This window comes from Enhygromyxa salina, assembly GCF_002994615.1.
GTDB lineage: Bacteria > Myxococcota_A > Polyangia > Nannocystales > Nannocystaceae > Plesiocystis > Plesiocystis salina_A.
This window is the reverse complement of sequence record NZ_PVNK01000221.1, coordinates 1-57519: the sequence shown is the minus strand read 5'-3', so window position 1 is coordinate 57519 and position 57519 is coordinate 1. Positions and strand designations below refer to the sequence as shown.

The window sequence follows — 57519 nt, the reverse complement described above, 5'->3', positions numbered from 1 at the left end:
AGGCCGCCCTGCTCCAGACCTGGATCGAGGCCGGCCACGGGCTGATCACCATGGCCGGCTTCGCCAACGACCAGACCGACATCAACCAGCAGAACTCCCTGGCCACGGCCAGCGGTCTCAGCTACGCGATGCCGATCTACATCGATCCAACCGAGGTCTGGCAGGACCACCCGATCGCCGAGGGCGCCGAAGCCGTCCAAGTCTACGGCGGCTGGCAAGTCCAGGGGCCCGGCATGGTGTTCGTGCGCCCGCAGGGCGAGCCCAACACCTCACTCGGGACCGCGGTCGAGGTCGAGCAGGGCGCGGCGATCGTGTTCTCCGACGAGTGGATCAGCTTCGACTCGGAGTGGGAGATGATCCCGCAGGTCGAGGACTTCTGGGCCAACATGATCGAGTGGGTCGGCCCCAAGTCCTTCTGCGCGAACCCCCAGTAGGGTTTTTTTTGACCCCCCCAGGCGTCCTGCACTCTGCCACGCACTGCCGCAAGCGGCAGGTCGCTCGGTCGCTGCGCTCCCTCCCTCGGTGGGCTCTCATGAGCTTCGCACCGGTTTGCGTGGCCCCCTAGGAGGGGGCTTGGTTTCCTTTTGACCCCCGCAGGCGTCCTGCACTCTGCCACGCACTGCCGCTCCGCGGCAGGTCGGTCGGTCGCTGCGCTCCCTCCCTCGGTGGGCTCTCATGAGCTTCGCACCGGTTTGCGTGGCCCCCTAGGAGGGGGCTTGGTTTCTTTTGACCCCCGCAGGCGTCCTGCACGCTGGGCGGGGGGCTTGGAGACGCTTCAGAGGTTGCGGCGGTTGGCGGCGCGCCAGGCCACGCCGAGCTCGCGGAGGCCGATGAGCTCGGACTCGGGCTCGGGCCGCGCGAGGAGTCGCTCGCGGCGCATGCGGTGATCCTCGACGGGCTGGCCGAGCAGCAGGGCCGCGAGCTCGCGCGGGCGGGCGTTGGCGCCCTCGATGTCGGTTCGGAGGCGGAAGCGCAGCAGGCCCCGCTCGGAGTCGACGGCGGCCGAGAGCAGGCGCTGATCGAGATCGATCGTCACGGTCTTGGTCCCAACCTCGCGCCGCCGGCCGCGACGCTTCTTCTTGATTCGCTGCTCGCGCGTGACCTGGAGATCGCCGGCCGCGAGCAGGCCGCTCACGCGCTCGCCGAGCCCGGGCAGCTGCTCGGGCGCGAGCTCGACGGCGAAGTCGGCCCCGGCGACGAGCTCGCCGAGCTTCTTCTCGCCCGGCGCGACGATCCGCGCGGCCAGCAGCTCCATGCCGGGCGGCGCGGCCTCGCGCAGGCGCTCGAGCAGCTCGTCGGCGATCGTCTGGCGCGCAGCGGCGTCGAGCAGCCCAGCCATGTCCTCGGCCGAGCGCTCGAGCAACAGATCACAGTCGAGGACCTCCTCGTCGGCGCCCATGCCGAGCGCGAGCGCGGGCCCGAAGCTCATGCGCGGCTGGGGCGAGAACCCGCGCGAGAAGCCCATCTCGACCCCCGCGCGCCGGAACATGCGCGGGATGATGCGGACGAGGTCGAGCTGGCTGAGGAAGCGGATGGTCCCGCGCTTGGCGAAGAACAGCCGGACCTTGCTGAACGGGGCCTCGGCGTTGTGCTTGAACGCGCTGTCGTCGGCGAGGTTGCTCGTCGCCATCCGTCCACGCAGACGCGCGAGCGGGACCAAGCTGGGGTCGGCGGGGTCGACCGTCGCGGCCTGCTCGGCCCGGGCCTCCTCGTCGAGGATCTCGGCCTCGCGCGTGGCCGCCATGCGCGAGAGCCCGCGCAGCGCGACGATCCGCTCCTCTCGCATGTCGCCGAGATCGCAGGCCACGCCGCAGTCGTAGCAGACCAGGCGCTTGCGCTCGGCCTCGGCCGCGTCGATCGTGGTGTGGTGGACCTTGGCCCCGGCCGGCTTGCCGCACGGCGGCGAGACCCGGCTGGCGAGGGCCTTGCGGTACTCGCCCTCCAAAAAGCCCGGCTCGAGCTGCATGTCGAGATGCGACCACGGCAGCGGGACGCCGACGGGCAGCGTGGAGGTGTAGTGCTCGGGCTGGATCCCGTGGGCCTCGAGCGCGTCGAGCCAGATCTCGAACGAGAAGCACTCCTTCCAGCCGTCGAAGCGCGCGCCCGCGTGGTAGGCGGCCTCGAGCACGTCGCCGAGGCGCCGATCGCCGCGGGCGAACAGGCACTCGAGCCAGCTCTCGCGCACGTTGTGGGTCTTGATCCCGAGCTTGGCCCGCTTGGCCATGTCGCGCAGCAGCCGGACCTTGGTCTCGAGGTCCTCCATGCTGTCCATCGCGGCCCACTGAAAGGGCGTGTGGGGCTTGGGCACGTGCTGCGAGACGCTGACCGTGACCTGGGGGATGCGCTCGAGCTCGAGCTCGCGGGCGACCTCGCGGACCTTGCGACCGGTCTCGATGATGCCGACGACGTCCTCGTCGGTCTCGGTCGGCAAGCCCATGATGAAGTACATCTTCATCCGCTCGTAGCCGCGCTCGAAGATCCGCCGGGCCGAGGCGAGGATGTCCTCGTCGCTGACGTTCTTGTTGATCACGTCGCGCATCCGCTGGGTCCCGGCCTCGGGCGCGAAGGTCAGGCCGTCGATCCCGACCTTCTTGATCTCGTCGAGCATGCTCTCGTTGAGGCCGTAGGCCCGGAGCGAGGCGATGCCGAGGGACACGCGGCGCTTGGCGAGCTCGGGGACCAGGGCCTTGATCAGCGGGTCGATGCACGAGACGTCGGCGGTGCTCAGCGCGGTCAGGCTGGCCTCGTTGAAGCCGGCGAGGTCGGTGCCCTCGAGCACGGCCTCGACGATGTCCTCGGGCTTTCGCTCGCGGACCGGGCGGTAGATCATCCCGGCCTGGCAAAAGCGGCAGCCCTCGGTGCAGCCCCGGGTGATCTCGACGCTCGCGCGATCGAAGATCGCCTCGGCGTAGGGGATCGGGAAGCGCGTGGGGAACTTGAACTCGTCGAGATCGCGGACAAACACGCGCTCGACGCTCGCGGGCGCGCCCGCGGCCCGGCCGGCCTCCGACAGCCCAACGACAACCTGCAGCTGCGTCCGCGGCTCGACGGCGACCTCGTAGAAGCAGGGCACGTAGATCCCCGGCAGCTGCGCGGCCGCGGCCAGGATCTCGCGCCGAGGCCGGCCCTCGCCGCGCATCCGCCCGATCAGGCGCAGCAGCTCGGGCAGCAGCTCCTCGGCCTCGCCGACCAAGAACAGATCGATGAAGTCCGCGAGCGGCTCGGGGTGCGTGGCCGTCGGCCCGCCCGCGATGACGATCGGATCGGCGTCGCTGCGCGCGCTCGAGCGCAGCGGGATCTGGCCGAGCTCGAGGTTGAGCAGCACGTTGGAGTAGCTCAGCTCGTATTGGAGCGAGACCCCGACGACGTCGAACTGCGCCAGCGGGGTGTAGGTCTCGAGCGAGACCAGCGGCAGCTCGCGCTCGCGCAGCTCGGCCTCCATGTCGCGCCACGGCGAGAACGCCCGCTCGCAGCACAGATCCTCGGCGCGGTTGACGAGGTCGTAGATGATGCGGGTGCCCAGGTGGCTCATGCCGATCTCGTAGAGATCGGGGAACGCGAGCACGAAGCGACAGCGAAGCTTCGGGTCGTCGGCCGACTTCACGATCGCCTGCTCTTCGCCGCCGAGGTAGCGACCCGGCTTTTGCATGCGCGCGAGGAAAGCGGCGTAAGGGTGCGCCTCAAGCGCGTCCGCGCTCTGCGGATCGGTCGTGACAAAGGAGGCCATCGCCGCGCTTGTTAGCACGCGGATCCACAAAACTCACCCGAGCCTCGACCTGCGGGTTCGGCGGCCAGGGGTTGCGCCTCGACGTCCGGCCCTTATGCTCGCGGACGGCTGAGCTTACGAATGAAGGACCTCTACCAATCGCTGGGCGTCGAGCGGTCAGCCTCGCAAGACGAGATCAAGAAGGCCTACCGGGCCCTGACGCGCAAGCATCACCCTGACAAGAACCCCGGCGACAAGGCCTCCGAAGAGCGCTTCAAGGAGGTCTCGCAGGCCTACGAGGTCCTCGGAGATCAGGACAAGCGCCAGCTCTACGACGAGTTTGGCGAGATGTCGCTGACCCAGGGCTTCGATCCGGACCGGGCCCGCGCCTACCAGCGGGCCCGCGCGGGCGGCTTCGGAGGGGCCCCGGGCGGGGCCGGAGGCTGGCCCGGCGCCCGCGGCGGCGGCCACCAGAGCTACTCCTTCTCGGACTTCGGTGACGCCCGCGAGACCTCGTTTGACGACCTGCTCTCACGCCTCTTCGGCGGCGGGCGCATCGACGGCGACGTGTTCGGGCGCGGCGCAAGGCCCCAACATCGCCGCGGCGAGGACATCCACGGCAAGATCCAGGTCACGCTCATGGACTCGCTGCTCGGCGTGGTCGTGCCTTTGCGGGTCGAGGATCGCAGCGGAACCCCACGGACCCTCGACGTCCGCGTGCCCGAGGGCATCAGCGACGGGGCCAAGCTGCGCCTGCGCGAGCAGGGCGGCCCGGGCACCCCACCCGGCGACATCATCTTGACCGTGGGGGTCCTGCCCGGGCGCAACCTCGAGCGTGACGGCACCAACTTGCGCCTGAAGGTGCCGGTGACCGCGCTCGAGGCCTACCGCGGCGGACCGATCGACATCCCGACCCCGTGGGGGCCCGTGACCATGAAGCTCCCGGCCGGCACCCAAAACGGTCAGACCCTGCGCCTGCGCGAGAAGGGCGTGCGGATCCGCGGCGAGGCCCGCGGCGACCTGCTCGTGACGATCGACGTGCGCATGCCCGAGGCCGGCGACGAGGAGCTGCTCGCGGCGCTCGAGCGCCTCCAGGGCGAGACCACCTTGCGCCGCGAAGAGGCCCTCGCGTGAGCGGAATTCAGGCGGGCCGTGATAAGTAGCGCTCATGGCCACGCACCTGCCGATCGTCCCTAGCGCACCCGAGGCCGAGGCAGCCCCAGCCCCGAAGCGCCGTCGGCACCCCGCGTGGCTCAAGGTCCCGATGCCCGCGGGCGAGGCCTACGCGAGCCTGCATCGGCGGGTGCGCGAGCTCGAATTGCACACCGTCTGCCAGAGCGCGGGCTGCCCCAACATCGGCGAGTGCTGGAACAACCGGGCGCTGACGATCATGATCCTCGGCGACATCTGCACCCGCTCGTGTCGCTTCTGCGACGTCGCGACCGGGCGCCCGCTGCCCGTCGACGAGGGCGAGCCCGAGCGGGTCGCGACGATCCTCGCCGAGCTCGACCTCAACCACACCGTGATCACCTCGGTCGACCGCGACGATCTCGCCGACGGCGGCGCCAGCATCTGGGCCGCGACCCTCGCCGCCTGCCACCGCCTCGCCCCGACCATGACGATCGAGGTCCTGGTCCCAGACTTCAAGGGCGCGCTCGCCGACGTCGACACCGTCCTCGACGCCCGGCCCGACGTGTTCGCCCACAACCTCGAGACCGTGCCTCGCCTCAGCCGCGAGGTCCGGGTTCAGGCCCGCTACGATCGCAGCTACGCCGTGCTCCGCCACGCCCGCGAACGCCGGGCGCTGACCAAGACCGGGCTGATGCTCGGGCTCGGCGAGACCCTCGACGAGGTCCGCGAGGTCATCGTCGAGCTCGGCGCCCTCGGGCTGACGATCCTGACCCTCGGCCAGTACCTGCAGCCGAGCAAGAAGCACCTGCCGATCAGCCGCTACGTCCACCCCGACGAGTTCGCCGAGCTGGCCGACTTCGCCCGCGCCCAGGGCATCGCCCACGTCGAGTCGGGCCCCCTCGTGCGCAGCTCCTACCACGCCGAGGGCCAGGCCGAGCTGATCCGACGCATGCAGGGGCTCGCCGCCTACGGCCAGATCGGCTTCGCCAGCGTGAAAGGCCTCCGCTAGGAGCCCGTGGTGCAACCCATCGTGTCGTCTCGCGCCGGAATTTTCGTCGAGGGCGCGAAGCCAAAACGCCGCTGTGGTGGGCCCACTGCAAGTAATTCCGGCGGGCCGACGACAACCCCAACGATGTCGCGGACTCGGCACCTAACCCGCTGATCTCACACAGTTTTTGGGATCCTGTTTCGTCCTGTCTCTCCCACCCGGTTCCCGGGTCTCTCAGCAGAGCAGGAGCACATCCGCAGCACACGGATCTCAACCACGAAGAAGCCGGCCCCGCAGATCCACGGGGCCGGCTTCTTGCAGTCCAGTCGAGGATCGCGCCCTAGCCGTCGTGGATCCAGGCGATGATCGCGTCGCGACGAAAGCGCAGGACGCGTCCGATCCTGACGACGCCGGGGATCTCGTCGCGCTGGACCGCTTCGTACACGGTGTTGCGGTTCACCCGTAGCAAGGCCGCGACCTCGGTGGCCTCGAGGAACTCGGGCAGCTCGGAGAACTCGGCTTTGGACTCGAACATGGCAAGATCTCCTGGCCCGGTGTCTGCGCGATCGCCCCGGAGCGGCTCGAGCTCATGGCGCGAGGTGAAACTCCCAGCGCCCCACGAACACCAGGCCATGCTCGGGATCGCTATCGAGCGCGCGAACCGTGATCGGGCCGCGCATGCTGTCCTCGCTGAACATGATCTGCTCGTAGTTCCCCTTGGATCCGATCCGGCGCATCTTCACGCTGGGCCGATCGACGACCCATTCAATGTCTGGCGTCCGGTAGGGCAAGACCAGATCGTAGGGGGTCCCTGGCCGCACCGTGTAGGTCTGCTTGGTCTCGTGGCTCGAGTCGAAGATCGCAGCCGCCTCGCCCTCCGAGTTGAAGCCCTCCCGCTTGGGCGCGGTGCTCCGCGCCGCGACCAGGACGCTGGTTCGTGGGATCTCGATCAGATCGCCCTCGCGGAACCCATGCCCAGCATGAGAGCCGAGGTGCTCGGCGTACTCGACGGGGCCAACGATGCGGGCGCGGACCATCGTCTTGTGCACGCTGCGGACCTTGGCGGTGAGCAGCTCGGAGCGCGAGCGCTCGAACCCGGGCACGGACTCGCTCTCGACCCCCGACGATGACCAGATCCTCGGTCGTGAGGTTGTCGATCGTCTCGTCGTCCGGGGGCCAGGCGTCACCGAACTGCTGCTCGAAGGCGGCCGCGAGCGCCGGCGGGAGCTTGCCGACCTGAAACAGGTGCCCCTTGGCGCGGGTGTCGACCTCGGTCTCGGTCTCGCCCTCCTCCTCATCGTCGACGATCCGCGGTGGCCGGCTCGGCTTGATCGTCGGCGCTCCTCGCCTACGGCGTAGGTACCACATGATGCCCCCGCCCACGGCTGTGGCGAGGGCCACACCCAAGGTGGCTTGCAGCAAGAAACAGATCCGCTTTATCATCAATGACCCCGCCGGCGGGCGAACGTTTCAATACGAGGCTCATGATGAGCGAGAGCTCAACCCTGATGGGATGGACCCTACCGATCCGATCAAGACTGAAAAGAAGACCAAGAAATTAGGTATGGAGCGAGAGCGTCAAGGCCTCAACCTCATCATTGAACGACGCAAACTCCTCTCGCTGCGGGAGTTCTACGTGTACGAGCCAAAGAACAAGGCTGGGGATTCGGCTTGGGATCCCAACCGTCACGCGCGCTACCTGTTTTTTCAAGGCCGCCTGGAAAACGATGTGGACTGACCGAACGGGGGTCTTCTCGCTCGTTCTCACGGTCGGTGTCATCGGCTGTGAGAGCGCCCGAGTACTCACCGTTGACCCCAGCAAGACGAACACATCGCGCGAGCCCATACCCCAGTGTAGCCAGGCGCCAGTCGTGGACGCGGCGTTCGACCAACTCGGACGGCTCGTGACCGGGCCTGGCCTGTGCCAGATCACCAGCCAGTTCGCCGGTGAAACGGTGGAGCTAGACCTGAGCTACGATGCCAACGGCCGACCTATCGCAGCACAGACCAGCTTCGACAGGCCCTGCGAGCTCGAGGCGTTCGAGGCCGAAGAACCCCGGATGTGTGAGCGAGTCGAATACCAGACTCAGCGCTGGGCTTGGGATGAAAGGGGTCGACTGACGCGTCTGGATCGGATCCTCAATCTAAACTTCCCAGACGGTGGCTCGATGGTCGATGCGGACTTTGGGTGCGCCATGGACACACCGCTCACGCTGGAGCACGCCACCTGGACCTACGATGAACAAGGCAGGGTGACCTCTTGGAGCTGGACTGACAAGACGTGCCAGACTACGGACAGCGGAGAGGAGCATCTGACCTATCTCGAGGGCACCGTGGAGGCCGTCGAGCGCTGGGACGTGGACTCGCAGCCATCCCAAAGCTCCACTCGGTTCGACGTGGGTGCCTGCGATCGAGTCCAGAGCGCACAGAGCACCGATGGCTCTGACTCGGTGACGCGGTACGCCTACGATGAACAGGGGCGCTTGATCGAGGACAGCGACGGGGGTGAGCGAGTGCGCCGGTGGACCTATCCGACCGGCGTTGCCGCAGACAGCAAGACGACGCAGTGGGCCCTCGAGCGGGACGCTGGGCAGCGGCTGATGCGTCTTTCACCCGCGGGCAGGGGTTACGAAGAGGTCGTCATTCGCTTCGACGAACGATCGCGAGTCATCGCCCTCGAGTCAGAATACCAGTCATGGCGCCTGAGCTATGACTCGTGCCCCAACGCCGGGCTGGCAACCACACGCTGGCGAGTGGGAGATCTCTTCTTGAGCTGGCCCTTCCCAACTCCTCCTTCGGCCGGAGCCGGGCCCGCCAGCCTCGACCACTGGCTGCATGCGCAGCTGCCGCTGATGTCTGAGGTCTTGTTGTAGGGCGAACACCTTGGCTCGATCAGTGATCGGACTGCGAGGCCGTGGTGCTGTCATGGTGCTGTGACTCTGCGGAATGAGGCGGGACGAGAGCGGATAAGACAAACGATGGCGCATTTTGGACCGCCGAGATCACGCCCAGCGGTCTCGGCGATCTCGACGCCGAACCCGCCCCGTTCACGAGGGCGACGCTCCCAACTCGGCGACGTTCGGCGCCGTCTCGTGTCCGTGCAGGGCTCGGCTCGGCGCGGTCACGCCCCAAGCCCGGCTGCGGACCTCGGCTCGAGGCACGTCGAAGTCAGCGCGCCCGCTGGCGGGCGCGTCGTTCAGGCAGCGAAATCGAGTTCGAGTTGGCCCAGCAGGGCGGGCCTCGGCCGCGGCGGAGGTCCGCGGGCAGCACGTGTCGATCGCTCGCTACTACCCCGAAGGCACGATCATCTCCTCCGGCTTGAGCAAGTGGTGTGGCGCCGGCGGCTGGCGGCTCGGAACCTTCCTGTTCCCGCCGCGCTGTGCCGCGCGCTGCTCGACGACACCGGCGTGGCGATCTTGCCTGGCGCCGAATTTGGCCGGCCTCGAGATGAGCTCACGGCTCGTCTCGCCTACGTCAACTTCGACGGTCAGCGCTGCCTCGACGCCCTCGCCGACAACGACGACGAGGTCGACGACACGTTCTTGACCACGCACTGCGCCGAGACCGTCGAGGCCATCGAGCGCCTGTGCAAGTGGCTCTGTCCATGACCCCGCGGCCGATTTGGCCGCTCCGCCACGCTCTCTTCGCTGCGCTCCGTTCGCTCTGGGCCTTTGCCTCCTCGGTCGCACGTGGTGTGCGCCGGAACTGGGAGTTAAGTCCTCGGGATCACTCGGGTTTGATCACGCCGGTTTGGGCGTCTCCACGATGCCTCCACGCTCGTGCGTGGCGACCGTATTGGCGGCGTAGGCCGGCGTGGGCTCGTCGAGCAGCCGGATGGCCCCCTCCAACGCCGTCGGCGTCAGATGCATGTAGCGCTGGGTGCGTGGCAAAGCGCAGGGCGGCCGCGGGGGTCATTACTTCTCGGGGACTTCGACGAAGATGTCCCACTTGCCCGAGATCGTGTCTTCTTTGACCTCGATGCGGGGGTCCTCGGAGAACACGAACAGCTTGTCGCCATAGTCGTCTTCTTCCTTGGGCTCACCCCACTTCTTCTTCAGCAGCGCGAAGATCTCGTCCTTGGCCGGCGGGTGGGGCTCGAACTCGATGCCGAACCAGAAGCGCTCGATCTTGCCCTCGTCGGACCAGCTCAGGTGGACCGGGGTCCAGTACTTGGCCCACTCGGTCGGCGGGTACTCGAGGTCGATGCTGGCCGACGGCTTGCCGAGCACGGCCTTGGCCTCGGGGGCGAGCTTGGCGATGTCCTCCTGGCTCTTCTTGGCCTCCTCCTCGGACTCCTTCTTGACGAACCCGGCGTACTTGGCGTCGAGGTCGGCCGGGGTCAGGCCGAGCAGCGGCGCGTCCTTCTCGAACGCGATCTCCTTGCCCTCACCGAGCAGCTGGACCATGGGCTCGTAGCTGGTGAACTCGACGTGGGCCTCGCCCTCGGTGAACGAGTCGGCGATCGACACGCGGAGCTTGTCGTCGGGGTTGAACCACCACTGGACCTTCTTGTCGAGGTCGGTGCCCTCCTTGGGCGCGCCCCACTTCTCGGTTGCGAACTTGATCGCGTCGGCCTTGGGCAGGCTGAAGTACACCCGCGAGAGCTTCTTGGTCTCGTCGTCGAAGTCGGTGTTGAACCAGATCTCGGGGTAGGCCTCGGACTTGATCGTGCCGTCCTCGGGCAGCTCCGGCATCGCGGCCTTGGCCTCTTCTTGGGTCATGCCCAGCTTGATGGCCCCGTAGACCGGCGCCATCGTGACCTTGTCGCCGGTGAACAGCGTCGCGGGATCTTTTTTCTCGACCTTGGGCGCTTCGGCTTCAGTCTTGGTGTCCTCGTCGGCCTTCTTGTCGTCCTTGCCACAGGCAGGGAGGGTCAGGAGCAGCGGCAGGGCGAGCACGGCGGCGCGGGATCGTTGAAGTCGGTACATCATGGGTCGTGTCCTCGGGGCGGTGGCGCGGGCGCCAGCTTGCGGGGAGTGTAACGAGCCTGCATCGCGTCTACCATGTCCGTCGGTGTCGGAATTTCGGCGGCGAAAGGCTCATGAGCGGCTCCGGGACGCCCGGGCTGCGCTCGCGCGGGGCGACCACGAGGCGGCCGCCGACGCGTTCGCGGCCGGGCTTCGCCTCGACCCCAGCGATCGCGCGGGTTGGGAGCTGTGGGCCCACGTCCTCGAGCAGCAGGGCAAGATGATCGAAGCCGGGCGCGTGCTCGTCGAGGCGCTCGAGCACCACGGCGACGATCCGACCCTGCAGCTCTCGCTGGCCCACGCGCACATCGAGACCGGTCAATTCGCGGGGGCCAAGACGGTGCTCGACCAGCTCCGCGCCCGCTGGCCCGAGCAGCGCCCCCCGCTGGCCTACCTCGCCCGCATGCTCCGAGACATCCGCGCCTACACGAGCCTCCGGGCGCTGCTCGAGCAGGCCCTCGCCGGGCCCTTCGCCGGCGACGCAGAATTAGCGGGCTTGCTCGACGCGTGCCTGACCTGGCAAGGCGAGCGCAGCGAGCCGGCGCCGGTCCTCGCGAGCATGCGCGAGCTGCTGTTGATGGAGCACGGCGCGGTCCTGCTCGGGACGGGCCACGACGACGGCCTGACGATCCCCTGGTACTCGACCTACCTGTGCACGAACTACGACGTCGTCGCGACCTGCGCCCGGCTGCTGGGCTTTTCGGCCTACTTCGACTGGCGCTGGTCCGCGGTCGCGGCGATCGATCCCGCCGCGCAGGTCCTCGCGCTGCTGCTCGCCGACGCCCTCGAGGTCGATCGGATCGAGCTCCCGCCCGCCGAAGCCGAAGCCGAAGCCGAGGCCTACCCCGATCCCGAGACGACCCTCGCGCTCGCGTCCTTCGTCGCGCCGGGCTGGAGTCAGGGTGGGCACGGACCCTGGGCCCGGCGCTGCGCGGCGGCTGGCAACATGTTCGCGTTCGGAGCCCTGAACTACGCCGCGCACCCCGAGCCGCTGCCGCCGCTGCTCGGGCTCGCGGCGGGTGAGCGCGTGTGCCTGCCGTGGTGGCGCCTGGGCGAGGCCCGGATCGGCTTCGCCCGCTTTGGCCTGATCGACGACCTCCCGCCCGAGATCGACGCTCGCTCCCCCGAAGACATCGCCGACGACTACCGCCGCGCGCTGGCCGAGTTCGAGCCCGGCCCCAACTTCGTCGCCCAGCTGCGCCACGTGCTCGAGCATCGCCACCAGCTTCAGCCTGGCCTGCGCCGACGCAGCGACTTCGCCCGCATCCTGCCCCGGGTCGAGCCGCGCGCGGGGCCGTCCCGCGAGCTGCCCGACGCGCTCGCGCGCGGCGACATGGCCGAGTTTCTGCGCGCGCTCGGCCCGCTCGAGCGCGAGCCCGAACGCATCGGCGCGCCCGAGCTGCGCATGCTCGAGGCCCGCTTCGTCGACGCCCCCGGGGTCCGCTCGCGGCTCTCGGATCTGCTCTACCGTGTGGCCCCGGCCCGGTTCTCGACCCTCTTGCACGAGCTCGTGGCCCGGCCCGCCGACGAGGTCCCGTGGCCCGAGCGCGACGGGCTCCTGCACCTTTACGGCTGCAACCCGTGGACGGGCGCGGGCGGAGATCCCTCGCCCGCGAGCGCGCAGCTGCAGCGGTGGCTCGAGCTCGGGGCGATGACCAACCGCAGCGAGATCGTCCAGTCGAAGTACGGCCTCCACCACCTCGCCGAGGCCGAGGACTTCGCCCGGATCTTCGCCCAGCTCCTCGCCGACGCCCCCGCGATCGCGCTCGGGACGATCCGCTGGCTCCACGACAACCCCCACCTCCACGGGCCCCACGCCCCTTCCCTGCTGCCGCTGCTCGACCACGATCACGCCGACGTGGTGTTCGAGACCCTCCAGTGCACCCGCGTGGCCAAGCTGCCCCTGTCCGCGACGCAGCTCGAGCCGATCTTGCTCGGCCATCGCCACCCCCACCCCCGCATGATCAGCGCCGCCGTCGAGCACCTCGAGCTGTGGCCGATCGCCGAGGCCCACCCGCGCCTCGCCGAGCTCTTGCGCGCCGACGAGCCGACGATCGTGTGGGCCGCCGCGCGCTCGCTGCTCCGCGGCGGCGAGTCCCTCGACGAGCGCGTCGCCGGAGCCGAGCTCGTCGCCGCGCGCATCCTCGAGCTCGACGCCGACACCCGCGAGGCTGGCGGTGGCCCGATCAGGCAGCTCTTGCGCGCCCTCGCCAGCGCCGACGACTACGCCCTGTTCGAGCCCCTGCTGCGCGCGAGCGAGTCCGCCTCGATCATGAAGATCGTCGCCGCCGCGCTGACCCCCGCGCTGCTCGAGCTCGACGATCCGCACCTCGTCGTCCACCTGCGCCGCTTTCGTGACGCCTTCGGCCTCGATCCGCCCTTCGGCTACGCCAGCTTCCTCGTCCGCCACGGCGATCCCGAGCTCGACCGCGACGCCGTGTTCGGAGCCCAGGGGGCGACCGAGCCCCGGGCCGGCTACGAGGCCAAGGCCGCCCTCGCCCGCTGGGGCGACGCCGACGCCCGCGCCGAGCTCGAGCGCGCCCTCGACTACGCCCCGCCCGCCCGCGAGGCCGCGTTCGAGGCCTGGCTGTGCGTCCTTCACGAGCCCGACTACCCGCGCCTCGACGCCGCGCGGACCGACGACGATCCCGAGCTCGTCGCCCGGGTGTGGACGGTGCTGTGTGCCAACATCGGCGGCGCGCACCCGGCCCCGCGCGGGTGGATCGAGGGTCTGAGCGCCTACCTGCGCGAGAGCCCGGCGCGCGAGGCCGCGTGGGCCAGCTCGATCGAGCAGCAGCTGCGCGCGCAGATCACCAGCAAGTTCGTGGTCGGGGCCCAGTCGGCCTCCTTCGCCGTGCTCGCCGAGCTGCTGCCGAAGCACTTCGACAACCTGGTCGAGCGCAGCCTCGGCGGCACGCCCGAGAGGCTGAGCGTCGACCTGCTCGAGTGGCTCGGCGAGCATCGCAACGACGCAGCCCGGGCGTGGGCGCAGCGGCTCGTGAGCTCGCCGCACTGGGGTGTCCGGCAATCCGCGCGACGGCTGCTGTGCTGAGCCTGCGATGCCCGACCTCGAGTTTGGGATCCATGCAGAGCGGCTCGAGGCCCGCGCGCGCTCGACCTGACCGACGTGCACGCCATCGCTTTGTGAGCGCCCGACGCCTCGTCTATCATGCGCCCATGACGCGTACCGTCGCCCCGCTCGCATTGTTGATGACCCTCAGCGCTTGCCCAGACGAGTCGAACTCGGCCGAGGAGGACAGCACGATGACGGGCGACGAGATGACATCGGGCGACGGTGACGGCGACGGTGATGGGGATGGGGACGGTGACGGCGACGGCGACGGTGATGGGGATGGGGACGGCGATGGGGATGGCGACGGCGACGGCGATGGGGATGGCGACGGCGACGGCGACGGCGACGGTGACGGCGACGGCGACGGCGACGGTGACGGTGATGGGGATGGCGACGGCGATGGGGATGGCGACGGCGACGGCGACGGCGACGGCGACGGCGACGGAGACGGCGATGGCGACGACGAGCCGGGTGCGTGCCTCAACGAGCTCGACGACCCGCAACCCGATGCTTTCATCGGTGACGGGGTGGCCGACATGGATCTGAAGTTGCGCACCGTCCTCGCCGAGCCCCCAGTCGACCTCTACGTGGGCGCGCGGATCCACATCCAGGGCAGCTACTTCAACTGCTGCGACGACGACATCAGCGTGCCGGAGTCGGTGGTCGTGCGGAGCTACCCCACCGAGCGATTCATCCTCGGCCAGGTCGCCTCCTTGAGCGTCCCACCCACGCCGGGTGACAGCTTCTTCACCGCGATCGACGAGGACCTCGAGACCTGGCTGTCGCCTTTTACCCTCAGCTCACACGACGACATGGTCTGCGACGTCTACGTGTGGGACTACGTCCCGGCCACGCGCACGCGGACCCGCCTCTACGTGGACGGCGGTCAGTGTGACACCGCCAAGATCATCGATGAGGAGACCGGCTTTTTCGGCGACGTATTTTTTGTCTCGGCCAACAACATGACGCTGTGGGAGCCAAGCGGGAACACCGTCGACAACGTCAGTCGCAGCAGCGTGTTCATCTCGCGCCAACCCTGCGAGGGTGACGAGTGCCCGGCGACGGCCGACGTGCTCAACTGCCCTGAGGACGACCAGTGGCCCCAAGACAGCGCGTCGATCGACTTTTGGGGCTACTGCTATGAGCCCGAAGACAAGGGCTACGACCACGTCTGCGAGATCCTGAGCGAAGAAGACGACGGCGAGACCGTCAGCTACGCGCTCGACTGCGGGGAGATCCCCTTCGACTGCGACGAGTAGCCGTCGACGCGCCGAGAATGTCGGGGGCTCGCCGTGCCTCGCTGACGCGTCGGCCGATCTGAGCTGGCCCAGCCGAGGCGCGGCCCCTAAACTCGGCCCTCGCCGTGACGGACGACGTCAACAGCTCGGAGCGCCTGTCGCCTCTTCAGCAGCGACTCGGACACCGGCGGGTGGTCTGGGTCGTTCTCGCCTTGGCCTTCGTGTTGTCCGTGCCGAGCCTCGGCGTGGGGCTGCTCGGTGACGACCTGCCGCAAGCCGAGTTTCTCTCCGCGCAGCGCGAGGGGGCGAGCACGCAGCCGTGGTGGGACATGTTCGTCCTCGTGAGCGGACCGCAGGCCCACAACGAGGCGTTGCGGACCCTTGGCCAGCTGCCCTGGTGGACGGCGCCCGATCTCAGGGTGGCCTTCTTCAGACCCCTCACCGTCGTCACGCATCTGCTCGATCATCTCTGCTGGCCGCGCGCGCCGTGGCTGATGCACCTGCACAGCGTGGCGTGGTACCTGGCCGCGTGTGCGCTCGTCTGGGTGGTGGCTCGACGGCTCAGCTCGAACGCCACCGCTGCGGGCGTGGCGAGCCTCGCATACGCCGCGGCGTTTGGTCACCATGTGCCCGTTGCCTGGCTCGCCCACCGCAACGGGCTGGTCTCGGCCGTGTTCTCGCTGCTGACAATCCTCGCCCACGACCGGTGGCGGCGAGACCAAGACAAGCGCGCCGGCTGGCTCGCGCCCGTCGCTCTGGTCGCCGCGTTACTCGCCGGGGAAGCGGGGGTGGTCACCTTGACCTTCGTCACGGCCTACGCGCTCGTGCTCGATCCCGGCTCACGCCAGTCTCGCGCGTTGTCGTTGATACCGAGCGTCGCGGTCGTCATCGCATGGCGGGCGGCCTACGACCTCCTCGGCTACGGTGCCGTGGACTCGGGGGCCTACCTCGATCCCGTCGGAGATCCAGCCGCATTCCTCGCCGAGCTGCCCCCGCGCTATCTCGCCCTGTCGGCGTTCAGCGTCTCGCCCCCCGTGATCCACCAGATTCCCGTGCTGCTCTGGTGGCTGGTGACCCTGGTCCTGTTGGGGCTCTTGGCCGTCTTCGTGGCCCGGGTCAATCGGCCCTGCGCGCGCTTCGGCGTCCTCGCGGCGGGCTTGGGGTGCATCCCCTTGACGGCCAGCCTGCCCTTCGAGCGCCTGCTGATCTTGACCAGCTTTGGCGTGGCCCTGGCCTGGGGCGAGCTCATCGACGCGTGGCTCCTGGGTCGGTCGACGAAGTGGCTCGCCCGCGCGGGCGCCGTGCTCGTAGTTGCCGTTCACCTCGTCGCCTCTCCGCTCGCGTTCTTCGTCCGGAGCCTCGACTTTCGCGCGCTGCATGAGGTCGAGGACACCTTCCAAAAGAAAGCGTGGCCCGGGACGCCCGAGATGGAGGGCAAGACCGTGGTCGTGGTCCACACCTTTCACTATCTCGGCGTCGAGTACCTGCTGCGCTCACTGCGAGCCGACGGACGACCAGCGCCCGCCGAACTCTGGGTCCTCCACGCCGGCAGCGAGCCCCCAGACATCGAGCGCCTCGACGACCACACGCTCGAGCTCCGCGCTGGCCAAGGGTGGCCAGCTGGCCCCGTGACGGCCTTCTGGCGCGACCCAGGGCTCGCCCCTTTCGTGGTCGGCGACCACATCTCGACGCGCTGCTTCGACGCCGAGATCATGGAGGTCGACGCTGGCAAGGCGACCCGTGTCCGCTTTCACTTCGAGGAGCCCCTCGACAGCCCGTCTCGCGCGTGGATTCAGTGGCACAGCGGCCTCCACCGGAAGGTCAACCCCGGGATCTGGTGACCCCTCGTGGCTCCGAGGCCGAGCGGAGCGCACTGTGCGATCCGCTCGGTGGTGCCGACGATCTCGCGCTCGGCCGCGCCGATCAGTCGTTGTTCCAGCGCAGCTGGAGCTCGAGCTCTTCGGCGCCGCCCTCACGCTCGTGCTCGATCGACAGCGACGCCGTCTTGGGGATCGTGAAGCGCTGGCCCTTGACCTGGATGCGCACGTTGTCGTCGCCCTCGAGGCAGTCGGCGATGCGGCGAAGGGTCGCCACGAATTGCTCGGTGTTCACGTTGCGTTCGACGTCGCGGTCTGACATGGCGCGGACGCTAGCAGGCTGCTGAACAACCCACCACGAGCCCGAGCACGCCCCTGACCGCCGATGCCTCTGTATTGCACCTTCGTGCGCTCAGCTGCGCTCACGCAGGGCCGCGGCGATTCGCTCCAGAGCCTGATCCAGCCGCTTCGCAGGCACGTTGACCCGGGTCGGCATCCCCCCGCCGAGCTCGAGCAGCTCGACGAAGTCCAGCCCGCTGTCGAAGGGCGCGGCGATGCTGACGTTGCCGCCGTCGGCCACGACCGCGACGGTCGCGAGCTTCTGACCGAGGAGCAGGAGCTCGGTCTTGTCGAACTGCCCCGCGCCGCCGGGGACCTTGACGAAGGCGATCTCGCCGTCGACGGCGTAACCCTGAGCGAGCTCGGCCGAGCGCGCGGCCATGCGATCGTAGTCGGCGGCCGCGGCCTCGATCGCGCTGCGCTCGAGCCCGGGCCGCATGCCCTCGACGAGGTAGCGCAAGATCTGTTGCTTGAGGACCTCGTCGCGGTAGTGCGCGCGCAGGGCCTTGTCGATCTGCGCGGCCTCGGGCCCGATGGGGCCGATCCGGGTGTCGACGGCGCGGGCGTCATCGTCGGCGCCCGGGTAGGGCTCGCGCCCGCCGAGCAGCCACTTGGCGGCGGCGTAGAGCCCGTCGAGATCGAAGTGAGCGACGATCGTGTCGATCGGCCCGGTCTCGCGGACGAGCCGCTCGTCGATCATCTCTGGGCACGCGCCGTGCTCGGCCTTGGTCGCGAGCACGAAGCGCTCGTCGGCGGCGAAGCTCGCGTGGGCGGGGTGATCGTGGTGGTCGACCCAGCGCGCGAGCCGGGGCCCGAGCTGCTCGATGAACTTGCCCGTGGTCTTGCGGAAGCCCTTGCCGATGCCCTCCGACGCGAACGCGATGTCGACCACGACCACGCGCCCGGCGAGCTCGTGCGGCTTGGGCAGCCGACGCGGACTCGCGAACACGACGGTGGTCACGCCAACGCGTCCCGAGCCGCCCCCAAAGCCGCAGACAGCTCCGAGACGGCGTGCTCGTCGCCGGCCGCGCCCGCGACCTCCACGCCGCGGGCGTAGATCGCAGCCGCGTCCTCGCCCTTGCCCATGGCCTCGAGCAGGTTGCCGTGCATCAGGTACCCGGGCACGTAGTCCGGGTTGCGCTCGGCGAGGGCCGCGAACATCTGCGCGGCCTCGTCGTGGCGACCGAGCCTCTTGTACTCCATCGCCAGGCCGTAGCGCGGGAAAGCCTCGTCGGGCTTGGCCGCGACCATCTGCTCGAGCATGCCGAGGCGGTCCATTGGCCTCAGGCCGCGCCCTTGCGCTCGGCCCAGCGCTTCTTGAAGCGCTCGATGTAGCCCTCGATCTCGCCCTCGGGCATCCCGACCGCGCCGAGGACCTTGGCGGTCTCGTCGAACACGGGGGTCTCCTGGAGGTGGCCGACGAGCAGCAAGTAGGTGCCGACCTCGTGGGCCGGGTACTTGGCGAGCAGCATGTCGACGCCCTCGCGGAGCTCCTCGGGGGTCTTGGTCTCGCAGAAGTCCTCGTCGGTCTCGCCCTGGGTGTGCTTGATCCCGAGGTGGTCGAGGTAGTCGACGAGCATGTTCCGGTGGTGGCGCATCAGCCACTCGATCAGCAGGGCCAGGGCCAGCTGCTCGTTGTCCTTGGCGAACTCGGCGTCGAAGCGCTTGCGCCAGACCTTGCGCCGGCCGGCCTGCGAGAACGCGGTGCTCGGCGTGTTCGAGTGCGAGCCACCGGCTTTGAGCACGGCGCGGATCTCCTTGCCGGACAACTCGCCGTAGTAAGCGTCAACCTTCTCAGGTCCGAGGTTCTTGCAGATGTCGATCGGCTTCACGTTCGCTGCTCTCCCGCGTGGGGGCGGTACCCTAGACGTCCACGCCGCCCAGAGCAAGGCTACTTTGCCCGGCCCTGGAGGAACTCCGAATAGACCTCGAGCGCGCGGCGGGTCACAGGCCCTGCGCTGCCGTCCCCGACGCTGCGGCCATCGAGGGTCGTCACGGGCATGATCCCGCGGACCGAGCTGGTCAGGAACAGCTCGTCGGCTGCCCGCAGCTCCTCGACCAGCACCGTTCGCTCACAGGTCGGCATCCCGAGCTCCTGCTCGAGCAGCCGCATCACGACCCCGCGGGTGATGCCCGCGAGCAGGCCGGTCGAGAGCGAGGGGGTGTGGATCGATCCCGCGACGACCATGAAAAAGTTGGAGGTCGCGCCCTCGGCCACCGCGCCCTCGGCGTTGCACAAGATCGCGTCGTCGGCCCCGCGCTCGTGCGCGCGGCGCAAGGCCAGGATGTTGCCGAGGTAGTTGCCGGTCTTGAGCCCCGGACGGATCGAGCCCTCGCGGCCGACGACGATCGCCGAGATCCCGCGCTCGTAGGCCTCGGCGTCGGGCACGACCAGGGGCTCGACCATGATGACCAAGAGCGGCGCCTCGGCGACGCGGGTGTCGAGGGCGATCGGCCCGACGCCCCGGGTCACGATCACGCGGATCCGGCTGTCCTCGTTCTTGGCGGCGGCCACGGTCTCGCGCAGCGCCCTGGCGATGTGCTCGTTCTCGAAGGGCAGGTCGAAGGCGATGCCCGCGGCGCTGCGACGGAGGCGGTCGAGGTGGGCGTCGAGCTCGATCACCCGATCGCCAGCGGTCCGCAGGGTCTCGTAGACGCTGTCGCCGTAGAGAAAGCCTCGGTCGTACACGCTGATCGTCGCGTCCTCGGGATCGAGGGCGCGCTCGTGGGTCGACAGCCAGACCTTGGTGCTCACGGCCGCAGGTTAACCTCTGTCTGTGGCTGCTCCTAGGAGCCCCGAGAGGGGCTCACGACACGCCCCGCGCGCAAATTCAGCCGCGTACGCGCAGCTCGACGACCTTCAGCAGCGCCTCGGCGGCGATCTTCCCGCTCATCTTCGACTGCCCGCGCTCGCGCTCGACGAACACGATCGGGATCTCGAGCACGCGAAAGCCCGCGCGCACAACCCGATACTTGAGCTCGATCTGAAACCCGTAGCCGCGGGTCGCGAGCGCGTGGAGGTCGAGGGCCTCGAGCACGTGGCGCGAGAAGCAGATGAAGCCCGCGGTCGGATCGTGGATCGGCAGGCCGAGGATCGTGCGCGCGTAGAGACCTCCGCCGCGAGACAGAAGCTGACGATGCCACGGCCACCCCCGCGTCCCACCCCCGGGCACGTAGCGGCTGCCGATTGCGAGGTCGGCCCCGCCCTCGGTGCAGGCCCGCAGCAGCGGTCCGAGGTAGCGCGGGTCGTGGGAGAAGTCCGCGTCCATCTCGAACAGGTGGGTGTAGCCCCGCGCGTGACCCAGGCCCCAGTCGAAGCCGGCCACGTAGGCCTTGCCCAGGCCCTGCTTGCCGCTGCGATGCAACACGAACACGCGCTCATCGGCCGCGGCCCGGCGGTCGGCGAGCTCACCGGTGCCGTCGGGGCTGCCGTCGTCGATCACCAGCACGTGAAAGTCGGGCTCGGCCGCGAGGATCGCGTCGAGGATCGCGTCGAGGTTCTCACGCTCGTTGTAGGTCGGCAGCAGCACCAGCGGCCGCGCCCCGCTGTCGGCGGTCATGCGCAGACCATAGCCGAGGCGCCGGTCCGGCCTGTCCTGCGCCCATCCCACACGTGGCGGGTCAAAATAGCGCCTGGTGAGCGCGCGTTTCCGCACTACACCCTGACCTAACAAAGATAATCCAGACACAACGAAACAAGCACACGTCCGCACGAAGTGTGGTAGCGTGCACACACTCAGACAGACGTAGGTTTCCTTGCGAAAAATACGGTCGCACTACGCTACTCCAGAAGACTTCACCGCCGCGATCCGCGAGGACAACGCGCTCGAGGTGTTCACCACCGACGGCTACGAGCCCGGCGAAGAGGTTTTGCTCGAGCTGTCGTTCACCGGTCTCCCCGGCAAGATGATGGTCCGCGCGATCGGCCACGAGTGGCACGCCGCGCGTCCACGCCTTCGGGTACGCGCCGGCGGCACCGTCATGTGCGCCGGCTCGGAGTGGCGCAAGATACAATTCCTGAAGAAGGTGGCGACGGGCGAGGTCAAGCTGACCGCGCGCCGCCGCCATGTCCGCTTACCCGTGCTGGTCGAAATCCGCTGGCGGCGCCGGGGCCAGCGAGACTTCAACACCGCCGCGCTCTCGGAGATCTCCGAGGGCGGCGGCCTGCTCTTGACCCAGCATCGGCCCGAGGTCGGCGAAGAAGTGATCATCGAGATCACGCCGCCGGGTAGCGCGCGCCCCCTCGAGATCCTCGCCGTCGTCCGCAACTCGAACAACGACGAGGGCGTCGGGCTCGAGTTCATGGCGCGCGACATGGGCGGGGTCCATCGCCTGCGCGAGGTCATCCGACGCCTCGTCGAGCAGTAGCCGTGGGCGCGACGAGCGGACGGCGACGGCTCACGAGCGGCTGGGCGCTCGTCTTTTGCGTATCGGTGTCCGCGAGCCTGGCGGCGAGCGGCGGGTGCGGCGACGAGGACCAGCCAGCGCCGCGCGCCGAACGAGCCGCCCCGCCGTCAGCGGCGAGTGAGACCGGCGCAGACCAGGCCGTGGATCCGGACCCCGTCGAGGCGGTGCCGGATTGCGCGACCCTCGAGCGACGGGCCGGGCACAGCGACGCCGACCTCGCGCTCTTGCCCGTGCTGTGCCCGGGCCTGACCCTCGACCACGGCGAGCTGCGCCGGGTCCTGCTCGCGGCGGGCAGCGCGGCCGAGGTCGCGCCGCTCGTGGCCGCGCTCGACGCCAACGCCGAACTTCAGGGCCTGGCGCGGCTGGCGATCCTCGATCGCGCGAGCCAACCGCTGCCGAGCGAGCTCCCCGATCCGGCGACCGCGTTGCTGACACCGATCGACGACCGCATCCTCGCCGCGGTCGAGCTCGCCCACGCCCAGCTGCGCTCGGATGAGCTCGAAGAGGAGCAGCGCACGCGCGCCCACGCGTTCCTCGCTCGGGTCTACATGCAAGGCCTGCAGTCCCTGGGCGTCGGCCCGGGCCGCCCCCTGCCCCCCTTCGCGCGGCTCCTCGCCGGCCCGGCGCTGCTGCACGGGCGCAGCTTTTGTCGCTTCTACTGGCAGCGGCGCGTCGGCGGGCTCGAGCGGCTGTTCGCCGAGACCGAGCTCGATCTGCTCGCGCTGCTGATCGACCTGGAGAACACCGACCACGCTGGCGATCCGGCGCTGCTGGCCGTCGAGCGCCAGCGCGCCCGGACCTACCTCGAGCGCAAGGGGCCGAGCGCACGGATCGCCAGGCGCGCCCAGCAGCGGCCCGAAGCCCGGGCGCTCGGGACCGATCTGCTCTTGCCCTTCGTCCACGAGCTCGATCGACTGTTCGATCACGGCTTCATCGACCTCGCCCTCGATCGGGCGATGAAGCGCGGCGCCGAGGCTGGCGGCTACGGCCTCGATCCGGTCGCAGCGGTGGTCACCGAAGATCTGCGCGAGCGAGATCTGCGGGAGTACGAACGTCGGCTCGCGCGCCGGATCGAGCGAGCGCGGCGAACCACGCCGAGCTCGCGCCACGGCTCTGGCCGCGAGCTCGAGCCCGAGCTGCCGGTCGAGTGGCACGACGCGGCCCGCGTCGCCGAAGAGGCCCACGCGTGGCTGCGCGTCGCCCACGAGCGCGGCCCCGACTTCGCCCGGCGCCACGCCCTCGCCCGGGCGGTCCGAGCGCTCGAGCGCCGACCCGACGCGCTGCTGGAATTGCTGGCTGCGACCGACGAGGTCGTCCGGAGTCATCACACGCTGCTCTTCGCGCTGCTCGACGCGACCGACGACGGCGGCCTCGCGAGCCTGCGCGTCCAGGTCGGCGCCGGTTGGCCGCCCGGCGACAGCCCCGCGGATCACGACGCTCGCGTCCGACGCCGCTTCGCCCTCGCAACCCGCGACGCGCTCTTGCATCCGCGCTAGCGCGACCAACTACTCGTCCTAGATCGAGCGCTGAATTCAAAAATCTGAATGATTTAGGGCTTCGCCGCCGCAGCGCTCGACTCAGGGCGGGGTCCGATCACAGGGCTCTCGCCCGCTGCGGACCGGCTCGCCGTCCTCGCGGACCTTCACGGTCGTGATCTTGCCCTTGCGCGCGCCGAGCCACCGCGACCGTCGAGCGCCCCGGGGATCGCGGGTCTCGACCCGGACCAGCCCGCCGCGCGCCTCGTCGCTGGCCACCGCGCACTCGCCGGGCAGCAGCTCGACGTCGGCGAGCTCGAGCACGTGGCCGTAGTCGGGCTCGCCGTCCACACAGACCCGGGGCGCGGACTTTGGCGCGCAAACCTGAGCGTCGGTCACCGACCACCCGCTGCTGCCCGCGCAGCCCGACGCCACGCACAGCAACGCGGCGCCGATGGTCACGGCCAAGCTGTGGCATGGTGTTCGACGATGGCGAGCGCCGCCAAAAAGTCCCGACGCCGACGCCGGCCCAAACGGCGCGGGCGGGTCGACCTCTCGACCGTGGTCAACGAGGTCATCGCGCAGCGGGTCCCGGTCGAGGTCCAGCGCCTCTCGAAGCTGCGCAACCTCTGGCTCGAGCTTTTTCCGGCCAGCTTCGCCGATCACGTGTGGCCGATGCTCGTCCAGGGCGGCCGCTTGATCGTCCACGTACACGACAGCCAGTGGCTACACGAGATGACCTACTGGCGCCAGGACGTGCTGACCAAGCTGCACGCGGCGTGGCCCGAGAGCGGGATCGAGCTCATCGACGGATTCGTCGGCGAGCTGCCGCCGCTGAGCGAGCGCAGGCCTCCCCCCCCTCCCCCTCCGGTCCCCGTCGATCGCGCGCCAGTGCTCGAGCCCGAGGTGCCAGGCGAGACCGTCGAGGCCCTCAACTCGATCCGGGATCCGCAGCTGCGCGAGGCCCTGGCCCAGGCCCGGATGATGCTCGGAAAGCCACGCTGACGCGGATGTCCTGGCGAGAGGCCTTTTTTCCGCCACCGAGTGCCCCAACGCGACTAGCCACCGTCGCGCTCACCGATGTGACAGACCTACGTAGAAAAACCCGTGTGATCTTCCACGCTCAGAAACCAGGCGACACCTGGAACGTCGCTTGCTTTTTGGTTGGGCATGCCCCGCCACCCGCTGCTCCGATCCACCGGCCTCACCCTCGCCCTGTTCGGCTTCGGGGCTTGCCTGGCAGGGTGTGACGTAGACAACGAGGATCTCGAGGCCGTCGATGCACGGGCCTTCGAAGAAGGCGTCGCCAAGGATACCGAAGGCGGCGCCTTTCGCGTGGTGCTCTACAGCCGCGACGGGCTCACGGTCGGAGCCAAAAACACGATGATCGCGCGGGTTGGGTTCCACGACCCGAACGCTCCCGAGGACCCGGGCCTCGGGATCCCCGGAGCAGAGCTCACCCTCGATGCCCACCTCGCGAGCGGGGAGTTCTTCGCGGACGCGGTCGAGGCGACCTACATCGGAGAGGGACGCTATCAGATCACCGGTCTCGAGCTCCCCGAGGCCGGTGTTTGGCAGTTCGACTTCTACATCGCGGTTGGCGAGACCATCGACGAGTCGGTCGCCTTCGTGTTCGAGATCTCCGAATGATCCCCGGTACAGTGGCCAAAAAATCGGAGACCAAAGGGCACGGGTTCCCGCAAACGCCGTTTAAACGGCCAGAACACACTGTCCTACATCGGTCCCCGATCACAAAAAAATATGCTTGACGCGCGGTGGGCTCATGCCGTTATCTACATAGGTCCTTTCCGGACACCCACCTACACCACCTACACTGTCGCCACGACGTTTCGGGAGATTCCTCATGTCACCGTTCAAGACCGCGCTCCTCGCTCTCGCCCTGCTCTGCCCCCTCACGGCCTGCGACAGCTCCGATTCAGGTGACGTCGAGACCCGGGCCGTGGCGAACTTCGCGGACGGCATGGCCTGCGACAGTGATCAGGGCGCGTTCCGCGTGGTCCTGTGGAGCGACAGCGGTGACATCGAGGTCGGGCGCAACGATCTCGTCGTCCGTCTCGGCTTCCACGATCCGGTCAACCCCGACGCGCCCGGGCAAGGGATCCCCGGCGCCCGCGTGAACTTCGACGCGTGGATGCCCACGGCCAACGAGGCGATGGCGACCACGCCCGTGGTCAGCTACCTCGGCGACGGCCAGTATCGGATCGAGAACGTGGTCCTGCCCGACGAGGGCGTGTGGAACTTCGACTTCGAGGTCAGCGTCGGCGACAACATGTACGAGACCGTCAGCCTGGCGTTCGCCATCGACTGAAGTTATTCCCCGTCTCCCTTACGGCGCGTCCCCCGTCGAGCTTGCCTCGGTCGGGGGATGCGGTCTTAATGGCCCCACCCTCCCCCGCCCGATCCAAGCCATGGCCAACGAGTCCACGACCAAGAACCCCACGGCGACGTGGCGCTACGTGATCCCCAACGCGGTGACCTCGGCGAGCCTCGTCCTCGGGCTCGGGGTGCTCGCGGTCGCAACCCAGGGCGAGTTCGAGCTCGCGGGCTGGCTGATGGTCTGGTGTGTGTTGCTCGACAAGCTCGACGGGACCTTCGCCCGCCTCCTGGGCGCGAGCAGCAAGTTCGGCGCCCAGCTCGACAGCCTCGCCGACATGGTCGTGTTTGGGGTCGTGCCCGCCGGAACCACCTTGCTGCTGCTGCGCGCGCGCCCGGATCTCATGGCTCCGTGGCTGGGGCGCGAGCTGCTCATGTACGCGATGCTCTCGCTGTTCGCGGTCTGCGCGAGCCTCCGCCTGGCCAAATTCAACGTGCTCGCAGACGAGGACGGTCCGCCCGTGTTCTTCGGGCTGCCGACCACGGTCACGGGCGGGATCTTGGCGCTGCTGCTCCTGATCGGTCTCGACCACCAGATGATCTTGCTCTTGCGCGTGCTGCCGGTCCTCGCGCTGATCCTCGGCCTCCTGATGGTGTCCAACATCGTGCTGCCGAAGATCGGTCACAGCTCCGGCCTGTTCATGCAGGTGTTCCGCGCGGTGACGATCGGCCTGTGCTACGTGTTCGGCTTCATGCGCGTGTTTCCAGAGTACCTGCTGGGCATCAGCTTGTTCTACATCCTGACCGGGATCGTGCTCGGCCTCCTGCGACGCGACGAGCTGCTCTCGGGCAAGGGTCCCGAAGACGGCGCCGACCTCGATCTCGAGCCGCAACCGGGCTGAACATGAGCGACGCCGCGCAGATCCTCGCCCGACTTCGAGACGAGCCGCGCCAGCTCGACGCGCTGATCGAGCTGGGCCTCGACCAGGTCCTCGCCCGCCCCCTCGCAGAGCTGGTGGATCACCAGTGGCTGGCCACCGCCGTGACCGACGGGCTCCGCGCCTCGGTGCGCTCAGCGGAGTTCGAGCCGTGGCTGACCCAGCGCGTCGAGCAGGCCTTCGCCCGCGTCGACGGCATCGACGACGCCGGGGCCGCGCTCGGCGAGCGGGTCCCCGTGACCTTGCTCGGTCCCCTCGAGCAGGCCCTCGGTCGCGACTACCGGCCCGAGCGCGAGCTCGTCCGGGCGCTGCTCGACCATCCGTCCACGCGCACGATCCTGCGCGAGATCCTCCAGGCCAACCTCCTCGAGTTCGGCAAGCGCATGCGCTCGATGATGCCCGACGCGACCAAGCTGCCGGGCGGAGGTCTGGGCGGAGGTCGGGGCGGAGGCCTGGCCTCGCGCCTGGCCGGGGTCGCCAAGGGCGTGGCTTCGGCCGTTGGCGGTGAGCTCGAGCGCCAGCTCGAGCCCAAGGTCAAGACCTTCGTCGACGACATCCTCGGCGTGACGATCGACATGATGGTCGACCGGGTCAGCTCGGAGGGCTTCGCTCCCGAGTTCGCGCGCTGGCGCATCGACGTGCTCCACGCCGTGCTCGCCCAGCCGATCAATCGCCTCGTCGCCGAGCGCCACAAGTACCCGCCCGCAGACCTCGCCGCCGACGCCGCCGCGATCCTGCGGGCCGTGGCCGGGTGGCGCGAGCTCGGCGAGCGGATCGAGGCGGTCCTCGCCGAGCTGATCCGCGAGCACGGCCAGGTCAGCGCCCGGGAGTTCCTCGATGGCTCCGGGCTCGAGGACGCCTGGCGGCCGCAGCTGCACCGAGCCCTGAGCGACCAGGCCCACGCCATCGCGGCGAGCGACGCCTTCGCGGCCTGGCTGACCCAGCTCGTCGACGGCTGATCGGCGCCAGGAGCCCGCGAAGCTCGGTTGGTCGACGCCCCCGAGTCGCTGTACGTTGGGTCGATGCGTGCATTGACCGCTTCTTGTCGTCTCCTGGGGGGCTGTCGTTCGTGGACCTCGATCACCTTGCTCGCCGCGGCCCTGACCGCGAGCGGCTGTGGTGACGACGTCACCACCACCACCAGGGGCGACGCCGACTCGGAGACGGCTGGCGATGGTGATGGCGACTCCGGCGACGGCGACGGCGATGGCGACGGCGACTCCGGTGATGGCGACTCCGGTGACGGCGATGGCGACGGCGACGGCGACTCCGGCGATGGCGACGGCGATACGGGCGACGGCGACGGCGACTCCGGCGACGGCGACGGCGACGCGGGCGACGAGTCCTGCGAGCTCGCCCCGCAGGCCATGACCCTGTCCCTGACCGGCTCGCAGGCGCTGCCCAACAGCTGCAACAGCCACACCTTCACGGGTCGGCTCCAAAACGGCGGCGGCGCGGTCTGGGCCCTCGACGCCTGTCCCTGCGACGCCCAGTGCCTGATCCCCGATCCCTACACCCTCACGATCAACCTGCCCGACATGGACCTGCTCCCGGCGACGATCATGTGTCCCAAGATCGAGATGATCAAAAACGAGGACTGCGAGGTCGAGTCGATCGTGATCCGCGATCTCGACAACAACGAGCTCGCGACCTGGGTCGGGAGCCACGCCCCCTCCGCGCCGCTGACCATGCCCGAGCTCTCGGTCGCTCCGGTCAACGGGACCATGTGCCTCGACCACGACCAGTACGCCCTCGCGTTCACCCTCGACAACAGCGACCTGACCCTCTCGCAGGGCGACGCCGGCGTGCTCGGCAACGGCGACGCGGCCTGGGACGCCAAGAGCTACGCCTCACGCGAGACCGACGAGGGCCCCGACTACAGCTGGGTCCTCAACAGGTAGTCGGCCCCCCGCGGGGGGTCATGACAACTCTGATTTAGGTCTCGCAGCCCGTGGTGCTAGCAGCCCGGGCTGCTAGCAGCCCGGGCTGCAATGCCTCGCGCCGCCTCGCTTGGCCTGTTCACCGAGGGCTTTGTCGCCAAAACTTGCAGTACGCCCGGTACAGCGGCGTTTTGGCTTCGCGCCCTCGGCGAACATTCCGGCGCGAGGCGACACGAGGCATTGCACCCCGGGCTGCTAGTAGTCAATCTGGACGCCGAAGCTGGGGTAGATCGGCAGCCCGACCAGCGAGCTGCGCTGGGACCAGTCGGCGGTGTAGATCGAGACCTCGGGGTAGCGGCGATCGTAGACGTTCTGAACGTCGAGGTAGGCCGTAACCGCGACGCGCCGCAGCGGCCAGCGCTTGTCGACGCGCAGGTCGAGCTGGTGAAACACGGGCTGGTAAGTCGTCCCGCGCTCGCCCCGGATCGGCTGGTAGTACCAGCCGAAGCTCGAGTTCGTGGCCTCGCCGCCGAGGACCGTGTCGAGGGGGTTGCCCGAGACGACGCGAAAGCGGAGGCCAAACCGGAAGTTGCGCGGCAGCGCGGCGCTGAGCAAGACCACGAGGTTGTGGCGCTGGTCGAACACGGCCGGCAGCCACGGCTCTTCGTCGGGCTGGACCCGCGCCCACAGCAGCGTGTAGCCGATCCAGCCGTCGAGCTTGCGCCCGAGGGCGCGGCGCAGGAGCAGCTCGACGCCCATCGAGCGACTTCGGCTCGTGCGCCGCTCGATCGTCGAGCTCGAGAACACGATGTCGACGGTCGTCGGGATGACCTCGCGCCAGAACAAGGTCCCGCGGGCCTCGAGCTCCCACGGCAGCTTGGCCTCGACGCCGGTCGCGGCCTGGATCGCGTAGGTCGCCGCGGCGGATCCGTCGCGGATCTCGCCCTCGATGCCGGGGTCGAAGTACGCGAGCAGGTAAAAGGGCACGTCGGCCACGCCGCCGAGGAAGCTGCCGTTTTGGGTGATGAGGTTGGCGCTGGCGTCTCCGCTCGCGGCCACGACCGGGATCGAGAACATGCCGAGCTTGGCGAAGTACTCGAGCTTGGGCCGGACCTGGCCGTGGACCTCGATCCGCGGGTCGAGGCGAAACAGCTGGCGGCCGGCGTAAGAGAACAAATTGCCGCGCAGCGAGGGCACGATCGACCACTCGCGGTGGCGGATCGTGGTCGCCAGCCACAGGCCCAGGCGCAGCTGCTGGCCGTCGAATTGCTCGTCGCTCGCGAGCTGGTCGGCGTCGAGGATGTCGCCGCCGACCTCCTCGACGAGGCGCTCGCGCCGACGCCAGCGCTCGTACACGAGGTCCGACCCGAGCTGCAGGGTCAGGTTCTCGCGTAGATCGCTCTCGGCCTCGACGCGGCCCGAGAGCACGGTCGCGTCGCGCCGAATCAAGAAGTCCTGCTCGAGGCGGGCGCTGTCGAGCCGGATCGAGGGGCTCACGAGCACGCGCCAGTCGCCGTCGTCGACGCGGTAGTCGAGGTCGAAGCGGTGAAAGGACGCGGCGTAGTCGAACAGGTTGGGGCTCTCGCCGGGGCTCGGCCCCGGGCCGCGGCCGCGCAGGCGGTCGCCGGCCCCGATCGCGCGCAGCGAGAGGTGATGGTTGCGGCGCACGGGCAGGTCGACGCGCCCGAGGTAGTCCCAGTAGGTCGGGAGCAGGATGCCGGTCGGCCCGACCACGCTCTCGACCCCGAGCAGCACGGCGTCGACGTGGCTGCGACGAAAGCCAAAATTCATCGAGCCCGGGCCGACCGGCGCCTCGAGGGTCGCGCCGAGGTCAAACAGATCGATGTGGGCCTGGCCATGGACCGCGTCGGCCCGGCCTGGTCTGCTGAAGATCTCGATTAACCCGCCGCTGAAGCTGCCGTAGCCCGGGCCGTAGTTGCCGGGGCTGAGCTCGACGCGATCGGTCATCGGAGGCGAGACCACGCTCGCGATCGGGACGACGTGAAAGGCCCGCGGGATCGGGTGGCCGTCGAGGTAGACGCCGGTCTCGGTCGGGTTGCCGCCGCGCAGAGACAGCAGCCCGAGGCCGCCGGGGCTCCGGGCCACCCCCGGCAGGTTGAGGGCGGCGAGGACCGGATCGTCGCCGCTGCCTGCGTAGTGCCGGGCCTGCTGGGCGTCGAGGCTGTGATCGGGCTCGGCGACGCCCCCGCGCTCGACCGTGACCTCGGTTCGGTAGGCGCCGGTCTGATCCGGTCGGAGGTAGAGCTCGATCGTCCCCGACGACGGCGCCTCGGCCCACTGCTCGAGGCGCTCGAAGCCGCCGGAGACGACGACCACTCGGATCATCCCCGCGGGCACCTCGGCGACCTCGAAGCGGCCCTCGCGGTCGGTCTCGGCCCGCCGCATCCAGGTCACGGCGTCGGGGTCGAGAGGCTCGTGGGCGCGCCTGCCGGGGCGGACCGTCGCGGGCGCGGCGACGATCATCACGACGGCGCCCGGCACCGGAGCTCGGGAGCCGCCGCCCTCGAGCACGCGGCCCTCGACGCGCACGAGCTCGTCTGGCGCCGGCTGAGGCGCCGCGCGATCGGGCGGCCCGGCCCACGCCCGCCCGGGCCCGACAACGGAGCCCAGGACGATGAGGGCGGCCGCGCCCAGCTCGAGCGCCCGATGTCGTGCCCGGCGCGTCAACTCCCGACCTCGAAATTCAGGCGCGCGACGCCCTCGCCATAGCGATCGTCGCTGTAGACCAAAAAGATCTGCGAGGTCCCCGGATCGGCGAACTCGTCGACCACGAAGTCCTGCGGCGTGCCGCCAAACTGAAAGCCACCGACGGCGTGGACCGCCCCGGTCGTGTAGGGGAACTCGACGATGAGCTCCTGCCCGGGCTGAAACCAAAACCTGGAGGTCTCGGAGTCCTGGCGGGCAACGAAGAAGGTCTGGGAGAACTGCTCGAGCGGGTCGTAGCCGGGCACGAGGGTGATCGTCGACCCGGGCGCGGCCTCGAACTCGTGCTGCTCGGGGTAGACGCCGACGACCTTGCCGTCGATGAAGACGTCGATGACCGGGCGCGGGGTTCGGTTGGCGGCCTGGACGTAGACCGCGGCCGGGATCTCCCAGATCGGGATCGGGGACTCGATGCCGATCGAGTCGCCGTAGGCCAGCAACCACCAGCTCGGCCCGACCTTGACGTTGCGGACGATGAAGCCGCAGCGCTCGAGCAGCTCGTCCCGATCCCGGCGCGCGGTCCAGCAGTCCTCGGCGCTGCGTCCCCCCCAGGCGATGACCCCGTAGTAGACGGCCACCCGGGTCCCGGCCAGAAGTGGGCCGAGCTCGGGGAGCTCGAACTCGAAGCGCCCGTCGCCCTCGCCGAGGCGACACGGATCGTCCATGGTCAGGTCCTCGATGTCCTCGCAGCGGACGTCGTAGACCGCGCCGATTCTGTCGACGCCGGAGACCCCGCAGTTGAAGGGATCACACTGAAACCACACGCTCTCGAGCTCACTCGCCGGGACCTGGCCCCGGTCGGGATCGATGACCGTGGCCTCGAAGGCGAAGCGGTCGTGGGGCATGGGCTCGGCGATCGGCGCCTCGCTGGGGACGCCGACCCGGCCCGGGTTGAGCGGGCCGAGCTCGACGACCGACCCCTGGACCGAGATCAGCTTGGTCTGGTGGATGTAGGTCGCGGCCGGGATCGTGAACTCGCAGCCGACCATGGCCACCGCCGCGAGGGCGAGGGCGAGGGCGAGGGCGGGTGCGCACGCGGGCCTGGGCATCCGCCCCCAAGCATAACGTGATCGCCGAGCGACCGCGCGATGTCAGCTCGCTCCGCGCGAGGTCGCGGCGCGCAAGCTCGCGACCAACCCGCGCAGCGCCTCGGGCCCCTCGCGGGCGGCCCGGACCAGCGCGCTGCCGACGACGACGCCGTCGACACCAGGTGCGAGGGCGGCGACTTGGGCGGGCTCGCGGACGCCGAAGCCAACGCAGATCGGGAGCTCGGTCCGTCCGCGCAGATCGTCGAGCTGGGCGTGCAGCGCTGGGCTGCTGGCGTCGAGGGCCGCGCCGGTCACCCCTGTGAGGCTCACGGCGTAGACGAAGCCGCTCGCGTGACGCACGAGGCGCTCGCGCCGGGGGCCCGGGCTGGTCGGGGCACACAAGGCGATCCAGTCGAGGCCGGCGGCGCGGGCCGGCTCGCGCAGGATCGCGGCCTCTTCGGGGGGCAGGTCGACGACGAGCAGGCCGTCCACGCCAACCTGACGCAAGCGGGCGCAAAAACCCGCGACGCCGGCTGGCTCCCGCCGAGCTCCGGACAGCAGCGGGTTGGCGTAGGAGAACAGCACGATCGGGAGCTCGGGGAAGCGCGCGCGGAGCTCGGCGGCGAGCTCGAGCACGCGCTCGAGGGTCGCCCCGGCCGCGAGCGCGCGGACCATCGCGGCTTGGATCTCGGGGCCGTCGGCCGCGGGGTCGGAGAAGGGCACGCCGAGCTCGAGCACGTCGACGCCGGCCTCGCACGCGGCGATCAGGCCCTCGAGGCTGGCGGCGCGATCGGGATCGAAGCCGGTCAGGTAGCCGACCAGCGCGGCCCGTCCCTCGGCCCGGCAGCGGGCGAAGCAGGCCCCGATCCGCCCCTCGCGCTCGCTCGGCGGCTGCGCCTGGCCGCTCACGGTGCGCCCTCCCCTGCCCGCTCGTGCCGGGTCCGCGCCCGCTCGACGAGCGCGAGCGACTCGGCGTCGAGCCGGCCCATGACCGTGTGCATGTCCTTGTCGCCGCGGCCCGAGAGGTTGACGAGGATCTTGGCCTCGGGTCCGAGCTCACGGGTGAGCTGCTCGAGCGCCGCGATCGCGTGGGCGCTCTCGAGCGCGGGGATGATGCCCTCGGTCTGCGAGAGCAGGCGCAGCGCCGCCAAGGCCTGCTCGTCGTCGATCGCGAGGTAGCGGGCCCGCCCCCGCTCGCGCAAGAACGCGTGCTCGGGCCCGACGCCGGGGTAGTCGAGGCCAGCCGAGATCGAGTGGGCCTCCTGCAGCTGTCCGTCGTCGTCTTGGAGCACGAGGCTGCGCATGCCGTGGTAGACGCCGACCTCGCCGCGGCTCATCGTCGCCGCGTGGCGGCCTTCGAGGCCCTCGCCGGCGGCCTCGACCCCGATCAGCGCGACCTCGGGGTCGTCGACGAAGGCCGCGAAGATCCCCATCGCGTTGGACCCACCGCCGACGCAGGCGACGACGGCGTCGGGCAGCCGCCCGAGCCGGTCGAGGCACTGGGCCCGGGCCTCGTCGCCGATGACTCGCTGAAGCTCGCGGACCATGACCGGATAGGGATCGGGGCCCATGACCGAGCCGATCACGTAGTGGGTGTCGGCGACGTTGGCGACCCAGTCGCGCAGGGCCTCGTTGATCGCGTCCTTGAGCGTGGCGGCGCCGCCGTGGACCGCGTGGACCTCGGCCCCGAGCAGGCGCATGCGGAACACGTTGAGGGCCTGGCGGGCGACGTCCTCGGCGCCCATGTAGACCACGCAGGGCATGCCGAAGTAGGCGCACACGGTCGCCGTGGCGACGCCGTGCTGACCCGCGCCGGTCTCGGCGATGATCCGGGTCTTGCCGAGCCGACGCGCGAGCAGGACCTGGCCGACGCAGTTGTTGATCTTGTGGGCCCCGGTGTGATTGAGGTCTTCGCGCTTGAGCCAGATCTCGCCGCCGCCGATCGCCGCCGCGAGGCGCGGCGCCGGGGTCAGGGGCGAGGGGCGACCGACGTACTCGGCCAGGATCCGCGAGTATTCGGCGCGAAAGGCCTCGTCGGCCCACGCGATCGGCCACTCCCGGGCGAGCTCCTCGACCGCGGGCATCAGGGTCTCGGCGACGAAGCGGCCGCCGAACTCGCCAAAGCTGGCCAGCGAGGGCGGGCTCTCGGGATCCGGGGCTGTCGCCGACATCGCGGCCAGCTTTACGACTCAGCCCGGCCCGCGGCAAGCCCGGATCAGGGCCGCGATCGCCTCGTGGTCCTTGTGGCCCGCGCTGGCCCCCGGGGCCTCGGCGCCGCTGGCGACGTCGAGGCCCGCCGGGCGGACCGTGGCGATCGCCTCGGCGGCGTTGCTCGGCGTGATCCCGCCCGCGAGCCAGACCGGGATCGGCGCGAGGGCCTCGACGGCCTCGGCGGCGAAGCCCCAGTCGGTCCGCTGTCCGGCCCCGCCGAAGCCCGGGACGGCGGCGTCGAGCAGGACCCAGCGCGGCGCCGGCTCCGGCACGCGCAGGCGCTCGAGCGCCGGCGTGCCGCGCACGACCCAGACCCAGCCGATGTCGTAGCGAGCCGCGAGCTCGGCGTAGGGCTCGACCGGGGCGTCGCCGTGGGGCTGGAGGAGGTCGAGATCGAGGCTTGCGATCGCCCGCTCGGTCTCGCTCAGGGAGGCGTCGACGGACACACCGACGCGCACGAGGCCGTCGGCGCCCGGCGTCGCCGCGAGCAGCTCGGCGGCGTCATGGGGCTCGACGAAGCGCCTCGACTCGGGCCACAGGTTGAGCCCGATCGCGTCGACGCCCAGCGCTGCACAGGCGCGCAGATCCTCGGCGCGGGTCAGCCCGCAGATCTTCAGACCCGTGGCCACTCAGACGGCCATCAGCTCGGCGAGCTTGGCGCCCGGATCTTCGGCCTTCATCAGGGTCGAGCCGATCAGCACGCCGTCGACCCCGGCCGCGCGGAGACGGGAGACGTCCTTGCGGGTCTGGATCCCGCTCTCGCCCACGAACAGGAAGCTCTTGGGGACATCGGGCCGGTGGCGGATGACGCGATCGAGGTCGACCTCGAAGGTGTGGAGGTCGCGGGCGTTGAACCCGATGATCTTGGCCCCTGCGGCCATCGCCCGCTCGATCTCGTGGTCGCTGTGGGCCTCGGCGAGGACCTGGAGGCCGATATCGTAGGCGAAATTGAGCAGATCTCGCAGGAGCGGAGGCTCGAGCGCCGCGGCGATCAGCAAGATCGCGTCGGCGCCCTCGCGCCGGGCCGTGACGATCTGCTCGCGGCTGAGGATGAAGTCCTTGCACAAGATCGGGACCGAGACCGCGGCTCGCACCGCGCGAAGATCCTCGAAGCTGCCGTCGAAGTGGCGGTCGGTGAGCACGCTGATCGCCGAGGCGCCGCCGTCGACGTAGAGCGTGGCGATGTGGCGTGGATCGGCCTGATCGCGCAGCAGACCCTCGCTGGGCGAGCGTCGCTTGAATTCGGCGATCGCCCGCGGCTTGGGGCCCGTCGCCAGCGCGGCCCACAGATCGAGAGGATCGGGCGCCCCGGCCAGCTCGGCGTCGATCTGCGCGAGGCTGAGGTTCCCGGGTCGGCCCGACGCCAGCTCCGATCGCTTGGCCGCGAGGATCTCGTCGAGGTAGGTGGCTTGGTCGCTCATCGCTCGCCCGCGCCAGCGTAGCCGATTCACCGCCGGGTCGACCAGCGGGGTCAACCAGCGGGCTCAACCGAGATCCACGCCCAGATCCACGCCAGATCCACGCCCGCTCCACGCCCGGCTCCACGCTGGATCCAGCGTCAGGGTCGCCGCCGGGAGGTCTCGACGAGGCCCTCGAGGACCCGCGCCGCGGCCCCGCTGTCGATCGCCTCGGCCACGCGCAGGGCCGCCGAACCCAGGGTGGAGATCGGTTCATCGCCCGCCACGACCAGCGCCAGCGCGCCCGCGTGAATCACGGCGTCTCGGTAGGCGCCGGGCTCCCCGGCCAGGAGTCGGCGCAGCGCGGCGGCGTTGTCCGAGGGGTCGCCGCCCGCGAGATCAGCGAGGACCTGCTCGTCGAGCCCGGCGTCGGCGCGGCGCAGGACGTGCTCGTGGAGCTCGCCCTCGCGCCACTCGACGACCAGGGACTCGCCCTCGGGGCTCAGATCGTCGATCCCGGCCGGCGCGCGCGGGGCCGCCGTGACCCCGGCCCGAAACCCGTGGACCACGAACACCCGCTCGCTTCCGAGGGTTCCGAGCGCCCGGGCGAGGTCGTGGCAGCGGGCCGGATCGTAGACGCCGAGGACCTGCCGCCGGACCCGGGCGGGGTTGGTGAGCGGGCCGAGGAGGTTGAACACCGTCGGGACCCCGAGCGCGGCACGGACCGGCCCGGCGTGGCGCATCGCGGGATGCAGGGTCCGCGCGAACAAGAACCCGACCCCGAGCTCGTCGATGCAGCGCCCGACGGTCTGTGGCGGGGCCTCGACGTCGACGCCGAGGGCCTCGAGCACGTCGGCGCTGCCGCTGCGGCTCGACGCCGCCCGGTTGCCGTGCTTGGCCACGGCGACGCCGCAGGCCGCGACGACCAGGGCCGTGGCCGTCGACACGTTGCGGCGCGGGACCCCGCTGCCGCCCGTTCCGCACACGTCGATCGGGCGCGCGCGGGTGGTCAGGACCCGGGTCGAGGCCTCGCGCATGGCTTCGGCCGCGCCGCTGATCTCGCCCATGGTCTCGCCCTTGATCGCCAGCGCCATCAAGAGGCCGCCGATCTGCCCGGGCTCGCAGGCGCCGGACATGATCTCGCGGAAGATTGCGGCCGCGGCCGAGGTGCTGAGGTGGTGTCCGCGGGCGAGGGTCCGCAGGCCCGCGCGGATCGCTTCGGCTTCGCTGGTCATGGCCGCGACGATACCCGGCGTGGAAGCACCGCGCGTGGCCGAACCGGCAGGGCGGCGCCGTGATGGCAGCTGGCCAGCGCGGCGACGACCGCGGCCGGTCGACCGTCCTACTCGTCGACCTGGTCGGCCTGGTCGACCTGGTCGGCCTGGTCGGCTTCGAGCTCGGGCTCGAGCTCGGGCTCGTCCTCGCCGCGAGTGCTGCGAGCCGAAGCCGTGGGGTAGAAGGCCTCGGCCCAGGACCGCTTGCGCCGGGTCTTCGCGGCCATCGAGAGCAGCTCGGCGTAGACGCTCAGGCGCACGGCGTTGACCTCGTCTTTCCAGGTCTCGATCTCGAGCCGGCCTTCCACGCGGCTGAACTCCGCGTCTTTGCGCTCGGACAGGACGACCTCGCCGCGGTCGATCACCGGCTCGAGCAGCGCGAGCTGGACCTCGCGGAACTTGTCTTCGAACAGGCTCAGGCCCAGGCGCTCGGCGGTGTCGCGCGCGACCGCGACCTGCTTGGCGAGGGCGTGGCGGATGTGGGCCGTCAGGGCCCCGGGGAACAGGGTCTCGTACTCCTTGCGGCTTCGGTCCTGCCGCACGAGGTGCAGGGTGTTGACGTGGATCTCGCGCAGGGCCTCGTCGAGGCTCGAGTCGGCCACGCTGGCGCGGGCGCGGGCCTGAACGACGGCCCGGCGGGTGGAGAGATCACGCTGTCTGATCGTGTTGAACTGCTCCAGCGTCGCCGTTACGGGGGCTGCCAGGGGGACGGTTTCATCCGTTGCGAGCAGGGCCGCCTCAAGATAGACGAGCTCTTCCCAGTACACAATGATTGATCGGCTTGATGACAACACGCGCATGATTGAACGGACGACACGCGCCGAACGCGAAGTGGACAAGCCATAATCCAAGCCCGACGACCGACACATGGCGAGCGCGAAACAGGGGCCCCACGCGGGACTTGGTGGGTCTGGTGAGAGCGCGCTGGCGTGTCCGCGCCGGACCGACTGCAGGTGGTGACGGAGCACCAGCGCTTCGGCGCGGCAGGTGGTGAGGGTGGAGCGGGCGCGAGGTCTGCCGATCGGGCGGAGCGGTGGGAGCAGCGCGGGCTCGCTACGCGTCGCTAGGCCGGCTCGGACGGCGCGAAACGGCCCTGGCGGGCTCGAGCGCCGTTGGATCGCGTGGGCTGTGTGAACCTCGAGCTTGTCCTGGGTTCGTGTTCAGTGATAGTGGTTGGGGACGACGCACGCGGGGCCGCAGGCAGTTCAACCCCCATCTTGCGTGCAAAACGCTGATTTCGGCGGGTGAGGTGGGGGTTGAACGGTGTTTGAAAACGGGAGAGAGGAACATGGAGGCCGGAATTCGCGGGCGAAATCGCCCTGCGTGCGTTGGGGGGTGAAATTTGGTGTGATCTCGGTAGGTTGCAGCGGTGCCCCTTCCGCCCTCGAAAGAGGGCGGCCCCATTGAAGCCGTTCCCCGGGTTCCAGGGTGGGTCAGAGTAGACCTTCCGCCCTCGAAAGAGGGCGGCCCCATTGAAGCAAGAACACCGAAGGTCCCCGACTGCGCCAGCTCGAGGCGCCCCTTCCGCCCTCGAAAGAGGGCGGCCCCATTGAAGCCCGCGATGGAGTCCGGATCCCAGCCGGTCATTGTTCGACCTTCCGCCCTCGAAAGAGGGCGGCCCCATTGAAGCCTCTGCCGACATCCGTCGACATGGTGTGTAGTGAGCCCTTCCGCCCTCGAAAGAGGGCGGCCCCATTGAAGCGTGGTCGTCGAGAACGTGCCCGAGTTCGAGCAGTGGGAGCCTTCCGCCCTCGAAAGAGGGCGGCCCCATTGAAGCAGGGAGGAGAAGAGGTCGCTGGTGAGGATTTGCTCGGCCCTTCCGCCCTCGAAAGAGGGCGGCCCCATTGAAGCTCAAAGATCGCGGTGTGTAAGGCCGCGTAGTGGTCGGCCTTCCGCCCTCGAAAGAGGGCGGCCCCATTGAAGCATCATAGGCTGGGGAAACGGCTCGATGTCTTCAAGTCCTTCCGCCCTCGAAAGAGGGCGGCCCCATTGAAGCGCGCACAACCTTCGCACCATTGTGGGGAGCGGTCGCCCCCTTCCGCCCTCGAAAGAGGGCGGCCCCATTGAAGCGCGCACAACCTTCGCACCATTGTGGGGAGCGGTCGCCCCCTTCCGCCCTCGAAAGAGGGCGGCCCCATTGAAGCGACGAGGAGCCCACCCGCACCTTTGAGCTCGCCCTTCCGCCCTCGAAAGAGGGCGGCCCCATTGAAGCCGGATCCCCTTCGACCCCCGCAGCCAGGAGACCTTTGGTCTTGCCCCAAAAAATCGGACACCTCCAGAAGAGGGAAACTGGTCGGCCTCTGCGTCGCCGAGCTGGCCGGCGGCGCGGGTCCGCGGACCGGAACAGCTCGGGAGCCTGCCCTCAGCCGTCAGCACCCGGGGCCCTCAACGATATTTGACCCTCGGAGGCGGAGCCCACGCGACGCGGGCTTTCCCCGTCTCCGCGCGGCGAGCAAGGAGCCACGGCACGCGCGCAGTGGGGCCTCGTCCGCGAGCAAGTCGCCGGGCTGAACTCGCCGACGAGACGCCTGATTGGTCGCACGTTTTAGCGGCCGGCTGGCAACGTCCGCAGATGCAGAGGCGCGACGATCCTCGCGCCGGGCGCCGCGGTAATATTCGCGTTGCCACCTTTTTAGAATTGCCGCGCATGTTCGACAGTGGTACCGACCGACCGAGCATGAAAAAGTCACACCACCGCGTGGCGGCCGCCGGGCTTGGGGGTGCTCGTGCTGATCTCCGGTCACGCATCTGCCCAGGGTCCAGAGTTTGTACCCGCTCCTCCACAGTGGGCTGCAGACGCCGAGGTTGCCTCCATGCTCTTGCAGCCGACCAACGGCAAGCTAGCGATTGGTCTTCCTCTGGCTCGGACCGCGTTGCACGTTTCGGGGGACTCGGTGACATCGAAGCCCAGAGCCGGCTCTGTGACCATCGGCTCAACGGAATCACTACACATGCAGATGGACAGGAACGATATCCGAGTGTCAGGAGGGGCACCCGACACGTTCGGGTCACTGTCACGATCGAGGTCAATCCATGAGCCGCCTTGGTCCAATATTGCTCTTCCTGTGCGCGGCCTGTACGGAGCATGGAACCGGAGGAGCACTTCCTTCTGCTGCCGGTCCGCAGGGCGGTTTGGCGCGGCGGATGATGGAGATGACCGGCTCTCCCATGATGTCACCGGAGGAGAAGAGGGCCTTTCAGGGGCGTGAAAGGCTTCGAGAGCAGCAGCGCGCGGCGGGGATGCGAGTTTGCGAGGAAGGCGAGCACGGGACCAAATGGAGGGAGGACTGCAAGGTATGCCAGTGTGAACATGGCCTGCGGACCTGTCCCTTGGTCTGGTGTCGCCACACCTCAGCCGAAGGACCGTAGCCTTCCGCCCTCGAAAGAGGGCGGCCCCATTGAAGCGTGGGCGCCCTTGAAGGGGCTGGCTACCAGGGCTGGTCTTGCCCAAAAATTCGGACACCTGGTTTTTTGGGGCAAGACCACGCCACCTTCCGCGCCGCTCGAGCGGCGGTTTGAGGATCGGACCCACGAACTCGCGCTCGAACTCTACAACCCCTCATCTGCCTCGAAGCAATCGACAGTCCCGTCCTCGTTGCAGACACCATCGAAGCACCAATAGAGGACTCCGCCGCAGTCGCCGCCCGGCCAGCACGGGCCGCCATTCTCGCAGCAGATCACATACTCTTCCCCGCCCTCGTGGGCGACGTACTCGGCGCACTGCCGCGCCGCGCAGGCATCCCCAAGCGGCATGTAGGCGGCCACCTGTCCGGTCTGAGGGTCGATGACTTCGCCGTGGCCGACGCTGAACGGGAGCGAGTTGGCCGGGCAAGACGCGGTGTTCTTGAGCCTGGCGGTGTTGCTGCTGCGCTCGTAGCAGACCTCCAGCCCGAGCTTCGGGGCGTCGGGCCCAGTGTACTCACACGCCCCGGGCACCGACGTGCACAGGTGGCTGTACTCGGCGTCCGCGGTCAACGGAGCGACCATGAGCGCGAGCGCGAGGATCGTCAATGTGGTCCGATGCATGAATCCAGGCTACCTGATCGAGCCCGTCGGGGTCTGGCCCAGCCCGAGGAAATTGGCGAGCAGGTCGTGTCCGTGCTCGCTCAGGATCGACTCGGGGTGGTACTGCACGCCGAACACCGGCCGTTCGCGGTGGCGCACGCCCATGAGCTCGCCCTCGGGCGTGCGGGCGTCGGCGAGGAGCTCGGGCGGCAGCGTGGCCTCGTCGACGATCAAGCTGTGGTAGCGGGTCGCCTGGTAGGGCGAGGGCAAGCCCGCGTAGAGCCCGGTCGCCGCGTGGACGATCGCCGAGCGCTTGCCGTGCATGATCCGGCCCGCGCGCTCGACCGTGGCCCCGTGGACCTCGCACAGGGTCTGGTGGCCAAGGCACACGCCGAGGGTCGGCAGCGGGTCGCGCTCGGGCGCGCACACGATCCGGCACAGCTCCTGGCACACGCCGCTGTCGGCGGGCCGACCGGGGCCGGGCGAGAGCAGCAGATGGCTGGGCCGGTCCGCGAGCACCTGCGCGGCCGTGATCGCGTCGTTGCGGTAGACGTCGACCTCGGCGCCGAGCTCGAGCAGGTGCTGGACCAGGTTGAAGGTGAACGAGTCGTAATTGTCGATGACGAGCACGCGCGCGCCGGGCCGTCGGCGCGCCGCGGCGGGCCGGTAGCGCTGGCCGCGGCCGAGCTCGATCACGACGCCCCCCCGACCCTGGCCATCTCGATCGCCCGGAGCACCGCCGCGGCCTTGCGCGCGCACTCGTCGTCCTCGGCCTCGGGGTCCGAGTCGTAGACGATCCCGGCCCCGGCCTGGACGCGGACGCTGTCGCCCGCGAACACGACCGAGCGGATGCAGATCGCAAAGTCGGCCCCGCCGTCGAAGCCAAAGTAGCCGACCGCGCCGCCGTACCAGCCGCGCGGCGCGGGCTCGAGCTCGTCGATGATCTCGAGCGCGCGGACCTTGGGCGCGCCGCTGAGCGTGCCCGCGGGGAAGGTCGAGCGGAGGGCGTCGACGACCCCGAGGCCCTCGGCGAGGGTGCCCGAGACCTCCGAGACGATGTGCATGACCTTGCTGTAGCGCTCGATCACGAACGACTCGCTGACCTCGACGCTGCCCGGGGCGGCGATCCGACCGATGTCGTTGCGGCCGAGATCGATCAACATCAGGTGCTCGGCTCGCTCCTTCGGATCTTCGAGGAGCTCGCGCTCGAGCGCGAGGTCCTCGGCGAGGTCACGACCGCGGCGGCGGGTCCCGGCGATCGGGCGCACGGTCACCCGACGATCCTCGTGATCAACGCGGACCAGGACCTCCGGCGAAGCCCCGGCCAGGGTCGCCGAGGGCAGGTCGAGCAGGTACATGTAGGGCGAGGGGTTGGTGACCCGCAGCATCCGGTAGACGTCGAGGGGCGAGGCCTCGGCCCGGGGCTGATCGAAGCGCTGGCTGAGCACGACCTGAAACACGTCGCCGGCGACGATGTGCTGCTTGGCGCGGACGACCTGCTCGGGGTAGCGGCTGCCGGCCCAGGCCGCGGCCAGGCGCGCTGGGGGTGCGGCGACGCCCTCGTCGAGGATCATCGGCGCGAGGGTTGGGCCTGTGCGCAGGGCCGTGATCACGGCGTCGACCCGGGCTCGGGCGGCCTCGCGGGCCCGATCGACGCCGCCGTCCTCGGCCGGGCACGCGGTCGCGAGCACCCGGACCTTCTGCGAGAGGTTGTCGAACACGACCAGGGTGTCGGTCACGAGCAGCTCGAAGGCCGGCAGCGCCGACGCGTCCTGCTCGGCCCAGTCGGGGGTCGGGACACGCTCGAGATCGCGGACCATGTCGTGGCCCCAGACGCCGACCAGCCCGCCCCAAAAGCGCGGCAGCTCGTCGTGCTCGCCCGGCGGCGCGTCGGGGTCGGGACCCGCGCGGTAGCGATCGAGCAGCGCCTCGATCAACGCCGCGCCGCTGCCCTCGCCGAAGCCGCCCCGGGGGCCGCTCAGCTCGGCGAGGTCGGCGGCGAAGCCCGGCCCCGGCTCGCACTCGACGACCAGGCGACCGTCGCGCCACGCCCCGCGGACCACGGCCCGGTGACCGACGCCGATGATGCTCCACCGCGCCCAGCGCTCGCCGCCGACGACCGACTCGAGCAAGAAGGCGTGCTGGTCCGGGCGCTCGCGGAGGCGCGCGAGCACGGCGACCGGCGTCTCGCCGTCGCACAGCAGCTCGCGCCACACGGGGAACAAGGCGGGGGGGCTCGGCACGGTGAAGCGATCAGTCTGCGCTCGCGCGCTCGGCCTCGGCCTCGGCCTCGGCCACGAGCTCGAGCCGCCCGAGCGCGGCCTCGAAGTGCTGCGAGAGCGCCGAGTTCATGACCGGCGCGAAGTAGCCGCCAAGCACGGGCGGCAGCGTGCCCTCGTCGACCAGGGTCACGCGCACGAGCCCGCCGTCGAGCGGCTCGTAGCTGATCGAGCCATGGTTGTTGATCTCGTCGGTCTCGACCCGCCCGTCCCAGCGAATGCCCGTGGCCGGGTCTGCCTCGACCAGGGTCATGGCCCCGGTGCTCCCCTTCCCCGACCACGAGATCGTGGCCCCGACCCCGCTGCCCTCGACCTCGACCAACATGTCGGCGCCCTCGAGCTCGGGGTCGAACATCCACGCGTCCCAGCGCTCGAGGTCGGCGATCTGCGCGTGGATCTGGGCGACGTCGGCTTCGATGTCGACGCTCTGCTCGACGTGCCACTCGCGGGGCAAGAACACCCCAACGACGACGACGGTCACGGCCGCGAGCAGCAGCACGATCCCGACCCACTTGAGCATGAGCTTGGCGGACGGCGCTTCGCTGCCCGCGAGGCTCTCGTTGGTGGCGGCTTCGGTCATGGGCTCCCCTCGAGGCTGAGAAGATACGCGACGAGCTGCTCGAGCTCGGCCTCGCTCAGCTGTGAGGTCGTACCGTGCAGATCGTTGGGGTTCTTGGCCGTGAGCAGCGCGTACAGGTCCGCGGCCGAGCCGTCGTGAAGGTAGGGCGGCGAGTTCCACAGCGCGTGGAGCGTCGGGGTGTCAATCCCGGTCAGGGGCTCGCCGAGGCGGAGGCCCGAGCCGGGTCCGAGGGTCCCGACGTCGTGAAGTAGCGGGTCGGCCGGGGCCAGCCACATGCTGTCGGTCAGGCCCTCGCCGCCGTGACAGTCGCTGCACCCGAGCGCCGGGGACTCGAACAGCAGCTGCCCGGCCGCGGCCTCGGGCGTGAGCTCGCCGTTGGGTCCGCGCGCGGGGCTGCGCGGGTACGCGACGAGGCTCTCGACGTAGGCCGCGAGCGCGTCGAGATCGTCCGAGAGCCCGGCCTTGGGGTCGCCGAGGGGCTCGCTGACCGTGCCGCCTTGCCAGTCGGCCTCGTCGAGCAGCCCGGACCCGCCAAAGGGCCCGCGCATGTCGTGCTCGAAGTCCTGGATCTCGTCGAAGTTGGCGCTCCAGTGCACGGGCCCGTGGCCGACGCCCCCGCGCCCGAGCAGCGAGATCGTGTTGCGCAGGCCCTCGCCGCGATCGCTGAAGTCCCAGGTCCGGCGGTCGGCCTCGCCGTCGAGGTGACAGTGGGCGCAGGCGATGTAGCCGTGCTTGGCGAGGCGCGGATCGTAGGAGTCGTTGAACAGCTGCTTGCCGCGCAAGAGCTCGGGCGCGAGGGGCTCCTCGGTGACCAGCGCGATGACCTCGATCGGCTGCGGGAGCACGTCGTAGCTGCTGACGTCGTAGACCAGCAGCTCGCGCGACAAGCTCGCGTCGACGTAGAGGTGGCGGTCGTCGGGCGACAGCGCCACGCCCGACGGCGCGTAGCCGACGTCGAGCAGGGTCCCGGCCTGCGAGCCCGTGAGCGTGTCGTAGCGCTCGATCGCCCGGCCGCCGCGCATGGCCACGAACAGGTAGTCGCCGCGGCTCGAGTAGGTGCCCGCGGCCGCGAACCCGCGGTTGTCGAACTGCTTGCGGCGATCGAAGCTCTCGAGCCCGGGGACCAGGCCCATGCCGTCGGGCTCGCCGAGCTCGATGAAGGACACGACCGCGCGGACCGTGGTCTCGAAGGTCAGGGCCTCACCGCTGAGGTACTCGCCGTGAAGAAAATTGGCCTGGATGCTGGGGATCGCAACCTCGTCGGCGATCGGCGAGACCAGGATCTGATCGAGGTAGCTGGGGACCCCGCCGATCTCGGTGTCCGAGGGCGGCGTCGGGTCGTAGGCGAGGGTCACGAGCTCGACGGCGTCGGACGCGGGATCGTAGAGCGCGAGCTCGGCCTCGTCGTCGGGTGAGCGCCAGCGGCTGATCGCGACGCGGCCGTCGGGCCACAGCGCGAGCCCGCGGGCGTCGGCCAGGGCCGCGTGAAAGGACTCGGCGACCGGCTCCTGCGCGAAGTTGATCCGGGCCAGCGCGCCCGTCCCCGCCAGGCTCACGAACACCTCGTCGCCGCGGGCGAGCGCGGCCATCGGCCGGGAGCCACGCGGCAGGTCCCAGGCCGGCGCGGGGCCGTTGTCGTAGTCGATGATCTGGATCTGATCGGCGTCGGGGCACGCGACGATCACCTGGCCCGCCAGCCCCGGGCCGACCGCGCGCGGGCCCGTGCAGGTCGCGTGGCGAGCGACCTCGAAGGTCGGGGCGTCGGCGTCGCCCGAGCGACGCACGAGGACCAGCTCGCTCGAGTCCGGCGAGACCACCGCGACGGCGTCGTTGGCCGGATCGGCGATCAGCGTGCCCGTGTAGCGCGGCTCGTGGCTTGGCTCGTGGGTCGCGGTGATCGTCACGTTGGTCGCGAGCGAGTCGTTGTTGGCGTCGTAGACCGTGAGCACCGGGTAGTAGCGGCCGGGCGCGTCGTAGCTGTGGTTGGCCAGCGGCGAGGGCGTCGGCTCGGGCTGCGCGCTGCCGTCACCGAAGTCCCAGTGGTAGAGCACGGCCCCGACCGAGGCCGAGGCGTCGAGCTCCGTGAGCTCGTCGACGAGCACGTAGCGATCTTGGCCCGCGTCGGGCAGCAGCTCGCCGTCGCCGTCTCCGTCGCCGTCGCCGGTGTCGCCGTCTCCGTCGCCGTCTCCGTCTCCGTCTCCGTCTCCGGGGTCGCCGTCCCCGTCTCCGGGGTCTCCGTCTCCGTCTCCGGGGTCGCCGTCCCCATCCCCGTCTCCACCGTCAGTGGTTCCGCTCGCCTCGGACGCATCGGCCCCGCTCAGGTCGTCGCCGCACCCGATCGTCGCCAGCATCAGCACCGCGCCGAGCACGATCTGCGCCCCGCGCTCTCCCCTCAGCCTCTCGTCCGTCTCCACGGTCCGCACCCTACCCTGCCCGGCCTAGCCGGCGGTCGTGAAGCTCGCGGTGAAGGTCTGCTCGACCGGGTTGCCGCTGTAATCGACGACGCCGTTGGCCGTGATCTCGAAGGTGTAGCTGGTCCCCGGCTTCAGCAGCTGCTTGGGCGCGAAGTTGACGATCGCCTCCTGGGTCGAGATCCAGCCGTCGACGCGGGTCACGTCGGGATCGCCGTCGGTCTCGTAGAGCCGGACCGAGCCCGCCCACGCGCTCTTGGGCTCGACCATCTCGTTGAAGGTCACGCCGAAGCGGCTGCTGAGCTTGATGTCGGTGGCGCCGTCGGGCGGCCACACGAAGTTGACGTAGGGCGGGTCGGCGTCGGGTTGCTCGGCGTAGGGCGCGATCGCCGAGCCCTGGTTGGGGTTGGCCTCGTCGTCGACGCTGAGCACGGCGACGTTGCCGATCGGCGTGAGCGTGTCGAGGTCGCCGTCGAGGTCGAGCTCGGCGACGATCGTGACCTCGTCGGGGTCCGACCAGTCGTAGATCCGCGCGATGTTCGACTCGCCGACGAACGCGAGCTCGTCCTTCGGGAACACGTAGCCGCCGTTGCCCCCAGACTTGTTCTCGGCGTGGAACACCGGGTTCGAGGGATCGTGCAGATCCCAGATCAGGATCCCGCCGCCGCCGTCCTTGATCGCGAAGAAGCCGTAGCCCCCAGCCCAATTCGAGAAGTAGGACTCGCGCGGCTGGTCGAGGCTGTCGAGGATCGAGAAGTCCCCGCCCGCGATCGGCTGGGGGTTGTCGGGGACTGAGACGTCGAGCATGACCGTGCGCGGGCCCTCGGCGGCGCTGACCATCAACAGGTTGCCAACAACCTGGACCTGCCCGGCCCGGTGGGTGGGGTTGAAGTTGTATTGCTTGGCCAGGGTCGGCGCGAGGGGATCGGAGGCGTCGACGACGTAGATGCCGTTGTCGGCCCCGGCCACGTAGATCCACGGCGCCTGGTAGAACACGCTGAGGGTCACCCGGGCGTAGGCGTCGGGGTACAAGAAGCCCGGGAGCTCGAGCTCGGTCACGGCGCTCGGCGCCGCCGTGTTGCTGACGTCCCACAGCTGGAGCCCGCCCGAGAACCCCAGCAGCGGCTGGACGATCTCGTCGACGACCGCGTACCAGCTCCCGTCGACCTCGGCGAAGCCCGTGGCGTGGGTCTCTCGCATCTTGTCCGAGGTCCCGTAGCCGACCGCCTGCGGAGCGCAGGGATCGCTGATGTTGAAGAAGGTGATGCCGCCCCCGCCCCACTCGGGCGCCCACGGCATCATCAGGAGGCCGTCGAACATGACCACGAGGTTGTGGTGGTCGGTCGTGTCCCCGGCGCCGCCGTCGAGATAGGCGCAGTTTTGATAGAGCTGGTCGGGGGTGAAGCTGACGGCGGGACCGCCGGGGCCCGTGGTCCCGCCCCACGCGTCGGGCTCGGGGTAGGGATTTGGAGGATCGCCGTCGCCGTCGCCGTCGCCGTCGCCGTCGCCGTCTCCGTCTCCGTCTCCGTCTCCGGGATCGCCATCTCCGTCTCCAGGGTCACCGTCTCCGTCGCCCTCCCCGTCTCCGCCATCGCCGTCCCCGTCGCCGTCCCCGTCTCCGGTCTCGCTCGCCGCGTCGGCCTCAGCGCCGCTCGAGTCGCCGCAGCCGAGCGCGGCTCCCAGCGCGCACAAGCCGACGAACATCCCCGCACGCGTCAGGCCAGAACCTCGAACCGACATGGCCGGAGCATAAAAGCTTTTACGGCCAGGCTGCTAGCAGCCCGGGTCCTGAGCCGGATCCGGGGCCACGATCACGCGGTTCCGGCCCTCGGCCTTGGCCCGGTACAAGCACTGATCCGCGGCCTCGATCAGCTGCGAAGCGCGCTCGTACTGCGATCCCCAGATGACCAGGCCGATCGAGATCGTGATCGGGATCTGCTTGCCCTCGAACTCGAACTCGTGGTGCTCGATCATCCCGCGGATCAGCTCGGCGAACACCTGCGGCCCGGGGAGCTCGAACTCGTTGAGCATGACCACGAACTCCTCGCCGCCGTAGCGCGCGACGAAGTCGTGCTTGCGCGCGCGCCTTTGAACCAGCTGCGCGACCTCTCGCAGGACGTGGTCGCCCGCGCGGTGGCCGAAGGTATCGTTGCAGCGCTTGAAGTGATCGATGTCGAAGAGCAGCAGCGCCAGCGGCCGCGTGTAGCGATCGGCCCGGGCGACCTCGGTCTCGACCTTCTCGTCGAAGCTGCGCCGGTTGTGGACGCCGGTCAGGGCGTCGTAGCGGGTCATCGTGAACAGCTGCTCGTGGTAGGCAGCCTCGACGTTGCCGCCGCTGATGAACTTGAGCACGGTCCGCCCAACCTTGATCCGGTCGCCGTCGCGCAGGTACACGTTGCCGACCGGCTGGTCGTTGACAAAGGTGCCGTTGGTCGAGCGTAGATCTCGAAGCTGGGCGCCGCGCTCGTCGACGTGGACCTCGACGTGATTGCGCGAGACCGAACGGTGGTTGACGCAGATGTCGTTGTCGCGGCCCCGGCCGATCCTCAGGACCTTGACGTCGAGATCGTACTTGTGCCCGATGTTGTCGCCATGGATCACCACCAGACAGGCCGGGCGGCGGACCATGTCCTCGAGCGAACGCAGCGTCGTGACCACCGTAGGCTCACGAATGGCGGTCGCCGAATCGTCGGGCGGCACGGAGGTCATCCCACCCGAGCGTACCAGGTTGACAGGATATTGGCTCTCCTACACGCCCCTAGGAGCCACTACATGGACTTTTGGCCAAAAGCATGGCCGGCTTTGACTTTCGCGAGGGCTCGGTCGACAACCCTTCGACATGACCGAGCGTGACCCCTCCCTCGCCGTCGCCGACCCCGAGATCCACGAGCTTATCCTCGAGGAGGATCAGCGTCAGCGCCACAGTATTCGCTTGATCGCGAGCGAGAACTACGCATCGCGGGCTGTGCTCGAGGCTTCGGCCAGCAGCCTGGCCAACAAGTACGCCGAGGGCTACCCCGGCAAGCGCTACTACGAGGGCATGCAGGTCATCGACCCCCTCGAGCGCCTCGCGATCGACCGCGCCAAGGCGCTGTTTGGGGCCGAGCACGCCAACGTCCAGCCCTACAGCGGCTCTCCGGCCAACCTCGCCGTGCTGCTCGCGCTGTGTAAACCGGGTGACACGACCATGGGCCTCTCGCTGCCAGCCGGGGGTCACCTGACCCACGGTTGGAAGGTCAGCGCGACCGGCATCTACTACAAATCGGTCCAGTATGGCGTGCGCGAGACTGACCATCGCATCGATCTCGATCAGGTCCGCGCGCTGGCCAAGGAGCACCGCCCGAAGCTGATCTGGGTCGGTCACTCGGCCTACCCGCGGACCCTCGACTTCGCTGGCTTCGCCGAGATCGCCGCAGAAGTCGACGCCTACCTCGCCGCGGACATCGCCCACGTCGCCGGGCTCGTCGCGGGCGGCGTGCATCCGAACCCTGTCCCCCACTGCCACGTCGTCGCGAGCACGACCCACAAGACCCTCCGCGGCCCCCGCGGCGGGCTGATCTTGTGCCGCAAGGCTCACGCCAAGGCGATCGACAAGGCGGTGTTCCCAGGCCTCCAGGGCGGGCCGCACAACGCGATGACCGCGGCCAAGGCGATCGCGTTCAAGGAGGCCGCCCAGCCGAGCTTCCGCGACTACGCCGAGCGGGTCGTGGCCAACGCCAGGGCCCTGGCCGACGCCCTGCAGGAGGCCGGCCACACCCTCGTGACCGGCGGGACCGACAACCACCTGATGCTGATCGATCTCAGCCCCCGCGAGCTCTCGGGTCGCAAGACCGCGCACGCCCTCGATCGCTGCGGCATCGAGCTCAACGCCAACTCGATTCCCTTCGACAAGCGCAAGCCCTTCGATCCTTCGGGGCTCCGACTCGGGACCGCGGCCCTGACCTCGCGCGGGCTCGAGCCCGCACACATGAAGACGGTCGCGACGATGATCGCCCGCGGCGTCGACGAGATCGCCCGCTGCGAGGGCGCGGTCTCGGATGAGTTCGCAGACCGGATGCGCGGCGAGGTCTCCGAATTCCTGGCCGATTTTCCTGCGCCGGGGCTCTGACAGCACGTTCGCGCGGAGCCGGCTATGCTCCGCGCGTGCGACGATCTCACCCTCGTCTCCGAGGCTCGGGGCTGGCGCTTGGCTGCGCCGCGCTCGCGTGCGTGTTCGGGCTGTCGAGCAGCGGCTGCAAGGATCCACCCGATCCGGACCAGCGCGTGGCCCCGCCCGCGGTCGACAAGGACAAGGGCGACGCGCTCAAGACCGAGGCCTACCGTGAGGCGCTGGAGCTCGCGCTGCCGGACGCCCGCGCGGCGTTGATCGCCGCAGACCCCCTCGCGGCCTACCAGCTCGGCCTGGCCCCCGCCGCCACGCCCCCGCTGCGCTCGGCCGAGCGCCGGGCGCTCGAGCGCCTCAGCGATCCGGCCCGGGCCGCCCTCGACGAGCTCGACGAGTCCTACCTCCCGGGGGCCGAGGTCGTGATCCTTCGGGTGATGCGCTTCGCCTTCGCCCGCATCAACGACGATCTGCGCCGCCGAGCCCCCGCCGAACAAGACCCCATGGTTGGGCTCCACGCGATCTCGGCGACCCTCGACGAGCTCCGCTACCGCCTCGTCCACGACGACTGCGACACGGCCTGCCAGGCCCTGCCCGCGGCCCTGGCCGAGGACGTCGCCGCTTTGCGCGGGCAGCTGCGCGCGGCCTCGGTCGCGGGGGTGACCGAGGCCGGGCTCGCCAGCGCCGCGCTCGCGGCCGAGGCCCGGGCGCTGGCGAGTCGGCCCGTGGTCGCCCAGACCGAGCCGCTCGCGACCGGCCTCGAGCAGCTCGCCGCGGCCTGCGACGCGCACCGCAGCTGGCTCGAGCAGCTCGCGCTCGCGCTGCCCAAGGCCGATCGCCACGAGTGGACGGCCAAGCCCGCGCCGCGCAAGCTCCACGCCGACGCGGCGATCGAGCGCTTGCCGGCGATCCTTGGCGAGAGCGCGCTGGCCCGGCGGCTGTCCGTCGAGGAGCGCATCGACCTCGCGCCGGGTCCAGCCTTCGTCGAGATCGAGCGCCACGTCAGGCGCTGGCAGGCGCTGCGCGAGACCCTGGTCGGCGATCCCGATCCGCGCGCCGACGACCCCCCCAAACCCGTCGACGCGGCGCGCTGCGAGGCCGCGCTCGGCCGGCTCCGCGCCGGGCTCGAGGCCGTGCCCGAGGTCGGGCCCCCGTCCCTCGACTGCGCCCGCTACGTCGCGGTGATCGGCGACGGGCCGATCAGCGAGGGTCGGCTCGTGCTCGAGCTCCTCGATCTGGGCGTGATCGAGCCTCAGCGCCGGGCGCTGCGGACCGCCGAGCTGCCCGAGGTCGCGCTCGTCGCCGGGCCGTGGTCGGCACAGGTCCACACCCACCTGCGCCGCCTGATGCTGCTCGCGCGCCTGTCCGAGCACGCGGCGAGCGCCCACGCGATCGAGGAGGCCCGCCGCGCGCTGTGCTTGGCCGAGGCCGCCCTGTGGATCCACGCGCGCCTCGGACCCCCCGACGAGGTCGCCCTGACCGTCGGTCCGCCCTGCGCCGACATCGGCGACGCCGCGACGATCACCGCGCGGGTGACCGGAGATCCCCGCGCCGCCCTGGCCGGCTTCGGCCTGTCCTTGATCGGCGACGAGCCAGCGCGCATGGTCGGCTTCGACCGCTTCTTCTGGGCGCCGCTGGGGCTCATGAAGATCCTCGCCACGCCCAAGGGCATGCACCCCGACGAATACTCGCTGCCAGACGACCCCGAGCCCGCGCCCGACCCCGAGGTCGAGGTCGAGCTCGAGCAGCTCTGAGCCCGGCGAGCCCGCTGTTCATGGCGACCCTCGAACGCAGCGAAGACCTCGGCCGGCGCCTCGATCCGGACACCCGCGGGCGCCTCGACGCTGGCGAGCACGAGACCGTGGCCGCCGAGCTCGCTCGCGCCGACCGCCACGCCGAAGCCGGCTGGGTGCTCGAGCAGATCTGGGCGTTCGACAAGGCGACCGAGCACTACCTCAGCGCCGGCCGCCTGCTCGACGCCCTGCGCACGGCGCTCGAGGCCGGATCGCCCGGCCCCTGGCGCGCCGTGCTCGACGCCCTCGACGCCCACCGCGAGCAGCCGAAGCTGCTCCGCGACGCCGCGAAGCTGCTCGAGCGACGCGGACGCCACGACGACGCCGCCCACGTGCTCGAGCTGGCGGAGGCCGGGCCACAGCTGCGGGCCGCGGCCCTGGTCAAGGCCGGGGATCCGCTCGCGGCCGCCCAGACCCTGGCCGAGGCCGGGCTCCCGCGGCGCGCGCTCGAGGTCCTCGGCCCCCTCGACAACGTCGCTACTCTCGTATCTGGCACATCTGGCACATCTGCCGCGCCAGGCACGTCCGGCGCGACGGCTACGGGCGGGGCCTCGACGCCCGCGCGGCCCCGCGAGCACGCGCTGGCGGCCGCGCTGTGCTGGGATCTCGGCGACGCCGAGGGCACGGCGCGCCACGCCCAGCGAGCCCGGCGCGCGGGCGCGACCGAGGGGGAGCTCGGCCGCAGCGTGCGCGGCCTGCTGGCCCGAGCGCTGTCGAGCCTCGGCCACGATCTGGCGGGGCAGCTGGTCCTGGCCGAGGCCGACGACGCGGAGCCCGAGCGCAGCCCGGCCGAGCTCGCGCCGCACGGCCGCTATCGGGTCACCGCCACGCTCGCGGCCGCCTACGCGGGCGCCGCCTACGTCGGGGTCGACCGCGTGACCCTGCAAGAGGTCGAGATCCACTTGCTCCTCGCCGAGCAGGGCGACATCGATCAACCGGGGCCGCAGATCCACCGGGCGCTCGAGCGCTTCGCCGGGGCGGCCGAGCGCGCCAACGCTCTCGCCCGGCCCGCGATCCGCCCGATCTTGCGCCTCGACGCCGAGGTCGGGCTGCTGGTCATGCCGCGGCGCGAGGGCCCGGTCCTGCGCAGCCTCATCCGTCCGCCTGGCCTCGAGCAGGCGATCGCCCGCGCCCGCTCGCTGATCGCGTTCATGCTCGACGGGCTCGCGGCCGCCCACGCCGTCGGGCTCGTCCACGGCTCGCTGCTCCCCAGCCAGATCGTCTGCGATGCCCTCGGCCGCCCGCTGCTCGGACCCTTCGGCGCCCATCACCTGTCGGGTCTCGTCGCGACCCGCACCGGTGGCCTCGAGGAGCTCTTGTCGATGACGCCGCCCGAGCAGCGCGCGGGCGCCGAGCCGACCCAGGCCGGCGACATGTACATGATCGGCTCGCTGTGGGCCGCGCTGCTCACGGGTCGGTTCACGCCGACGCTCGCCGAGCTCCCGGCCAGCGAGCGCGACGAGATCGCGAAGATGCTCGACGAAGATCCCCGCGCCCGCCCCCCTGCCCGCGAGGTGCTCGCGCGCTTGCGGATGCCGGTCGATGATCTCACCGAGCTCGCGGCCGCGGCCCCGAGCCTCGACGACGCCGAGCTGCGCGCAGACGGCCTCGGGCCGGTCGAGATCGATCCGCGCCTCGGCCGGTCGGTCGACGTCGTCGCCGCCGAGAGCTGGACCGACACCGAGCTCGATCTGTTGTGCACCGCTCGCAACCCGTGGCTGCAGAACATCCTCGACCGCGAGGGCCGGGCCTTTCGCCTCGCCGCGTGGCCCGACGGCTGCCGGACCCTCGACGCCGACACCCGCTGGTCGAGCGTGCTCAACCCACGCGCGCTCGAGCTGCTCCACCCCGACGGCGAGCCCAACGCCCCGGACACGACCGACGCCCCGGCCAACGCGATCTTGCGCGACGCCGTGGTCTCGCGCATGGATGGCGCCGCGATCGTCGTGACGCCCGCGGGCGAGCTGATGCTGGCGCTGGACTGCCTCTTGACCCGCTGACCGAGGCGTCGAGCGGGCTCATTCCAGGAACGCGCGCACGCAGCCGTCGACGAACACATCGATCAGCGACTTCTCGTCGGGCACCGGGAACGCGGGGTGCTGCTCGTTGAAGCGGCCGTTGTTGAGCAGCGAGCACAGCCCGTGGACGGACGCCCACAGCTGGAAGGCCGCGAGCTCGATGTTGATGTCGTCGCGCCACGCCCCGGCCTCCTTGCCCTGAGCCATCGCCTGGCGCACGGCGTGGAGCGGTCGCAGGCCCCGACTGATCTCCTCGGGGGCGAGCTCGGTCCACTCGAGCTGGTCGTGCTCCATCAGGACCGAGTACAGCCACTTGTTGTCGCGGGCGAAGTCGATGTACCGGCGAGCGATCTGGCGCATCGTCTCGATGGGGTCGAGCTCCTGCTGCAGCGCCGGGCTCAGGGCGTCGTAGAGGAGGTCGATGCCGTAGACCCGGATCTCGCGCAAGATCGACGCCTTGCTCTCGAAGTGCTGATAGAGCGCCGTCGCGCTCACCCCCAGGCGCGACGCGATTCCGCGCATCGTCAGCCCATCTTCCCCGAGCTGACTGCCGAGCTCGAGACTGGTCTGAATGATGGCTTCCCTCAAACCTGCATTGCATCGCCGCGACACCAGCCTAGGATAACATCAATCCGGCTCATGAGTCCGGACAAAGCGCACCCGATCTCGTCGACGGGCGATGACCTCAATCTCGGTGAAGGTCCCGAGTGGTCGGTCGTCGTCCTCGCCACGCTATTGGTGGCAGTCGCACTGTGGTCAGTGCCAAGCGCGATTCAGGCCGGCGACGCTGGCGAGTTCGCCACCGTCATGCTCTCGGGTGGCGTCCCCCACCCCTCGGGCTACCCGTGGATGCGAGCGCTGGGATTGCTGGCTCGGGGGCTGTGGGCGTTGGGGCTGCCGCCGGCGACCGCGGCCGCGCTGCCGCCGGCGCTGTGTGGTGTCGCGGGCTGGCTGCTCATTCATCGCTGCTGCGTGCTGCTTGGGCGGCCGTGGGTCGGCGCCTTCGCGGTCTCGCTCGCCGCTGCGTCGCCCCTCGCCGTATTGCACGTCAACGACAGCGAGGTCTGGGGCCCACATCTGATGCTCGCGGGCGCGTTTCTTTACGTCGTCATTCGCACGCGGTCCGGACCACGTCCTTTTCTGCTGGGGATCAGCCTTGGCCTCGCCGTCAGCCATCACCTCACGGCGGTGTTGCTCGTGCCCCTGGCGATCGGCGCCGCGCTGCCGCGGGAGCGTGATCTCGTCGGGCTGCTGCGCAACGGGGCGCTCGGCCTCGCGGGCAGCCTCGTCGGCCTCTTGCCCTTCGCGAGCTTGCCACTCGGCGGCGGCGGCGGATGGCGTTGGGGCCAGGTTCAGACCTTCGACGGACTGCTCCATCACATTTTGCGCGTCGACTACGGGACCTTGAGCTTGAGCCTCCACGAAGAGGAGGTCGCCGCCGCCGACACGGTCAGCCGGGCGCTGGCGAGCGTCGCGGAGGTCCTCAGCGCCGGCCTCCTGAGCTCGACCGGGAGCTCGGCCGGGATCTCGGCGTGGATCGGAGCCGGCGCGCTCGTGCTCGTGCTCGCGCTCGCCGGGCTGTGGGTCCGCGACCATCGTGACGAGCTGTGGAGCGGCGTCGCGCTCGGCTGGGCCCTGAGCGTGCTGGCCAGCGCCCTGGCCTTCCCCGCCGCCCAAAACATCGACCCCACGGGGCCCTTCGGGGCCTGGATCCTCGAGCGCTTCGACCTCCTGACGATCCTGTTGTTGGTCGTACCGCTCGCCCTCGCGCTCTCGTGGCTCGGAGATCGCGTCGCGGCGGTCACCGACAAGCCGTGGCTGATCCGGGCGGGCGCGGGGGCGATCGCCACGGTCCTGATCCTGGCCCAGCTCGGCGCCGTGCTCGAGCGCGGTCGGCCAGCGGGCGAGCGGGGCGTCGAGCTCGCCGCGATCGATGTGGTCGCGAGCCCCGACCCGGCGGGCCCGGCGATCCCGAGCCGCGGCGAGATCCCGGTCCGCGCGATCGTGTTCGGGACCGAGGACCACCGCAGCTTCCCGGTGCTCTACGTCCAGGAGGTGCTCGGCGCCGGGTCGCACACCCTCTACATCGACGCCCAGCTCCTCGCCCACCCGTGGTACCGCGCGCGTCTTCGAGCCCGGGTCCCGAGCCTCCCCGACGTCGACAAGCCCCTGAAGATGATGGGCATGATCTGGTCCGACCCCGAGCTCGCCGCGGTCCCGATCTACCTCGCCAACGTGTTCTCGCGACCCGCCGCCGAGCTCCCGAGGGTCCCCGAGGGCGTGCTGTGGCGCGTGCCCCCGCCGCCGGAGTTCCCGAGCTACGCGGCGGCAGACTGGACCTTCGACAAGATCCTCGAGCGCCACCTCGACGCGTGCGCGCGCATGCGAGTCGAGGCCCCGGACTTCGCCGGGCTCACGCACCCCCGCGGGCACCCGTGGTCGGCGGATCTGTGGTTTGCCTACGTCGACAAGGCCCGGCAGCTGGCCGCGACGCTGGCCCGCGCCGGGCGGCAGGACGCGATCCCGGCGGTCGGCGAGGCGCTCGAGCAGCGGACAGGCGCGAAGCTCTGATTTGCGAAATCGCGCATCACACGCGAATTCTCGGCGAAATTGACCCCCAGCCTCGCGGCGCCGGGTTCAGAAAATCCTCGATCGCCGTCATACTCCCCCAATGCCCGTGCTCGAGCATGAACTCGAGGTCGCCATCGAGGTGGTTCGCCGCTGCGCTGCGATCGCGCTCGAGATCCAAGCCGGTGGTGACGACAGCCTTCAGACCACCGACAAGGCCAACGACCAGGGCCCCGTGACACGGGCGGACCTGGCGGTCGAGTCGGCGATCGTCGCGGCCCTGCGCGCGAACTTTCCCGACGACGCGATCCTGGCCGAAGAGAGCGCGGCGCAGTCGAGCTGGCGTGGCCACGACCGGGTCTGGATGATCGACCCCGTCGACGGGACCCGGGACTTCGCGGGCGGCGACCGGAGCTGGGCGATCCACGTCGGCCTGACGATCGCCGGCCGGCCCGCGCTCGGGATCGTCCACGAGCCCGGCCACGATCGGCTCAACTGGGCCATCAACCACGATCATGCCCAGCGCGCGTGGTATCGGCTCGGCACCGAGGGCGCGGTCGCGGCCCTGCATGGCCTCGGTCGCGTCGAGTCGCGCTGGCGCCTGGTCACGAGCAAGAGCCACCGCAGCGCCCGCCTCGACGCGATCATGAAGCTGCTCGAGATCACGCCCGAGCAGACGCTCCGGACCGCGAGCACCGGGGTCAAGGTATCGATGGTCGCGCGCGGCGAGGCCGAGATCTACGCCCACCCGACGGCCGGCACCAAGCTCTGGGACAGCGCGGCCCCGCAGGCGCTGCTCCACGCGGCCGGCGGTCGCCTGACCGACATGCGCGGCG

General features: G+C 70.2%; 51 protein-coding genes and 1 CRISPR repeat array (1 of these 52 only partly in view). Of the genes, 23 read left to right on the top strand and 28 right to left on the bottom strand.

Translation table 11 applies throughout. From position 1 onward, the window contains the following. Positions 1-434, top strand: the 3' portion of a protein-coding gene (locus ENSA5_RS38260; RefSeq protein WP_181198147.1) for a DUF4350 domain-containing protein. 664 nt of this gene lie to the left of the window's left edge; the window shows 434 of its 1098 coding nt (coding positions 665-1098); the start codon falls outside the window, past its left edge; it ends in the stop codon at positions 432-434. Between the two features lie 341 nt (positions 435-775). Here ENSA5_RS38260 and ENSA5_RS25800 read toward each other — a convergent pair whose 3' ends face one another. Continuing rightward, positions 776-3649: a TIGR03960 family B12-binding radical SAM protein gene (locus ENSA5_RS25800; protein ID WP_181198146.1), complete on the bottom strand. Its 2874-nt coding sequence runs from the start codon at positions 3647-3649 to the stop codon at positions 776-778. A 198-nt stretch (positions 3650-3847) separates the two neighbouring features. On the opposite strand from ENSA5_RS25800, the gene ENSA5_RS25795 reads away from it, so the two are divergent. Together ENSA5_RS25795 and lipA are read left to right on the top strand one after the other, a co-directional pair. Continuing rightward, complete coding sequence (locus ENSA5_RS25795) at positions 3848-4840, top strand: DnaJ C-terminal domain-containing protein (protein WP_106394356.1); 993 nt, start codon at positions 3848-3850, stop codon at positions 4838-4840. 34 nt (positions 4841-4874) lie between these two features. After that, positions 4875-5846, top strand: coding sequence for a lipoyl synthase (gene lipA, locus ENSA5_RS25790; RefSeq protein WP_106394355.1), 972 nt, complete (start codon positions 4875-4877; stop codon positions 5844-5846). Positions 5847-6165: 319 nt separating this feature from the next. Here the strand turns inward: lipA and ENSA5_RS25785 are convergent, their stop codons facing one another. After that, positions 6166-6360 carry a helix-turn-helix domain-containing protein gene (locus tag ENSA5_RS25785; protein WP_106394354.1) on the bottom strand — a complete coding sequence of 65 codons (195 nt, stop codon included), beginning with the start codon at positions 6358-6360 and terminating at the stop codon, positions 6166-6168. Between the two features lie 52 nt (positions 6361-6412). Beyond that, the gene (locus ENSA5_RS39370) at positions 6413-6874 is read right to left on the bottom strand and encodes a hypothetical protein (RefSeq protein ID WP_258183022.1); all 462 of its coding nucleotides are present in this window, start codon (positions 6872-6874) and stop codon (positions 6413-6415) included. Positions 6875-6884: 10 nt separating this feature from the next. Between ENSA5_RS39370 and ENSA5_RS39365 the strand changes: the two genes are divergently transcribed. The 4 genes from ENSA5_RS39365 (at position 6885) to ENSA5_RS38965 (ending at position 9433) form a co-directional block, all read left to right on the top strand. Next, on the top strand, positions 6885-7184 hold the full coding sequence (locus tag ENSA5_RS39365) for a hypothetical protein (protein WP_258183021.1): 300 nt from the start codon (positions 6885-6887) through the stop codon (positions 7182-7184). 49 nt (positions 7185-7233) lie between these two features. After that, on the top strand, positions 7234-7563 hold the full coding sequence (locus ENSA5_RS36385) for a hypothetical protein (protein WP_146156121.1): 330 nt from the start codon (positions 7234-7236) through the stop codon (positions 7561-7563). Between the two features lie 133 nt (positions 7564-7696). Further along, positions 7697-8698 (top strand): hypothetical protein, encoded by a 1002-nt coding sequence (locus tag ENSA5_RS25775; RefSeq protein WP_106394353.1) that lies wholly within the window; start codon positions 7697-7699, stop codon positions 8696-8698. Positions 8699-9232: 534 nt separating this feature from the next. Further along, complete coding sequence (locus tag ENSA5_RS38965) at positions 9233-9433, top strand: hypothetical protein (protein WP_219906861.1); 201 nt, start codon at positions 9233-9235, stop codon at positions 9431-9433. A gap of 132 nt (positions 9434-9565) precedes the next feature. Here ENSA5_RS38965 and ENSA5_RS39360 read toward each other — a convergent pair whose 3' ends face one another. Together ENSA5_RS39360 and ENSA5_RS25765 are read right to left on the bottom strand one after the other, a co-directional pair. Beyond that, entirely contained in the window at positions 9566-9694 is a 129-nt protein-coding gene (locus ENSA5_RS39360) for a hypothetical protein (protein WP_258183020.1), read from the bottom strand. A gap of 45 nt (positions 9695-9739) precedes the next feature. Beyond that, positions 9740-10756 carry a hypothetical protein gene (locus ENSA5_RS25765; RefSeq protein ID WP_146156119.1) on the bottom strand — a complete coding sequence of 339 codons (1017 nt, stop codon included), beginning with the start codon at positions 10754-10756 and terminating at the stop codon, positions 9740-9742. An 82-nt stretch (positions 10757-10838) separates the two neighbouring features. On the opposite strand from ENSA5_RS25765, the gene ENSA5_RS39580 reads away from it, so the two are divergent. The 3 genes from ENSA5_RS39580 (at position 10839) to ENSA5_RS25750 (ending at position 16944) form a co-directional block, all read left to right on the top strand. Next, positions 10839-13844 carry a tetratricopeptide repeat protein gene (locus ENSA5_RS39580; RefSeq protein WP_106394351.1) on the top strand — a complete coding sequence of 1002 codons (3006 nt, stop codon included), beginning with the start codon at positions 10839-10841 and terminating at the stop codon, positions 13842-13844. A 125-nt stretch (positions 13845-13969) separates the two neighbouring features. Then, the gene (locus ENSA5_RS38255) at positions 13970-15124 is read left to right on the top strand and encodes a hypothetical protein (RefSeq protein WP_181198145.1); all 1155 of its coding nucleotides are present in this window, start codon (positions 13970-13972) and stop codon (positions 15122-15124) included. A 104-nt stretch (positions 15125-15228) separates the two neighbouring features. Beyond that, positions 15229-16944, top strand: coding sequence for a glycosyltransferase family protein (locus ENSA5_RS25750; RefSeq protein WP_106394350.1), 1716 nt, complete (start codon positions 15229-15231; stop codon positions 16942-16944). 82 nt (positions 16945-17026) lie between these two features. On the opposite strand, the gene ENSA5_RS25745 is transcribed toward ENSA5_RS25750, so the two are convergent. The 6 genes from ENSA5_RS25745 to ENSA5_RS25720 form a co-directional block, all read right to left on the bottom strand. Then, positions 17027-17242: an amphi-Trp domain-containing protein gene (locus ENSA5_RS25745; RefSeq protein ID WP_106394349.1), complete on the bottom strand. Its 216-nt coding sequence runs from the start codon at positions 17240-17242 to the stop codon at positions 17027-17029. A 90-nt stretch (positions 17243-17332) separates the two neighbouring features. Further along, the gene (locus ENSA5_RS25740) at positions 17333-18220 is read right to left on the bottom strand and encodes a hypothetical protein (RefSeq protein WP_106394348.1); all 888 of its coding nucleotides are present in this window, start codon (positions 18218-18220) and stop codon (positions 17333-17335) included. Further along, entirely contained in the window at positions 18217-18537 is a 321-nt protein-coding gene (locus ENSA5_RS25735) for a hypothetical protein (RefSeq protein WP_106394347.1), read from the bottom strand. Before ENSA5_RS25735 ends, ENSA5_RS25740 begins: the two co-directional genes overlap by 4 nt. Before the next feature lie 5 nt (positions 18538-18542). Beyond that, complete coding sequence (locus ENSA5_RS25730) at positions 18543-19091, bottom strand: hypothetical protein (RefSeq protein ID WP_106394346.1); 549 nt, start codon at positions 19089-19091, stop codon at positions 18543-18545. 59 nt (positions 19092-19150) lie between these two features. Then, entirely contained in the window at positions 19151-20014 is an 864-nt protein-coding gene (locus ENSA5_RS25725; RefSeq protein WP_106394345.1) for an aminotransferase class IV, read from the bottom strand. A 76-nt stretch (positions 20015-20090) separates the two neighbouring features. Beyond that, a complete protein-coding gene (locus ENSA5_RS25720; protein WP_106394344.1) occupies positions 20091-20819 on the bottom strand; it encodes a polyprenol monophosphomannose synthase in 729 nt (242 codons plus the stop codon). Between the two features lie 196 nt (positions 20820-21015). Here ENSA5_RS25720 and ENSA5_RS25715 point away from each other — a divergent pair, with 196 nt between their 5' ends. After that, a complete protein-coding gene (locus ENSA5_RS25715) occupies positions 21016-21627 on the top strand; it encodes a PilZ domain-containing protein (RefSeq protein ID WP_146156117.1) in 612 nt (203 codons plus the stop codon). Positions 21628-21692: 65 nt separating this feature from the next. Then, positions 21693-23162 carry an amino acid adenylation domain-containing protein gene (locus ENSA5_RS25710; protein ID WP_146156116.1) on the top strand — a complete coding sequence of 490 codons (1470 nt, stop codon included), beginning with the start codon at positions 21693-21695 and terminating at the stop codon, positions 23160-23162. Positions 23163-23243: 81 nt separating this feature from the next. Here the strand turns inward: ENSA5_RS25710 and ENSA5_RS25705 are convergent, their stop codons facing one another. After that, the gene (locus ENSA5_RS25705) at positions 23244-23609 is read right to left on the bottom strand and encodes a hypothetical protein (protein ID WP_146156115.1); all 366 of its coding nucleotides are present in this window, start codon (positions 23607-23609) and stop codon (positions 23244-23246) included. A 21-nt stretch (positions 23610-23630) separates the two neighbouring features. On the opposite strand from ENSA5_RS25705, the gene ENSA5_RS25700 reads away from it, so the two are divergent. The 6 genes from ENSA5_RS25700 (at position 23631) to ENSA5_RS38250 (ending at position 28314) form a co-directional block, all read left to right on the top strand. Beyond that, positions 23631-24146: a DciA family protein gene (locus ENSA5_RS25700; protein WP_106394340.1), complete on the top strand. Its 516-nt coding sequence runs from the start codon at positions 23631-23633 to the stop codon at positions 24144-24146. A 165-nt stretch (positions 24147-24311) separates the two neighbouring features. Beyond that, positions 24312-24791, top strand: a complete 480-nt coding sequence (locus ENSA5_RS25695) for a hypothetical protein (RefSeq protein ID WP_106394339.1) — start codon at positions 24312-24314, stop codon at positions 24789-24791. 214 nt (positions 24792-25005) lie between these two features. After that, the gene (locus ENSA5_RS25690; RefSeq protein WP_106394338.1) at positions 25006-25470 is read left to right on the top strand and encodes a FixH family protein; all 465 of its coding nucleotides are present in this window, start codon (positions 25006-25008) and stop codon (positions 25468-25470) included. 100 nt (positions 25471-25570) lie between these two features. Further along, complete coding sequence (locus ENSA5_RS25685) at positions 25571-26377, top strand: CDP-alcohol phosphatidyltransferase family protein (RefSeq protein WP_106394337.1); 807 nt, start codon at positions 25571-25573, stop codon at positions 26375-26377. Positions 26378-26379: 2 nt separating this feature from the next. Beyond that, positions 26380-27372 carry a hypothetical protein gene (locus tag ENSA5_RS25680; RefSeq protein ID WP_106394336.1) on the top strand — a complete coding sequence of 331 codons (993 nt, stop codon included), beginning with the start codon at positions 26380-26382 and terminating at the stop codon, positions 27370-27372. A 63-nt stretch (positions 27373-27435) separates the two neighbouring features. Then, positions 27436-28314: a hypothetical protein gene (locus ENSA5_RS38250; RefSeq protein WP_181198144.1), complete on the top strand. Its 879-nt coding sequence runs from the start codon at positions 27436-27438 to the stop codon at positions 28312-28314. 234 nt (positions 28315-28548) lie between these two features. Here the strand turns inward: ENSA5_RS38250 and ENSA5_RS25670 are convergent, their stop codons facing one another. From ENSA5_RS25670 to ENSA5_RS25600, 15 genes are all read right to left on the bottom strand, one after another. Continuing rightward, entirely contained in the window at positions 28549-30981 is a 2433-nt protein-coding gene (locus ENSA5_RS25670; protein ID WP_106394335.1) for a TonB-dependent receptor, read from the bottom strand. Continuing rightward, complete coding sequence (locus tag ENSA5_RS38245; RefSeq protein ID WP_106394334.1) at positions 30978-32066, bottom strand: hypothetical protein; 1089 nt, start codon at positions 32064-32066, stop codon at positions 30978-30980. Before ENSA5_RS38245 ends, ENSA5_RS25670 begins: the two co-directional genes overlap by 4 nt. A gap of 42 nt (positions 32067-32108) precedes the next feature. Continuing rightward, complete coding sequence (gene trpA, locus ENSA5_RS25660; RefSeq protein ID WP_219906860.1) at positions 32109-32954, bottom strand: tryptophan synthase subunit alpha; 846 nt, start codon at positions 32952-32954, stop codon at positions 32109-32111. After that, positions 32951-34216 carry a tryptophan synthase subunit beta gene (trpB, locus tag ENSA5_RS25655; RefSeq protein WP_106394333.1) on the bottom strand — a complete coding sequence of 422 codons (1266 nt, stop codon included), beginning with the start codon at positions 34214-34216 and terminating at the stop codon, positions 32951-32953. Before trpB ends, trpA begins: the two co-directional genes overlap by 4 nt. An 18-nt stretch (positions 34217-34234) precedes the next feature. Continuing rightward, on the bottom strand, positions 34235-34885 hold the full coding sequence (locus ENSA5_RS25650) for a phosphoribosylanthranilate isomerase (RefSeq protein WP_106394332.1): 651 nt from the start codon (positions 34883-34885) through the stop codon (positions 34235-34237). Continuing rightward, positions 34886-35677, bottom strand: coding sequence for an indole-3-glycerol phosphate synthase TrpC (gene trpC / locus ENSA5_RS25645; RefSeq protein WP_106394331.1), 792 nt, complete (start codon positions 35675-35677; stop codon positions 34886-34888). 137 nt (positions 35678-35814) lie between these two features. Continuing rightward, positions 35815-36888 (bottom strand): anthranilate phosphoribosyltransferase, encoded by a 1074-nt coding sequence (trpD, locus tag ENSA5_RS25640; protein WP_106394330.1) that lies wholly within the window; start codon positions 36886-36888, stop codon positions 35815-35817. 107 nt (positions 36889-36995) lie between these two features. Then, positions 36996-37529 (bottom strand): hypothetical protein, encoded by a 534-nt coding sequence (locus ENSA5_RS25635; RefSeq protein WP_146156113.1) that lies wholly within the window; start codon positions 37527-37529, stop codon positions 36996-36998. Between the two features lie 772 nt (positions 37530-38301). Next, positions 38302-39139: a CRISPR direct-repeat array (repeat unit 36 nt; unit sequence CCTTCCGCCCTCGAAAGAGGGCGGCCCCATTGAAGC). Between the two features lie 1337 nt (positions 39140-40476). After that, positions 40477-40953: a hypothetical protein gene (locus ENSA5_RS25630; protein ID WP_106394328.1), complete on the bottom strand. Its 477-nt coding sequence runs from the start codon at positions 40951-40953 to the stop codon at positions 40477-40479. Between the two features lie 9 nt (positions 40954-40962). Then, entirely contained in the window at positions 40963-41562 is a 600-nt protein-coding gene (locus tag ENSA5_RS25625) for an anthranilate synthase component II (protein WP_258183025.1), read from the bottom strand. 62 nt (positions 41563-41624) lie between these two features. Beyond that, the gene (locus ENSA5_RS25620; RefSeq protein ID WP_106394326.1) at positions 41625-43175 is read right to left on the bottom strand and encodes an anthranilate synthase component I family protein; all 1551 of its coding nucleotides are present in this window, start codon (positions 43173-43175) and stop codon (positions 41625-41627) included. Between the two features lie 10 nt (positions 43176-43185). After that, positions 43186-43791 carry an SRPBCC family protein gene (locus ENSA5_RS25615; protein WP_106394325.1) on the bottom strand — a complete coding sequence of 202 codons (606 nt, stop codon included), beginning with the start codon at positions 43789-43791 and terminating at the stop codon, positions 43186-43188. Next, on the bottom strand, positions 43788-46205 hold the full coding sequence (locus tag ENSA5_RS25610) for a PKD domain-containing protein (protein ID WP_106394324.1): 2418 nt from the start codon (positions 46203-46205) through the stop codon (positions 43788-43790). Before ENSA5_RS25610 ends, ENSA5_RS25615 begins: the two co-directional genes overlap by 4 nt. 24 nt (positions 46206-46229) lie before the next feature. Next, positions 46230-47942 (bottom strand): Ig-like domain-containing protein, encoded by a 1713-nt coding sequence (locus tag ENSA5_RS25605; RefSeq protein WP_146156112.1) that lies wholly within the window; start codon positions 47940-47942, stop codon positions 46230-46232. 33 nt (positions 47943-47975) lie between these two features. Further along, positions 47976-48911: a GGDEF domain-containing protein gene (locus ENSA5_RS25600; RefSeq protein ID WP_258183019.1), complete on the bottom strand. Its 936-nt coding sequence runs from the start codon at positions 48909-48911 to the stop codon at positions 47976-47978. Between the two features lie 130 nt (positions 48912-49041). Here ENSA5_RS25600 and glyA point away from each other — a divergent pair, with 130 nt between their 5' ends. The 3 genes from glyA to ENSA5_RS25585 are packed head-to-tail and all read left to right on the top strand — an operon-like array spanning position 49042 to position 54097. Continuing rightward, positions 49042-50310: a serine hydroxymethyltransferase gene (gene glyA, locus ENSA5_RS25595; RefSeq protein WP_106394322.1), complete on the top strand. Its 1269-nt coding sequence runs from the start codon at positions 49042-49044 to the stop codon at positions 50308-50310. Between the two features lie 35 nt (positions 50311-50345). After that, complete coding sequence (locus ENSA5_RS25590; protein ID WP_146156111.1) at positions 50346-52058, top strand: hypothetical protein; 1713 nt, start codon at positions 50346-50348, stop codon at positions 52056-52058. A 20-nt stretch (positions 52059-52078) separates the two neighbouring features. Further along, a complete protein-coding gene (locus ENSA5_RS25585; RefSeq protein ID WP_106394320.1) occupies positions 52079-54097 on the top strand; it encodes a protein kinase family protein in 2019 nt (672 codons plus the stop codon). 18 nt (positions 54098-54115) lie between these two features. Here ENSA5_RS25585 and ENSA5_RS25580 read toward each other — a convergent pair whose 3' ends face one another. Beyond that, positions 54116-54727, bottom strand: a complete 612-nt coding sequence (locus ENSA5_RS25580) for a TetR/AcrR family transcriptional regulator (protein ID WP_106394319.1) — start codon at positions 54725-54727, stop codon at positions 54116-54118. Between the two features lie 147 nt (positions 54728-54874). Here ENSA5_RS25580 and ENSA5_RS25575 point away from each other — a divergent pair, with 147 nt between their 5' ends. Both ENSA5_RS25575 and ENSA5_RS25570 read left to right on the top strand, forming a co-directional pair. Then, entirely contained in the window at positions 54875-56686 is a 1812-nt protein-coding gene (locus ENSA5_RS25575; protein ID WP_181198142.1) for a glycosyltransferase family 39 protein, read from the top strand. 100 nt (positions 56687-56786) lie between these two features. Next, positions 56787-57519: 3'(2'),5'-bisphosphate nucleotidase CysQ family protein (locus tag ENSA5_RS25570; RefSeq protein ID WP_106394317.1), on the top strand; the 733-nt coding region annotated here is incomplete at its 3' end.

What these genes read in the sequence shown, in the direction of transcription:
- ENSA5_RS25700 (WP_106394340.1), top strand. Translation starts at nt 23,631, where the DNA reads ATGGCGAGCGCCGCCAAAAAGTCCCGACGCCGACGCCGGCCCAAACGG.
- ENSA5_RS25615 (WP_106394325.1), bottom strand. Translation starts at nt 43,791, where the DNA reads ATGACCGAAGCCGCCACCAACGAGAGCCTCGCGGGCAGCGAAGCGCCG.
- ENSA5_RS25745 (WP_106394349.1), bottom strand. Translation starts at nt 17,242, where the DNA reads ATGTCAGACCGCGACGTCGAACGCAACGTGAACACCGAGCAATTCGTG.
- ENSA5_RS25795 (WP_106394356.1), top strand. Translation starts at nt 3,848, where the DNA reads ATGAAGGACCTCTACCAATCGCTGGGCGTCGAGCGGTCAGCCTCGCAA.
- ENSA5_RS25765 (WP_146156119.1), bottom strand. Translation starts at nt 10,756, where the DNA reads ATGATGTACCGACTTCAACGATCCCGCGCCGCCGTGCTCGCCCTGCCG.
- ENSA5_RS25735 (WP_106394347.1), bottom strand. Translation starts at nt 18,537, where the DNA reads ATGGACCGCCTCGGCATGCTCGAGCAGATGGTCGCGGCCAAGCCCGAC.
- ENSA5_RS38255 (WP_181198145.1), top strand. Translation starts at nt 13,970, where the DNA reads ATGACGCGTACCGTCGCCCCGCTCGCATTGTTGATGACCCTCAGCGCT.
- ENSA5_RS25690 (WP_106394338.1), top strand. Translation starts at nt 25,006, where the DNA reads ATGTCACCGTTCAAGACCGCGCTCCTCGCTCTCGCCCTGCTCTGCCCC.
- ENSA5_RS25785 (WP_106394354.1), bottom strand. Translation starts at nt 6,360, where the DNA reads ATGTTCGAGTCCAAAGCCGAGTTCTCCGAGCTGCCCGAGTTCCTCGAG.
- ENSA5_RS25630 (WP_106394328.1), bottom strand. Translation starts at nt 40,953, where the DNA reads ATGCATCGGACCACATTGACGATCCTCGCGCTCGCGCTCATGGTCGCT.
- trpC (WP_106394331.1), bottom strand. Translation starts at nt 35,677, where the DNA reads ATGAGCGACCAAGCCACCTACCTCGACGAGATCCTCGCGGCCAAGCGA.
- ENSA5_RS25800 (WP_181198146.1), bottom strand. Translation starts at nt 3,649, where the DNA reads ATGCAAAAGCCGGGTCGCTACCTCGGCGGCGAAGAGCAGGCGATCGTG.
- ENSA5_RS25720 (WP_106394344.1), bottom strand. Translation starts at nt 20,819, where the DNA reads ATGACCGCCGACAGCGGGGCGCGGCCGCTGGTGCTGCTGCCGACCTAC.
- glyA (WP_106394322.1), top strand. Translation starts at nt 49,042, where the DNA reads ATGACCGAGCGTGACCCCTCCCTCGCCGTCGCCGACCCCGAGATCCAC.
- ENSA5_RS25585 (WP_106394320.1), top strand. Translation starts at nt 52,079, where the DNA reads ATGGCGACCCTCGAACGCAGCGAAGACCTCGGCCGGCGCCTCGATCCG.
- ENSA5_RS25605 (WP_146156112.1), bottom strand. Translation starts at nt 47,942, where the DNA reads ATGTCGGTTCGAGGTTCTGGCCTGACGCGTGCGGGGATGTTCGTCGGC.
- ENSA5_RS38250 (WP_181198144.1), top strand. Translation starts at nt 27,436, where the DNA reads ATGCGTGCATTGACCGCTTCTTGTCGTCTCCTGGGGGGCTGTCGTTCG.
- ENSA5_RS25685 (WP_106394337.1), top strand. Translation starts at nt 25,571, where the DNA reads ATGGCCAACGAGTCCACGACCAAGAACCCCACGGCGACGTGGCGCTAC.
- ENSA5_RS25600 (WP_258183019.1), bottom strand. Translation starts at nt 48,911, where the DNA reads ATGACCTCCGTGCCGCCCGACGATTCGGCGACCGCCATTCGTGAGCCT.
- trpD (WP_106394330.1), bottom strand. Translation starts at nt 36,888, where the DNA reads ATGACCAGCGAAGCCGAAGCGATCCGCGCGGGCCTGCGGACCCTCGCC.
- ENSA5_RS38245 (WP_106394334.1), bottom strand. Translation starts at nt 32,066, where the DNA reads ATGCCCAGGCCCGCGTGCGCACCCGCCCTCGCCCTCGCCCTCGCCCTC.
- ENSA5_RS25695 (WP_106394339.1), top strand. Translation starts at nt 24,312, where the DNA reads ATGCCCCGCCACCCGCTGCTCCGATCCACCGGCCTCACCCTCGCCCTG.
- lipA (WP_106394355.1), top strand. Translation starts at nt 4,875, where the DNA reads ATGGCCACGCACCTGCCGATCGTCCCTAGCGCACCCGAGGCCGAGGCA.
- ENSA5_RS25680 (WP_106394336.1), top strand. Translation starts at nt 26,380, where the DNA reads ATGAGCGACGCCGCGCAGATCCTCGCCCGACTTCGAGACGAGCCGCGC.
- trpB (WP_106394333.1), bottom strand. Translation starts at nt 34,216, where the DNA reads ATGTCGGCGACAGCCCCGGATCCCGAGAGCCCGCCCTCGCTGGCCAGC.
- ENSA5_RS39360 (WP_258183020.1), bottom strand. Translation starts at nt 9,694, where the DNA reads ATGCATCTGACGCCGACGGCGTTGGAGGGGGCCATCCGGCTGCTCGAC.